Source organism: Acinetobacter sp. 5862 (assembly GCF_024494585.1).
GTDB lineage: Bacteria > Pseudomonadota > Gammaproteobacteria > Pseudomonadales > Moraxellaceae > Acinetobacter.
Genome location: NZ_JANHGP010000016.1, coordinates 1 through 46,529, shown reverse-complemented (window position 1 = coordinate 46,529; position 46,529 = coordinate 1). Strand labels below are relative to the sequence as shown.

At 40.3% G+C, this 46,529-nt stretch carries 42 protein-coding genes and 1 pseudogene; 24 read left to right on the top strand and 19 right to left on the bottom strand.

Translation table 11 applies throughout. The annotated features are described in order from the left end of the window. Nucleotides 1-303: 303 nt before the first annotated feature. A complete protein-coding gene (locus NO346_RS02465; RefSeq protein ID WP_005157138.1) occupies nucleotides 304-615 on the top strand; it encodes an ankyrin repeat domain-containing protein in 312 nt (103 codons plus the stop codon). 292 nt (nucleotides 616-907) lie between these two features. Here the strand turns inward: NO346_RS02465 and NO346_RS02460 are convergent, their stop codons facing one another. Then, nucleotides 908-1,660, bottom strand: coding sequence for a TIGR04219 family outer membrane beta-barrel protein (locus NO346_RS02460; RefSeq protein ID WP_256414109.1), 753 nt, complete (start codon nucleotides 1,658-1,660; stop codon nucleotides 908-910). Between the two features lie 132 nt (nucleotides 1,661-1,792). Between NO346_RS02460 and NO346_RS02455 the strand changes: the two genes are divergently transcribed. From NO346_RS02455 to NO346_RS02445, 3 genes are all read left to right on the top strand, one after another. Then, nucleotides 1,793-3,235, top strand: coding sequence for an aldehyde dehydrogenase family protein (locus tag NO346_RS02455; protein WP_256414108.1), 1,443 nt, complete (start codon nucleotides 1,793-1,795; stop codon nucleotides 3,233-3,235). 375 nt (nucleotides 3,236-3,610) lie between these two features. Then, nucleotides 3,611-5,089: a sodium-dependent transporter gene (locus NO346_RS02450; RefSeq protein ID WP_256414107.1), complete on the top strand. Its 1,479-nt coding sequence runs from the start codon at nucleotides 3,611-3,613 to the stop codon at nucleotides 5,087-5,089. Nucleotides 5,090-5,101: 12 nt separating this feature from the next. Next, on the top strand, nucleotides 5,102-5,245 hold the full coding sequence (locus NO346_RS02445; RefSeq protein ID WP_004910340.1) for a methionine/alanine import family NSS transporter small subunit: 144 nt from the start codon (nucleotides 5,102-5,104) through the stop codon (nucleotides 5,243-5,245). A 43-nt stretch (nucleotides 5,246-5,288) separates the two neighbouring features. Here the strand turns inward: NO346_RS02445 and rsmB are convergent, their stop codons facing one another. Both rsmB and fmt read right to left on the bottom strand, forming a co-directional pair. Beyond that, the gene (gene rsmB / locus NO346_RS02440; protein WP_256414106.1) at nucleotides 5,289-6,596 is read right to left on the bottom strand and encodes a 16S rRNA (cytosine(967)-C(5))-methyltransferase RsmB; all 1,308 of its coding nucleotides are present in this window, start codon (nucleotides 6,594-6,596) and stop codon (nucleotides 5,289-5,291) included. Continuing rightward, nucleotides 6,593-7,555 (bottom strand): methionyl-tRNA formyltransferase, encoded by a 963-nt coding sequence (gene fmt, locus NO346_RS02435; RefSeq protein WP_256414105.1) that lies wholly within the window; start codon nucleotides 7,553-7,555, stop codon nucleotides 6,593-6,595. Before fmt ends, rsmB begins: the two co-directional genes overlap by 4 nt. Nucleotides 7,556-7,765: 210 nt before the next feature. Between fmt and ilvD the strand changes: the two genes are divergently transcribed. Together ilvD and NO346_RS02425 are read left to right on the top strand one after the other, a co-directional pair. Next, nucleotides 7,766-9,595: a dihydroxy-acid dehydratase gene (ilvD, locus tag NO346_RS02430; RefSeq protein ID WP_256414103.1), complete on the top strand. Its 1,830-nt coding sequence runs from the start codon at nucleotides 7,766-7,768 to the stop codon at nucleotides 9,593-9,595. 161 nt (nucleotides 9,596-9,756) lie between these two features. After that, nucleotides 9,757-11,043 carry a hypothetical protein gene (locus tag NO346_RS02425; protein WP_256414102.1) on the top strand — a complete coding sequence of 429 codons (1,287 nt, stop codon included), beginning with the start codon at nucleotides 9,757-9,759 and terminating at the stop codon, nucleotides 11,041-11,043. Between the two features lie 30 nt (nucleotides 11,044-11,073). Here NO346_RS02425 and NO346_RS02420 read toward each other — a convergent pair whose 3' ends face one another. The 3 genes from NO346_RS02420 to NO346_RS02410 all read right to left on the bottom strand — a co-directional run bounded on the left by NO346_RS02420 (nucleotide 11,074) and on the right by NO346_RS02410 (nucleotide 16,053). Beyond that, complete coding sequence (locus NO346_RS02420; RefSeq protein ID WP_256414101.1) at nucleotides 11,074-12,369, bottom strand: solute carrier family 23 protein; 1,296 nt, start codon at nucleotides 12,367-12,369, stop codon at nucleotides 11,074-11,076. A gap of 294 nt (nucleotides 12,370-12,663) precedes the next feature. Beyond that, entirely contained in the window at nucleotides 12,664-15,345 is a 2,682-nt protein-coding gene (gene ppc, locus NO346_RS02415) for a phosphoenolpyruvate carboxylase (protein WP_256414100.1), read from the bottom strand. 84 nt (nucleotides 15,346-15,429) lie between these two features. Continuing rightward, nucleotides 15,430-16,053, bottom strand: coding sequence for a TetR/AcrR family transcriptional regulator (locus NO346_RS02410; protein ID WP_256414099.1), 624 nt, complete (start codon nucleotides 16,051-16,053; stop codon nucleotides 15,430-15,432). Nucleotides 16,054-16,206: 153 nt separating this feature from the next. Between NO346_RS02410 and NO346_RS02405 the strand changes: the two genes are divergently transcribed. From NO346_RS02405 to NO346_RS02375, 7 genes are all read left to right on the top strand, one after another. Beyond that, nucleotides 16,207-17,307 (top strand): efflux RND transporter periplasmic adaptor subunit, encoded by a 1,101-nt coding sequence (locus NO346_RS02405; protein ID WP_256414098.1) that lies wholly within the window; start codon nucleotides 16,207-16,209, stop codon nucleotides 17,305-17,307. 2 nt (nucleotides 17,308-17,309) lie between these two features. Next, on the top strand, nucleotides 17,310-20,438 hold the full coding sequence (locus tag NO346_RS02400) for an efflux RND transporter permease subunit (RefSeq protein WP_256414097.1): 3,129 nt from the start codon (nucleotides 17,310-17,312) through the stop codon (nucleotides 20,436-20,438). A gap of 132 nt (nucleotides 20,439-20,570) precedes the next feature. Then, nucleotides 20,571-20,948 carry a hypothetical protein gene (locus tag NO346_RS02395; protein ID WP_208728095.1) on the top strand — a complete coding sequence of 126 codons (378 nt, stop codon included), beginning with the start codon at nucleotides 20,571-20,573 and terminating at the stop codon, nucleotides 20,946-20,948. Nucleotides 20,949-21,093: 145 nt separating this feature from the next. Beyond that, the gene (gene dnaJ, locus NO346_RS02390) at nucleotides 21,094-22,212 is read left to right on the top strand and encodes a molecular chaperone DnaJ (RefSeq protein ID WP_256414096.1); all 1,119 of its coding nucleotides are present in this window, start codon (nucleotides 21,094-21,096) and stop codon (nucleotides 22,210-22,212) included. A 113-nt stretch (nucleotides 22,213-22,325) separates the two neighbouring features. After that, the gene (dapB, locus tag NO346_RS02385) at nucleotides 22,326-23,147 is read left to right on the top strand and encodes a 4-hydroxy-tetrahydrodipicolinate reductase (RefSeq protein WP_256414095.1); all 822 of its coding nucleotides are present in this window, start codon (nucleotides 22,326-22,328) and stop codon (nucleotides 23,145-23,147) included. A 96-nt stretch (nucleotides 23,148-23,243) separates the two neighbouring features. Beyond that, nucleotides 23,244-23,891 carry an START domain-containing protein gene (locus NO346_RS02380; protein ID WP_256414094.1) on the top strand — a complete coding sequence of 216 codons (648 nt, stop codon included), beginning with the start codon at nucleotides 23,244-23,246 and terminating at the stop codon, nucleotides 23,889-23,891. A 318-nt stretch (nucleotides 23,892-24,209) separates the two neighbouring features. After that, nucleotides 24,210-25,112: a LysR substrate-binding domain-containing protein gene (locus tag NO346_RS02375; RefSeq protein ID WP_256414093.1), complete on the top strand. Its 903-nt coding sequence runs from the start codon at nucleotides 24,210-24,212 to the stop codon at nucleotides 25,110-25,112. Here the strand turns inward: NO346_RS02375 and NO346_RS02370 are convergent. After that, nucleotides 25,060-25,470, bottom strand: coding sequence for a hypothetical protein (locus tag NO346_RS02370; RefSeq protein ID WP_256414092.1), 411 nt, complete (start codon nucleotides 25,468-25,470; stop codon nucleotides 25,060-25,062). The genes NO346_RS02375 and NO346_RS02370 overlap by 53 nt on opposite strands. 90 nt (nucleotides 25,471-25,560) lie before the next feature. Here NO346_RS02370 and NO346_RS02365 point away from each other — a divergent pair, with 90 nt between their 5' ends. After that, nucleotides 25,561-26,988 (top strand): PLP-dependent aminotransferase family protein, encoded by a 1,428-nt coding sequence (locus NO346_RS02365; protein WP_256414091.1) that lies wholly within the window; start codon nucleotides 25,561-25,563, stop codon nucleotides 26,986-26,988. On the opposite strand, the gene NO346_RS02360 is transcribed toward NO346_RS02365, so the two are convergent. From NO346_RS02360 to NO346_RS02330, 7 genes are all read right to left on the bottom strand, one after another. After that, nucleotides 26,985-28,010, bottom strand: coding sequence for an NAD(P)-dependent alcohol dehydrogenase (locus NO346_RS02360; RefSeq protein WP_256414090.1), 1,026 nt, complete (start codon nucleotides 28,008-28,010; stop codon nucleotides 26,985-26,987). The genes NO346_RS02365 and NO346_RS02360 overlap by 4 nt on opposite strands. Before the next feature lie 34 nt (nucleotides 28,011-28,044). Continuing rightward, nucleotides 28,045-28,599, bottom strand: coding sequence for a DNA-3-methyladenine glycosylase I (locus NO346_RS02355; protein WP_256414089.1), 555 nt, complete (start codon nucleotides 28,597-28,599; stop codon nucleotides 28,045-28,047). Between the two features lie 32 nt (nucleotides 28,600-28,631). Then, entirely contained in the window at nucleotides 28,632-28,880 is a 249-nt protein-coding gene (locus tag NO346_RS02350) for a hypothetical protein (RefSeq protein ID WP_256414088.1), read from the bottom strand. Between the two features lie 9 nt (nucleotides 28,881-28,889). Next, on the bottom strand, nucleotides 28,890-29,426 hold the full coding sequence (locus NO346_RS02345; protein ID WP_087547589.1) for a M23 family metallopeptidase: 537 nt from the start codon (nucleotides 29,424-29,426) through the stop codon (nucleotides 28,890-28,892). Between the two features lie 31 nt (nucleotides 29,427-29,457). Then, nucleotides 29,458-30,504: an A/G-specific adenine glycosylase gene (gene mutY, locus NO346_RS02340; RefSeq protein ID WP_256414087.1), complete on the bottom strand. Its 1,047-nt coding sequence runs from the start codon at nucleotides 30,502-30,504 to the stop codon at nucleotides 29,458-29,460. A 151-nt stretch (nucleotides 30,505-30,655) separates the two neighbouring features. Beyond that, nucleotides 30,656-31,393: a dienelactone hydrolase family protein gene (locus NO346_RS02335; RefSeq protein WP_256414086.1), complete on the bottom strand. Its 738-nt coding sequence runs from the start codon at nucleotides 31,391-31,393 to the stop codon at nucleotides 30,656-30,658. A 169-nt stretch (nucleotides 31,394-31,562) separates the two neighbouring features. After that, entirely contained in the window at nucleotides 31,563-31,721 is a 159-nt protein-coding gene (locus NO346_RS02330; RefSeq protein WP_018678759.1) for a DUF1328 domain-containing protein, read from the bottom strand. Nucleotides 31,722-31,910: 189 nt separating this feature from the next. Between NO346_RS02330 and NO346_RS02325 the strand changes: the two genes are divergently transcribed. The 5 genes and pseudogenes from NO346_RS02325 to NO346_RS02305 form a co-directional block, all read left to right on the top strand. After that, a complete protein-coding gene (locus NO346_RS02325) occupies nucleotides 31,911-32,363 on the top strand; it encodes a YcgN family cysteine cluster protein (protein ID WP_256414085.1) in 453 nt (150 codons plus the stop codon). Nucleotides 32,364-32,517: 154 nt separating this feature from the next. Next, nucleotides 32,518-33,684 carry a class C beta-lactamase gene (ampC, locus tag NO346_RS02320; RefSeq protein ID WP_256414084.1) on the top strand — a complete coding sequence of 389 codons (1,167 nt, stop codon included), beginning with the start codon at nucleotides 32,518-32,520 and terminating at the stop codon, nucleotides 33,682-33,684. 82 nt (nucleotides 33,685-33,766) lie between these two features. After that, nucleotides 33,767-35,041 carry a replication-associated recombination protein A gene (locus NO346_RS02315; RefSeq protein WP_256414110.1) on the top strand — a complete coding sequence of 425 codons (1,275 nt, stop codon included), beginning with the start codon at nucleotides 33,767-33,769 and terminating at the stop codon, nucleotides 35,039-35,041. Nucleotides 35,042-35,172: 131 nt separating this feature from the next. Further along, a complete protein-coding gene (locus NO346_RS02310) occupies nucleotides 35,173-36,291 on the top strand; it encodes an acyltransferase (RefSeq protein WP_256414083.1) in 1,119 nt (372 codons plus the stop codon). 23 nt (nucleotides 36,292-36,314) lie between these two features. Then, a pseudogene (locus NO346_RS02305) lies at nucleotides 36,315-36,680 on the top strand (amidohydrolase family protein); the annotation flags it as partial. A 98-nt stretch (nucleotides 36,681-36,778) separates the two neighbouring features. Here the strand turns inward: NO346_RS02305 and purC are convergent. From purC to dapA, 3 genes are read right to left on the bottom strand one after another with little or no spacing between them, the layout of a single operon-like run. Beyond that, nucleotides 36,779-37,498, bottom strand: coding sequence for a phosphoribosylaminoimidazolesuccinocarboxamide synthase (gene purC, locus NO346_RS02300; RefSeq protein WP_004659747.1), 720 nt, complete (start codon nucleotides 37,496-37,498; stop codon nucleotides 36,779-36,781). A 36-nt stretch (nucleotides 37,499-37,534) separates the two neighbouring features. Continuing rightward, nucleotides 37,535-38,137 carry a hypothetical protein gene (locus NO346_RS02295; RefSeq protein ID WP_034602567.1) on the bottom strand — a complete coding sequence of 201 codons (603 nt, stop codon included), beginning with the start codon at nucleotides 38,135-38,137 and terminating at the stop codon, nucleotides 37,535-37,537. 15 nt (nucleotides 38,138-38,152) lie between these two features. Continuing rightward, the gene (dapA, locus tag NO346_RS02290; RefSeq protein WP_005157049.1) at nucleotides 38,153-39,046 is read right to left on the bottom strand and encodes a 4-hydroxy-tetrahydrodipicolinate synthase; all 894 of its coding nucleotides are present in this window, start codon (nucleotides 39,044-39,046) and stop codon (nucleotides 38,153-38,155) included. 290 nt (nucleotides 39,047-39,336) lie between these two features. Here dapA and pncA point away from each other — a divergent pair, with 290 nt between their 5' ends. The 3 genes from pncA to NO346_RS02275 all read left to right on the top strand — a co-directional run bounded on the left by pncA (nucleotide 39,337) and on the right by NO346_RS02275 (nucleotide 41,378). Beyond that, nucleotides 39,337-39,969, top strand: coding sequence for a bifunctional nicotinamidase/pyrazinamidase (pncA, locus tag NO346_RS02285; protein WP_005157046.1), 633 nt, complete (start codon nucleotides 39,337-39,339; stop codon nucleotides 39,967-39,969). Nucleotides 39,970-40,060: 91 nt separating this feature from the next. Continuing rightward, nucleotides 40,061-40,525: an Lrp/AsnC family transcriptional regulator gene (locus NO346_RS02280; protein ID WP_087537270.1), complete on the top strand. Its 465-nt coding sequence runs from the start codon at nucleotides 40,061-40,063 to the stop codon at nucleotides 40,523-40,525. Between the two features lie 214 nt (nucleotides 40,526-40,739). Then, nucleotides 40,740-41,378 carry a YitT family protein gene (locus NO346_RS02275; RefSeq protein ID WP_256414081.1) on the top strand — a complete coding sequence of 213 codons (639 nt, stop codon included), beginning with the start codon at nucleotides 40,740-40,742 and terminating at the stop codon, nucleotides 41,376-41,378. Between the two features lie 292 nt (nucleotides 41,379-41,670). On the opposite strand, the gene iteS is transcribed toward NO346_RS02275, so the two are convergent. Both iteS and NO346_RS02265 read right to left on the bottom strand, forming a co-directional pair. Then, nucleotides 41,671-43,959 (bottom strand): S8 family anti-phage peptidase IteS, encoded by a 2,289-nt coding sequence (gene iteS / locus NO346_RS02270; RefSeq protein ID WP_151723432.1) that lies wholly within the window; start codon nucleotides 43,957-43,959, stop codon nucleotides 41,671-41,673. Between the two features lie 12 nt (nucleotides 43,960-43,971). After that, complete coding sequence (locus tag NO346_RS02265; protein ID WP_151738818.1) at nucleotides 43,972-45,096, bottom strand: AAA family ATPase; 1,125 nt, start codon at nucleotides 45,094-45,096, stop codon at nucleotides 43,972-43,974. A gap of 266 nt (nucleotides 45,097-45,362) precedes the next feature. On the opposite strand from NO346_RS02265, the gene NO346_RS02260 reads away from it, so the two are divergent. Together NO346_RS02260 and NO346_RS02255 are read left to right on the top strand one after the other, a co-directional pair. Beyond that, nucleotides 45,363-46,040: a hypothetical protein gene (locus NO346_RS02260; RefSeq protein ID WP_151738819.1), complete on the top strand. Its 678-nt coding sequence runs from the start codon at nucleotides 45,363-45,365 to the stop codon at nucleotides 46,038-46,040. 152 nt (nucleotides 46,041-46,192) lie between these two features. Then, nucleotides 46,193-46,453 carry a hypothetical protein gene (locus tag NO346_RS02255; protein ID WP_256414080.1) on the top strand — a complete coding sequence of 87 codons (261 nt, stop codon included), beginning with the start codon at nucleotides 46,193-46,195 and terminating at the stop codon, nucleotides 46,451-46,453. Nucleotides 46,454-46,529 lie beyond the last annotated feature (76 nt).

Below are 46,529 nucleotides of genomic sequence, written 5' to 3'. Positions count from 1 at the left end.
AAGCTAACGGAGGCAAACCACCTTTGATGGCTGCTTAACCTCTACTTTTAAATTCAGTTATTTATGGGAGGATTACCGAATGTATTAGCAATGAGTAAAAATTATCCAGAAAACACAATGTTAGTTATTTGTTGCGAGTTAGATATAGGCTATTTTTCAAAAGAATGAAATATTTTAGAAGAAAAAGTTAGAGCTTTAAATATTGAACATAATTTCAAAGAGATTTTTATATATGATAGCTCTACTGAAAAATCATTTACTATGAGTTAAATTGAGTCAATTTATAGTTTTAGGAAAATGATTATGAAACTCAACTCTTTTTCTCCACTGCCTGAAGATGATGAAGAACTGCATCTCCCTGAGCTAGTGTATTGGGCATCCCTTGGTGATGTAGAACAAGTCGAGCAATTATTGGTAGAGGGAATAGATCCAAACCAGACCGATGATGAAGGTTATAGCGCGCTTCAAGCTGCTGCCGAGAATGATCATTTAGCTGTGGTGAAACTACTAGTGAGTAAAGGAGCAAATGTCGCTTATAAAGGCGAATATACTGCGCTGCAGCTTGCAGAAATGGCAGAGCATGACGAAGTGGTTGTCTATCTAAAAACTCTTTAAATCACGCATAAAATGATAAATAAAAAGAAGCCCCATCATCCTGACGGGGCTTCTTAGTATTCAGCTTCTTGTCGTTTATATTCCTTATGAACGACCGCTTCCTGCGTATCTTGTTATTTTCAATGAGACTTCCTGTCTCTGTATGCTTTATATGATATGTGAAAACTTTAGAATGGGATATTCGCCAATCGCTGAGATTGTTGTAGGTTTTGGCGTACATCAATTGAGAATGATGAAATGATAAGCGATAAAAAACGGAATCCATAGATTCCGTTTCTCACCTTATTAGGATTTAGAAATGAACATCTAAACCGATATAAGGACCTTTAAAATTAAATTTAAGATCGTTTTTTTCGTAGTCATCTAATTTAATGTCTAAGATACGGTAGCCAGCTTTCAAGCCAACATCGACCAACAGATTATCAATAAAGTTATATTGTAATTCGGCTTGTGCGTCAGTAATTTTGGTATCATTGATGTTGCTATATAACAATTCAGCTTTAGCACTCAAGCCTGTAAATGGTAATTTTACCCCTGCTGATCCATAGATCACAGGAACAGTTTTATCGATATCTGTTTTGCTTAAACCGAGTTTTTTAACATCACCATTTAAACTGGTTGCGCCTAAACCAATATCTGCATTTACGATAGTATCCAAGATTTCATAATATAAAATGAAATCGGTATGATCTATGTTCAAGTCATAAACTGGCTGACCTGCAACTTCATTTTCAGTTTGTGATTTTAAATTCACATAGCGAATTTTTGCATTTGGAATCAGTGGAATTGGGTGCTCAAATGCAAGCGAAATTTGAGCTGAGCCTTTACGGTCTAAATTATATTCTCGAGAGTTTGCGTAAGGATCCAATAGAAGATTATCTACGCCAGTTTGGTTGGATAAAGACGTTGTATTATTGGGTTGAACTTGAGTCTTACCATCATAAGACCAATAGCTTGCATCTGCTTTCACGCCAATTACATCTGCTTGCGCCAGACCACAAATACTTGTCCCTATAGCAAGCATTGATATTTTTAATATTTTCATTCGATTGTCCTAATTCATCTCAAAAACCCTAATGAATTGTTGTGAATTCATCAGTGATTGGGCGAATCATATAGTGATATTTGAAAATATACAGTAGTCTAATTTTAAATTTTAATTATAGGATGAAGAATAATGACCGATGCACAAAATGTTGTGGATTATCCTTTGTATGTTGCAGGGAAAGCAGTAGCGACAGGTCAATGGTTAGAAGTTCATGATAAATATACTAATACGGTCTATGCTCGAGTTGCGTTAGCAGATGAAAAAGTGTTGGAAAAAGCAATTTCTGCATCAGTTAAAGCTGAGGTAGATATGGCGACGCTTAAGCCATTTGAAAAACAAAAAGTTCTATTACATTGCGTTAAACGTTTTAATGAATTACGTGAAGAATTGACAGAAATATTGATTATTGAGGGGGGTAAGCCGCGAGGTGTTGCAAGTGCAGAAGTGGAACGTTTGATAAATACGTTCCAATTGGCTGCAGATGCGGTCACACAACTTGATGATGGTCGAATGTTGCCTTTGGCTGTAACGCCTGCGGCTGCTCGTTTTCGAGGTATGGTTAAGCATGTGCCAATTGGTGCAGTTTCGCTGATTAGCCCATTTAATTTCCCTTTAAATCTGGTTGCACACAAGATCGCACCTGCAATTGCAGCAGGTTGTCCATTTGTATTGAAGCCTGCGAGTTTGACACCGATCAGTGCATTAATGATTGCCAAGGTTTTGGCGGAAACTGATTTACCAAGAGGCTCATGGTCAGTGTTGCCTTGTGATCGCCAAGCAGCGGATATTTTGGTAACAGATGATCGTTTTAAATTACTCAGCTTTACGGGGTCAGATCAGGTTGGTTGGGACATGAAAGCGCGTGCAGGGCGCAAGAAAGTTACTTTGGAACTGGGTGGCAACGCTGCGGTTCTGATCGATGCAGATACCGTGATTGATGAGGCGCTGATTGATCGTTTGATCAGTGCCGCTTATGGGCATGCAGGGCAAGTTTGTATCAGTGTGCAGCGGATTTTAGTGCATGCTGATCTTTATGTGGAAGTGAAAAAGAAACTGATTGCGAAACTGAAAAAAATTAAAGTAGATGATCCAAAGCTCAATACCACATTGGTAGGTCCGATGATTAAGGAAGCTGAAGCTGTTCGCCTGAAAAAATGGGTTGATAAAGCCGAGAAAAAAGGGGCAAAGGTTCTGACGGGAGGACATTTACAAGGCGTATTATTTGAACCGACTTTACTGGAGAATGTTGATGCCAAACTAGAAATCTATAAGGATGAAGCATTTGGCCCTGTTGCCATTTTAGAAAAATTTAAAGAGTTTGAGCAGGGTATTAATACAATTAATCAAAGTCGTTTTGGTTTACAGGCAGGGGTATATACGCAAAATCTGAATAAAATGCTGTATGCATGGGATCATTTGCATGTTGGTGGAGTCATCATTAATGATGTGCCTACATTCCGTGTCGATAACATGCCGTATGGCGGTGTGAAAGACTCAGGCTTAGGTCGCGAAGGAATTCACTCAGCGATTCGTGATATGCAAGAAGAACGCTTGCTCGCAATTAAACAATAAAATAGAAGTTCAAGCGGAGTTCTGGCTTCGCTTGATTAGGTTGTATACTTGATTTTATAAATTGACTGTAAGGTCAAAATTTCATTCAGTTAAAAAATAATCAGTTATTTAAAAAACATAATTTTTCAGACAGAAATTACAGTAAAAAGAAATAAAAACAGGTATTGTTCGGCTATTAAAAAGCAGAAAAACAAAATCCAATCTTTAAGGAAGATGGTTTGGTTTTTGCTTGTTTGTTCATGAAAATGAGAGAGGCCCACAAGGTTGGAATTTCATGCAAGCAAAACAATATTTTTTATGGCACTTTTCATGTCTGTTGGATAATAAAACCTAACTCAGTATGAAAAATGCCAGCGGTATATATTTAGGTGTCATATGGCAGATTCTCGTGAAAACTGGACATCACGATCTGGTTTTATTATTGCAGCCGTTGGTTCGGCTGTAGGTTTAGGTAATATTTGGCGCTTTCCTTATGTTGCCTACGAAAATGGTGGTGGTGCGTTTCTTATTCCGTATTTACTCGCACTAATTACGGCTGGTTTACCTCTTTTATTTTTAGATTATGCGACTGGACATCGTAGTACAGGCTCACCCCCTAAAGCATATCGTGCTTTATTTAAAGGTGGTGAAACACTAGGTTGGTGGCAAGTCTGTGTCTGTATCATTATTGGTTTGTACTATGCCAGCGTACTGACGTGGGCGGGAAGTTATGTGTATTTCTCGATTGGTCAGGCGTGGGGCAGTGACCCAGAAAGTTTCTTCTTTAATACGTACTTACAGACCTCGAAAGCAACTGGCTTTGATTTGCAGTTTGTCAGCCATTTATTTTGGCCAATTGTGGGAATCTGGGCGCTGACCTTAGTGATTTTGTATGGTGGTGTTAAAAAAGGTGTTGAATTATCCAACAAGATTTTCATGCCATTGCTGTTCGTACTGTTCACCATCCTTGTGATTCAGTCACTACGCTTGCCCGGTGCGGTTGAGGGCTTAAATGCATTCTTCACGCCGAACTGGTCTGCGATGATGGACTATAAAGTTTGGTTAGCAGCTTATGGTCATACGTTCTTCTCACTTTCTGTTGGCTTCGGGATCATGGTGACCTATGCATCTTATTTGAAGCCTAAAACTAACTTAACAGGCTCTGGTTTGATCGTTGGTTTTGCCAATGCATCGACTGAAATCCTTGCTGGTATTGGTATTTTTGCTGCACTCGGCTTTATGGCACATGCTGCGGGTACAGAAGTTAAAGATGTCGTAAGTGGTGGTATTGGTCTGGCATTTATTGCATTCCCTAAAATTATTTCAAGCTTAGGTGCAGGCGCAGACGTATTTGGTCTCTTGTTCTTCTCATCGTTGTTTGTTGCTGGTATTTCATCGATGGTGAGTATTCTTGAAGTGCCAATCGCAGCAATGCAGGATAAATTGAAATGGGGACGTAAGAAGGCAGTAACGATCATCGGTGGTGGTAGTGCGCTAGTTTCAGTGATTTTATTCTCAAGCGTTAATGCCATTAAGCTGGTGGATATTGTGGATCACTTCATCAATAACATCGGTATTATTGGCGGAGCATTGGTTTCTATCATTAGTATTGCTTGGTTTAAACGCTCTGCTTTGATTGAACTCCGTGACCATGTGAACCGTATTTCTACGATTCAGTTAGGTAAAGGTTGGGCGTTTACGCTTACTGTGATCACATCATTGATCCTGTTAACGACTTTGAGCATGACAGTGATTAACTTGATTAAGAACGGTTACGATACTTACAGTATGAGCTTACAAGGCGTGTTTGGATGGGGTAGTGTCATTTTCTGTGCTGTCGTTGCGCTAGTTTTAAGCAGAATGAAAGATCGCTAGGAGAATAAAATTATGAATACTTCAGCAATCGTAATGATGATTATTTCAATGGTGTTTTTATGGGGTGGACTCGCTTTGTCGATTCGCCACCTGATGAAGAATCCAGAAGATTTAGATGATGTTCTTGAAGAAGTTAAAGATCAGCATACGCTGTGATTGATTCTTAAAAAAAAAGCAGGCTTTTAAGCCTGCTTTTTTATTACGCTTGTTTTTGGATATGACAATAATAGAAACCATCACCTGATTGATTTGAAGGCAACAGCTGACGACCATGGATCTGTTCTATACCCCAATCCGCAGAGATTTTAATTTCTTTTGCATCGGGATGGTCTGCAAAAAACTCGACCATCTGCTGCTCATTCTCGACTTTTAATATTGAGCAGGTGATATAAAGCAGCGTACCGCCAACTTTAAGCTGTTGCCACATCTGTCTCAAAATCTGTTGCTGTAAAGCCACGGTTTGTGCGATGTCTGTGGACTGTCTGAGCAAGCGAATATCAGGATGACGACGAATAACACCTGTTGCAGAACAAGGTGCATCCAGCACGATACAATCGACGGGTTCTGGTGCTTGCCATGTGGTGGCATCGGCTGCGATAATCTCCACCTCAGTTTGATCTAAGCCAAGACGTTCGATATTTTCAGAAACACGCAATAAACGTTTTGCATCATGATCTAATGCGATTAGCTTTTTAGGATTAAAGCGCTCAAGGATATGTGCTGTTTTTCCACCTGGTGCAGCACAAGCATCAACCACCACTTTGCCATCTAGGCTCGGTAAAAGTGTGGCGCACAATTGTGCATGTTCATCCTGAACAGAAAAGCCACCTTCTTCGAAACCTGGTAAATGGGTAATATTGCCCGTTTGTTCCAAAACAATACCAACGTCAGAAAGCATGCAAGGACGAGCATTAATCTGTTCTTCGTCCAAAATCTCTAAATATTCATCACGACTAACTTGGCGTTCATTGACGCGCAGGGTGAGTGGCGCGACTTGTTTTAAGGCTTGGCACAGATGCTCTGCTTGCTCAGGCCAATCTTTTTTGATTCGTTTGAATAACCAACTTGGTAAACCATGTGTATTATTCAAAGCTATTTGAAATTCATCTGTTTCACGTGAAACACGACGCAGAATCGCATTGACCACACCACTCATTGGCTCGAAACCTAATTGCTTAGCAGCATTTACAGTTTCCGAAATTGCAGCATGTACAGGAATACGGGTACATAAAATTTGATATAAGCCAAGATATAAACAACTTTCTAATGCTTCATTGTCTAACGGTTTGGTGAGTAATGGTAAGGTAATGGCTTTTAATGAAAACCACTGGCGTAAACAACCTAAAGTCAGTTCGTGATATAAACCACGATCACGTTCAGAGACCATATTGATATGTTGATTCAATACGGAAGTCAAAGATTGCCCATTTTGAACAGCCAAAAGTGTTTTGATCACTTGCGCACGTAGATTCAAATTTTTTGTAGATGATTGATTCGATTGGCTCATGGGAGAATTTGTCCAAGATGTAATTTTTGAGTTTGGGCAATTTGGACAGCATTGAGCGCTTTACCACCTGACCACTGTAAACTGGTTAAGCACACGACACTGTTTTCACCACAAGCGACATGTACGCCTTGCTTATCAATTGCAAGAATTTCACCTAATTGAGCATTTGCTTTACTGATCTCGGAGCGCATTGAACTCCAAACACGTAAGGCGTTATTTTCATCCAATTGAATAAAAGCCACAGGCCAAGGGTTGAACGCACGAATATTGCGGTCGATTTGGATTGCAGTTTGTGTCCAATCAATACGTGCTTCTGATTTCACTAATTTATGTGCATAAACCGTCAGGGATTCATCTTGAACTTCACGTTTGGCAATAAATGATTGCAAACTTTGCTCAGTTTCAAGCACGGTACAAATAGCTTCAGCACCTTGAGTCGCTAACTTGTCATGCAAGGTTGCAGAGGTATCTTCTGCAGTAATTGGACAATAGGTTTTGTACATCATATCGCCTGTGTCCAAACCAGCTGCCATTTGCATGATGGTGATGCCTGTTTCGGCATCTCCAGTCGCGATTGCACGTTGAATCGGAGCTGCTCCACGCCAACGAGGTAAAAGAGAACCGTGAATGTTTAAACAACCGTATTTAGGCATATCTAATACGGTTTGTGGCAAGATCAGACCGTAAGCGGCGACTACCATGACATCAGCACCCAAAGCTGCTAGCTCTTGTAGGGCAGCTAAACCTTCTTCAGTCGATGCTTTAAAATGCAGTGGTTGAAAAACAGGTAAGCCATGTTCAAGTGCAAGTTGCTTTACGGGAGAAGGTGTAAGCTTTTGTCCGCGCCCTGATTTACGATCAGGTTGAGTGTAAACCGCAATAATCTGGTGTGGTGTTTTTAATAATGCCGCCAATGCGGTTGCCGCAAATTCAGGCGTACCAGCAAAAATGATCTTCACAAAGATAATCCACAGAAAATTTGCCCCAAATTATAAGCCAAAAAGCCACTAGCCCCTAATTAGGTGAAAGGAATTGTCTTTGAACAAAAAAGATAGGTTCACTGGTCATCAGTTAAACGATAACTTGTAGTATGATGGGAAAAGCTCAGTATCATTTCGCCAGAGAGAATGTCTTATTCATCTCGAGCACACACTTGTTGGGAATACAAAATGCCTGATTATCGTTCAAAAACATCAACACATGGAAGAAATATGGCGGGCGCGCGCGGTTTATGGCGTGCGACTGGTATGAAAGATGAAGATTTTGGCAAACCAATTATTGCGGTGGTCAACTCATTTACCCAATTCGTTCCAGGTCACGTGCATCTTAAAGATTTAGGGCAACTGGTTGCACGAGAAATTGAAGCTTCTGGTGGTGTCGCAAAAGAATTTAATACCATTGCCGTGGATGACGGGATTGCCATGGGGCATGACGGGATGCTGTATTCACTACCATCACGTGATTTAATTGCCGATTCTGTAGAATACATGGTCAATGCCCATTGTGCCGATGCAATGGTATGTATCTCGAACTGTGACAAGATCACACCTGGAATGCTGATGGCTGCAATGCGCTTGAATATCCCAGTGGTGTTCGTGTCTGGCGGTCCGATGGAAGCGGGTAAAGTCAAATTCCGTGGTGATGAAAAGGCAATCGACTTAGTTGATGCCATGGTCGTTGCAGCAGATGAAAGCTATACCGATGAAGAAGTTGCAGCATTTGAGCGTTCGGCATGTCCAACTTGTGGTTCATGTTCGGGTATGTTTACTGCAAACTCAATGAACTGTCTAACTGAAGCTTTGGGTTTATCATTGCCGGGTAATGGTTCTATTGTTGCAACTCACGCTAACCGCGAAAAACTATTCCTAAAAGCAGGTCGTTTAGTAGTTGAACTTGCGAAGCGTTATTATGAACAAAATGACGACAGCATTCTGCCACGTTCAATTGCAACCAAAGCAGCATTTGAAAATGCGATGACTTTGGATATTGCAATGGGTGGTTCTACCAATACCGTATTGCATTTGCTTGCTGCTGCACATGAAGCAGAAGTTGATTTCACTATGGATGATATCGACAATTTATCTCGTAAAGTACCTGTATTGTCTAAAGTTGCACCTGCAAAGTCGGATGTGCATATGGAAGATGTACACCGTGCTGGGGGTATCATGGCGATCTTAGGTGAGCTTGATCGTGCCAATCTACTGAATACTTCATGCCCAACCGTACATGAAAAAACACTGAAAGATGCCTTAGACAAGTGGGATATTATCCGCACTGAAGATGCAGATGTTTATGAGTTCTATCGCTCATCACCGGGTGGTGTTCCAACTCAAGTAGCATTCTCACAAAACCGTTATTATTCAACTTTGGATGGTGACCGTGAGAAAGGTGTTATCCGTAATGCTGAACATGCTTTCTCTAAAGACGGTGGCTTGGCAGTCCTTTACGGTAACATTGCTTTAGATGGCTGTATCGTCAAAACTGCGGGTGTGGATGAATCGATTCTTAAATTCACGGGTACAGCGCGTGTTTTTGAAAGCCAAGATTCAGCGGTTGAAGCGATTTTAGATCATAAGATCGTGGCAGGTGACATCGTTGTCATTCGTTATGAAGGCCCACGCGGTGGTCCAGGTATGCAAGAAATGTTGTATCCAACAAGCTACTTGAAATCAAAAGGTTTAGGTAAAGACTGCGCTTTGATTACGGATGGTCGTTTCTCTGGTGGTTCTTCAGGCTTATCAATTGGTCACGTGTCTCCTGAAGCTGCTGAAGGCGGTGCGATAGGTTTGGTTGAAGATGGCGATACCATTGAAATCGATATTCCAAATCGTACGATTCACTTGAATGTAGATGATGCAACGATGGCTCATCGTCGTACGGTTCAAGAAGCAAAAGGCTGGCATCCAGCTGAAGAGCGCAAGCGTAAAGTTTCTAAATCACTTAAGATTTATGCAATGCACTCTACGAGCGCAGCAAAAGGCGCTGTTCGCGTTCTGTAATTCTGATCGCCGCTTAAAGCGGCGAGATCCCTCTTACAATAAAAGGGGGATTTTTTTTTGATTTTATTAGATACTGAAGATAATTTTTGCTGACGTATAAATTGATACGTGAGTACAATTTCATTCACTTACAGATTTTATGACCATTAGAGGCTATCGACATGTCTTTGTTACGTCGTTGGTTTGATCCCATCCGATCGCGTTGGTTTTACCAAAAACCTTCTCGTCAGGCGGAATTACCCACGGAACAGGGTTTAAGCATTTATCTTCGTTTAGACGATGTTTATAGTTATCTTGCGGTACAACAACTGGATCAGTTGAATGAGATTTTGAGTGACGAACTCAAACCATTAAAGGTGATTATATCTAGACAGGGTGCAGAACCCCCAAATGGAATGACAGCCGAAGATTGGCTTCAATATTGTCTAAATGATGCCAAGATTCTAGCAAAACAGCATCGTTTTGGATTTGACGATACACCTGAAATACCAACAGCAGAAGCCTTACAACAAGCAGAAACAATTCTAAGAAATACGCCATTAAGAGAACAAAATTTTTTACATTTACTAGAAGATGTTTTTCATATGCTTTGGCAGCAGCAATATGGAAAATTACGTACTCTTTATGCGATGGCAAGTCAGCATCAAACTCCACAAAATTACCCAGAACGCATTTTTAAAGATGTGCCAGTGATTGCTAGCTATTTCGAATTTGGTGAGCGTAAGTATCAAGCTGTTGATGATTTATTACGTTTGACCCGCCGTTTAAAACAACAAAAACTACTTACGGGTAATCCCATCTTTTTGATTAACCATATTGAGTGGCGAGAGCATTTAATCAATGACGGTGAGTCTATAACTGAAGTTCAAGGTTTGCATCCAGAGCTGGATTTATATATCGCTCTTGAAGATCCAATGAGCTGGCTATTACTCGCCTACATCAAAGAAGAACTGGCAAATTATTACAATATCCAATTAAGCGTGTATCCATTAAGTTATCACGGACGTGATTGGTTTGATTGGAGTTTGGCAACACGTGTTTCTAAGCGGACACAAGTTGCATTTACACCTTTTTGTCGACCAACCAAAGAGGCAACCTATGAAATGGCAAAATTGTTTTATAGCGTCCCTGTTGAGCAACAAGTCGACTGCATGCATGAGATTTTAGAAGCGGTTTGGACACGTGGAAAAGATTTATCCTTTAAGGCGCATTTTCAAAAAATGCAAAAGCGTTTGGATATTGACCAACTGACTGAACAAGATGTTGAACAATGCTTAAAGCAAAATGATGTTCTGTGTCAGGAAAAGCATCAACCTGATTTTCCAGTCTTAGAGTTTCGTATAGACGGACAAACTTATGTGTTTAATAGTTTGTATCGAGTTTGGATGATTGAAAGTATTATCAGCAATGTTTTGGAAGATAAATATAAGCAGGAAAGTCAGGAATAAATAAAAAGGCAGCCGAAGCTGCCCACGATTCTAATGTTTATCTTTTAAACTGAATAACAGGTTCAGGAAAATCGCAGCAAAAGTTGCGGTTCCAATTCCCCCTAAATTAAAGCTACCAAACAGTAATTCAAAGTTACCTGCACCTAAAATAATAGTGACAGATGCAACAATAAGGTTTTTATTATTAGAAAAATCGACTTTATTTTCGATCCAGATTTTTGCACCTGCAATGGTAATTAAACCAAATACTACGATCGAAGCACCCGTAAGGACTGCTGTCGGGATCGTACTAATCACTGCGCCAAATTTAGGAGACAGCCCCAAGAAAATTGCAAATACGCCAGCGATTACAAATACAATCGTAGAATAAACACGGGTAACTGCCATCACACCAATATTTTCACCATAGGTGGTCATACCCGGTGCGCCAACACTACCCGATAACGTTGTGGCCAAACCATCCGCAACAAAAGCTTTACCCAGTTGAGGTGTAAGATCTTCGCCTGTCATTGAACCGACTGCTTTGATGTGACCTAGATTTTCAGCGACTAAAATCAATGCAACGGGAGCAATAATTAAAATTGCATTTAAATCAAAAGTTGGGTGTGAAAAAGTTGGGATACCAAACCATGGTGCTGCTGCAATTTGGGAGAAATCAATCGGTTTACCAAATCCTAGAATATTTGTTGCAACCACATATACGGCATAAGCAATCAATAAACCCACTAACAGTAATAAACGTTGTAATAAGCCCTTGGTAAATACAGCAATAATGCCCATGCTTAATACAGTGATGAGTGCCATCCACATTTCAAAAGGCTGTCCAGCAACGCCTTTAATAGTAACGGGTGCAAGGTTGAGACCAATAATCATCACCACAGCGCCTGTGACAACAGGTGGCATGAGTTTCTCAATCCAACGTGTGCCTGTGAGCATGACCGCAAAACCGATCAAGGCATAAAAAATACCACAGGCAACAATTCCACCAAGCGCAACTGCAAGGTTTGGATTGGTTCCTGACCCAGTAATATGACCAGTTGCGGCTGCAACGACACCAATAAATGCAAAGCTTGAGCCTAAATAACTTGGAACACGACCACCCGTGATCAAGAAGAAAATAATAGTACAAATCCCTGACATTAAGATGGCAAGGTTGGGGCTAAAGCCCATCAGAAGGGGTGCAAGAACAGTTGCACCAAACATTGCAAATGCGTGTTGTACCCCTAATACCGCACTTTGTAAGGGCGGTAAATATTCATTTGTCGCGACAGGGCGATGATCAATCTTTCCCTGATACGGCTGCCATTTTGGAAACCAATTTGACATAGATGAGACTCATTATGTGATATCAGCGGGTATGATACCCTGTCTTAAAACGAGCTTTCACCTATAAGTCATTGAGAATATTGCCAGATCATGTTTTTTTGCGTCTGTATTTTTACCTTTTGGTAAAATGTGTTTCAAAATAAACTATCGTATTTATTATTTATTTTATTCGCCTAATTTAAAAAACCTACGGCTAATATTTAAAAAAATTTCTAAATTTTTTTTCTAAAAATGGAATGTTTTGCCAATCTTGCCATCAACACCTGTGATTTATGTTGATGGCAAGGCTCTTATTTAGCCAGTATTGCGCAAACCTGCCGCAATACCTGCAATACTGACCATTAAGGCATGATCGACAGGGCTATGCTCAGTTTGATGCTCGGCTAAATACAGACGACGGCGTTTCATCAGCTCTGCTTGTAATAAATGCAGAGGCAATAAATATGGTTTCCGCACCTGCATGGATTGATCAAGCACTTCATTATTACTTAAAAGCTTAGACTCACCTTTAAGACTGAGCAAGGTATCTACGGCATTTTGTAGGCGTTGGCGTAATTCAACCCCCAAATTTTTTAAGTCCTGATCTTGGGTGAGATGAGATTCATAGTACAACGCAATGTCTGCATCTGATTTAGACAGTACCATTTCCAACATATCAATTAAGGTTTGGAAATACGGCCACTGATCTAGCATGTCATTGAGCGTATTTTTATGTTGTTCATGCACTTGATTAATTGCGGTGCCAGTTCCCAGCCAAGCGGGCAACATCAAACGAATTTGTGTCCAAGCAAATACCCATGGAATTGCACGTAAGGATTCGATGCCGCCACTTACTTTTCGTTTTGCTGGGCGTGATCCCAATGGCAACATTTGCAGCTCTAATTCTGGTGTAACGGTACGCAAATAACTCACAAAATTTGGATTCTCACGAACCGTTTGGCGATATACCTTAACGGAGAGATCCGTCATCTGATTCATCAAATCACGCCATTCTTTCTTAGGTTCTGGCGGTGGTAATAGTGTTGCTTCTAATGTTGCCGCTGTATAGATTTCCAAATTTTGTAGCGCGATGCCTTCTAAACCAAATTTAAAGCGAATCATTTCACCCTGTTCAGTGACACGAATTGCTCCAGAGATTGAGCCTGGTGGTTGTGAGAACAAGGCTTGTTGTGTTGGTGCACCGCCACGACTGATTGAACCGCCACGACCATGAAATAGAGTCAATTGTACCCCATGTTCTCGAGCGACAGCGGTGAGTTCTTCTTGCGCACGATATTGTGCCCAGTTTGCCGACATAAAGCCCGCATCCTTTGCCGAGTCTGAATAGCCGATCATCACTTCATGTTTGCCTTGAATATGCTGTTTATACCAATGCATATTGAATAAGGTATTCATGGTTTTGGCTGCACCATCAAGATCTTTTAAGGTTTCAAATAAGGGCACCACTCGAAGAGGATGTTGGATACCAGCTTCTTTTTGTAAGAGTAAAACAGCTAAGACGTCACTTGGATATTCTGCCATCGAAATAATATAGGCACCCAAGCTCTCAGCTGGTTGTTCAGCCAAAGTGCGCATGGTCGCAAAGACTTCAAGCACATCAGGATGTTGAATCAAGCTGCCTTCGGGTTCATTGAAATATTTAGGCAGTAAAGGACGTTTACTTTGTAGTTCCTGAATAAGGAAGTTTTGACGAGCCTGTTCAGTCCATGATTCAAAATTGCCTAGACCTAGATATTCAGTAATCGCTGAAATGGCTTGACGATGCCGCCCTGATTCTTGGCGAATATCGAGTTTGAGTAACTCAATTCCAAAGCAATTGATTCGGTATATAAAATCAAGCAATTGCCCATTGGCGATTTCAGCGAGGTTGCTCTCGATTAAGGAGCGATAGCAGAGTAATAAGGGCTGTAATAATTCATCTTTATTTCGAATGATCTGACTATCATCAGCTTCATGGCCTTGTAAGCGTTGCCCCAACCAATAGCGGGTGGCTTTTAAACGTTCACGGGTGTCGCGCAGATATTCACGATACGGTTCAGGGTGTTCATAGCCTAATGCTTGAGTCAGTTCCTCAGAACAACTTTGAATGGACAGTTCCCAACGCAGATTTTCAATATCACGCAAATACAAATCAGCAGCTTGCCAACGTGATAACCATAATACTTCTTGGGTGACTTGATGGGTGACATTGGGATTGCCATCACGATCACCACCCATCCATGAGGCAAAGCGAATTGGCGCGATATTGAGCGGTAAGTTTTGTTCACAATGCTGTTGGGTCAGTTCATTCAGCTCACGAATAAACTTAGGTACAGCATTCCACAAAGTTTGTTCAATCGTCGCAAAGCCCCACTTTGCTTCATCGACAGGGGTCGGGCGATGTTGGCGAATTTCGTCTGTCTGCCAAGCTGAACTGACCAATTGTTTCAGGGTGGCGATGGTTTGTTGGCGTTCACGAGGTGTTAGTTTTTGCTGATCTAGTTGAGATAGGCAATCGGTAATATCATCATATTTTTGAATCAAGGTACGACGACTGACTTCGGTTGGATGCGCTGTGAGGACCAATTCAATTTTTAAATCGCAGATTTGTTCGAATAATTGTTTTGAGTTGATCTGCTCAGTTTTGAATTTTTCAAATAAATGTGACAAAGGATTTGGATTAGGGGCTTGTTCGTCAAACTCAGCCTGACGACGATTACGCACTACATGATATTGTTCCGCAATATTGGCGAAGTTCAGAAAATGTGAGAATGCGCGAGTCAGCGGCAAAATCTCTTCATCTTTTAAACCGAGAAACAATTGTTCGAGCTGTTTTTCTGCTTCGATCTGGCCGTCACGTGCACCTTTGGCTAATGTGCGAATTTGTTCAATCTGATTAAACAAATCTTGCCCAGCATGTTGCTTTAAGGTCTCTCCAAGTAAATTGCCGAGTAAGCGGACATCTTCACGTAATGGAGCAGTGATTTGCTGAATCATTCTAATTCTCCTGTTGTTCTCACTCGACTATAGCGCGATTGGGAGACATTCCAAGAGCAGAACGTAAAAAAATGTGAATTTTATCTAATTTTTAGCTTGATATTTAAGCAAAAAAATCTCGATGGCATGTTGAATGATCTGATCGATTTCATCCGCCGTGGGCACTGGGGCTAGACCCAGTAAAACCTTGTGGTGGCGTCTGCCGAGCATGAGTGCCACAATCAGTTCGGTCTGTTTAAGGGGATCATCTGCCTGAATAAAGTTGAGTGTGATGGCCTGCTCAAAAAAACCACACCAGACATGACACATACGTGTGTGTGAGGCATCAAAAAACTGTTGGGTGAGGGGGCTTTGTTCAGCCGCGAGTTCAAACAGCACCCGATCCAGCTTCATCGCTTCAGGCAGGTAAATAATGCTTAAGGCACGCTGACACATTAAATATAGTGCCTGCCTAAAGTCGGACTCAGGTGTGAGTTCAAACTGTTTCGCCCGAATCGATTCTTCACAGCTTTCTTCAATGGCGCAGATAAACAGGTTAGCCTTGTCCTGAAAATGGTTATACACCGTGAGTTTAGTCACGCCTGCTTCTTTGGCAATCTGATTCATATTGGTGGCGTGGTAACCCATTTTTAAAAAAATAGATTTTGCAGCCTGTAAGATTTTGGCTCTTTTTTCTAAATCTTTAGGGCGACCACTGTGAATTTGCACGTTAGCTGTCTCATTTAATTCAATTCAAAATCAAAATGCTAGATTTAATTTTTAATTAGTGTACTCATGAGTATATTAATTAAAAAATAAACAATCTATCATAATGTTCATATTGTGCCTTAAAAAATCAATTTGAATAAGAGCGAAACAGAGATGAATCTGCTAAATCATGTAATTGTGGGGTTGCTCGTACTCAGCAGTGTCACTTTAACGGCATGTCAAAAAGAGGTTCCCAAGACAGAGGAAATTCCTTATGTCATGGTGACGCAGCCGAATACGAATCATATCGATCAAAAAAGTTATGCAGGTGATGTTCAAGCCAAGCAACAAACCGCATTGGCATTTCGTGTTGGGGGGCAAATTACCGAACGTTATGTTGATGTGGGTGATCGGGTCAAAGTCGGACAGGTTTTGGCTAAACTAGATGTCAAAGACGCACAATTGCAAATGAACGCTGCCAAAGCGCAATTGCAAAGTGCTGAAGCAGCAGCAAAAATTGCGGCTCAAGAATATCAGCGTTATCAACAGTTATTACCTGTCAATGCAGTGAGTCGCTCACAATTTGATGCGGTGAAAAATCAGTATGAATCTGCTCAAGCAGGGTTACAGCAAGCGCGTTCTAATTATGAAGTGTCTTCAAATCAAACCGGTTATAACCAACTTATTTCGAATAAAAATGGCGTGATTACTCAACGTCAAATTGAAATTGGACAAGTAATTGCGGCAGGTCAACCTGCCTATCAACTCGCAATTGAAGGTGAGCGAGAAGTCGTGTTTGGCGTACCTGAGCAGGCCGTCAGTACCATTAAAGTCGGGCAACCTGCTTGGGTAACTTTGTGGTCTCAGCCAGAAGCACGTTTTGCGGCAAAAGTCCGTGAAGTGTCACCCGCTGCAGACCAATCGCGAACATTCACCGTGAAAGTTTCATTGCTTGAGGGGCAATCGAGTATCCAACTGGGGCAAAGCGCTCGGGTATTCTTTGTCGCAAATGAAAATAATGTATTGAGTGTGCCTCTATCCAGTGTCACTGCCAATGATCAACAAGCCTATGTCTGGGTCGTGAATAGTAATCAAACTTTACGTAAAGTCCCAGTGACGTTGGGTACTTATGGGCGTGACAGTGTGCCTATTCTGTCAGGTCTAAAAGCTTCAGATTGGGTTGTCGTTGGTGGCGTACACCTGTTGCGTGACCAGCAAAAGATTCATCCTGTAGACCGTGATAATCGCGCAGTCACGGTTAAAACAGGAGGTTAAGCATGAAATTTAACCTTTCAGAATGGGCGCTTAAGAATAAGGGAATTATTCTGTATTTTATGCTGTTACTCGGCATTGTCGGAATTATGTCTTATTCCAAGCTCTCTCAGAGTGAAGACCCACCCTTTACTTTCAAAGTGATGGTAGTACAGACCTATTGGCCAGGCGCAACCGCACAGGAAGTTGCAACGCTGGTGACAGATCGTATTGAAAAAGAACTGATGACCACAGGGCAATATGAAAATATTCGGGCATATTCACGGCCTGGGGAATCTATGGTCACGTTTATTGCTAAGGATTCCTATCGTTCTGAGCAGATTCCTGACGTTTGGTATAACGTGCGTAAAAAGGTCAATGATGTCCGTTCACAACTTCCAAGCGGTGTACAAGGCCCATTTTTTAATGATGAATTTGGTGATACCTTCGGCAATATCTATGTTTTAACGGGTAAAGATTTTGACTATGCGGTAATGAAAGAATATGCCGATCGTTTGCAACTACAACTGCAACGGGTCAAAGATGTCAGCAAGGTTAATTTGGTGGGTCTACAAGATCAGAAGATCTGGATCGAATTATCCAATACCAAAGCTGTTCAGCTCGGTGTCCCTGTCACAGCCATTCAGGAAGCGATTCAGAAGCAAAATGATATGGCAGGTGCAGGTTTCTTTGAAACAGGTACAGACCGTATTCAAATCAGAGTTAGCGGACACTTACATAGTGTCGATGACCTGAAAAAAATGCCGTTGTTGGTGGGCGATAAAACCATTCAATTGGGGGATGTTGCTGAGGTCTATCGCGGCTTTAGTGAACCTGCTCAACCACGTATGCGTTTTATGGGTGAGAATGGGATTGGCATTGCGGTGTCCATGCGTAAAGGTGGGGACATCATTGCATTGGGCAAAAATTTAGAAACCGAATTTAACAGTCTACAAAAAAGCTTACCTTTGGGCATGAAACTGCAAAAAGTTTCAGACCAACCTGTTGCAGTACAACGTAGTATTCAAGAGTTCTTAAAAGTTTTAGCTGAAGCGGTCATTATCGTTTTATTGGTCAGTTTCTTCTCACTCGGTTTTCGTACAGGGCTTGTTGTTGCATTGTCGATTCCATTGGTTTTAGCAATGACCTTTGCTGGAATGAGTTTATTTGATGTCGGCTTACATAAGATCTCATTAGGCGCATTAATTCTTGCGCTGGGTTTGTTGGTCGATGATGCCATTATCGCCGTGGAAATGATGGCGATTAAAATGGAACAGGGTTACAGTCGATTAAAAGCGGCAGGTTTTGCATGGCAAACCACCGCTTTTCCAATGCTGACAGGTACATTGATTACCGCAGCAGGCTTCTTGCCAATTGCCACGGCACAATCTGGAACAGGTGAATACACACGTTCTATTTTCCAAGTCGTGACGATTGCATTGATCGTTTCATGGATTGCTGCTGTTTTATTTGTTCCTTATTTAGGTGAAAAATTATTACCTGATTTCACCAAACAGAATCAACAAGCGGCATGGTATTTACGTTTATGGGCAAGGTTACGCAAGCAACCTGCACCAGTGGTTGAGTCGCATGGTCAGCATCATGATCCTTACCAATCCAAGTTCTATCAATCCTTCAGGCATATCGTCGAAATCTGTATTACCTATCGTAAAACGGTGATTGCTATTACGGTCGGTATCTTTGTATTGTCTGTTGCGATGTTTAAGTTGGTACCGCAACAATTCTTCCCACCATCGAATCGTGCAGAAATTCTGGTGGACTTAAAACTGGAGGAGGGGGCTTCACTAACGGCGACAGAACAAGCAGTACATAAGGTAGAACAATTCCTATCCAAACAAAAAGGGATTGATAATTATGTCGCTTATGTTGGAACAGGTTCACCACGTTTTTACTTACCTTTAGATCAACAACTCCCACAAGCCAGTTTTGCTCAATTTGTAGTCTTGGCTTCTTCTCTTGATGATCGTGATGAAATCCGTCGCTCTTTAGATAAGCAGATTAAGCAATTATTGCCTCAGGTACGTACCCGTGTGTCCTTGCTGGAAAATGGTCCGCCTGTGGGTTATCCATTGCAGTATCGGGTCTCAGGTGAAGATCTGGCAACGGTTCGGGCAGAGGCACAAAAAGTGGCTAAGGTGCTGAGTGAAGACCCAAATACCACCAATGTGCATCTGGACTGGGGTGAACCAAGCAAGATCATCGCCATTGACATTGATCAGGATCGTGCTCGTCAAATGGGTGTTTCCAGTGTTGATTTGGCTAACTTCCTAAACGCTTCTGTGACAGGGGCGGTGATGAATCAATATCGTGAAAAACGTGAACTCATTGAAATTCGTTTACGTGGTGATAAGTCGGAACGTGTTGAAGTGGCTTCGTTAGCAAATTTAGCTGTGCCAACCACCAAAGGAACCACTGTACCTCTAGCGCAAATAGCAAAAATTGAGTCACGTTTTGAAGAAGGTCTGATTTGGCATCGGAATCGTCTACCAACGATTACAGTTCGCGCGGATATTCGAACCAATTTACAACCTGCAACAGTGGTTCAGCAATTGGCAGACAAAATGCAAGCTTTACGTGCTGATTTACCCAATGGTTACTTAGTGGAAGTCGGTGGTACGGTTGAAGAGTCTGCAAAAGGTCAAAATTCGGTGAATGCAGGCATGCCATTATTCTTGGCTGTGGTGATGACTTTACTGATGATTCAATTACGTAGTATGTCACGCGCAACGATTGTTTTATTGACAGCACCTCTTGGTTTGATTGGCGTTGTTGCATTCTTACTCCTGTTTAATAAGCCTTTTGGTTTTGTCGCGATGTTAGGGACAATTGCTTTATCTGGAATGATTATGCGGAATTCATTGATCCTGATTGATCAGATTGAGCAGGACATTCAGGCAGGGCATGAACCGTGGGACGCGGTGATTGGTGCCACCATGCGCCGTTTCCGCCCAATTGTGTTAACCGCACTTGCCGCAGTACTTGCAATGATTCCATTATCACGCAGTATTTTCTTTGGTCCGATGGCGGTTGCGATTATGGGTGGCTTGATTGTGGCTACCCTGTTGACCCTGTTTTTCCTGCCTGCACTCTATGCGGCGTGGTTTAAGGTCAAGAAAGCAACACATCTATCATAATTATTTTGTGAATAAAGGTGCGAAATATTGAAAATTTCAATATAGTAGCACCTATATTTTAAGACCAAAAAATAATTGAATTTCATTGCATGACTGGTTTGGCAAAATGCAGTGAATGAGGTGATCTAGAGCATGGGGCAAGACAATATTGAGCAGCATCGCCGTTATGTGGCGATTTCGTACGTGTTCATGTTTCTTGCATTATTTACAATCGTGTTTGCAGTGTTTGCGTATCTGCTGGCACGAAAAGTTGCGACTGCGAATAATGCTGAAGTATGGATACACGCGCATGCACTGTGGATTATGCGTAATGTGCTGCTGTTTATTCTGATGGCTTTCTTTGCTGCCCTGTGGTTTATTCCACTGTTCTTTTTTGTCTGGAACAGCGCCCTCTGGGTGACCGCCATGACGGTTGTGGGTGTGGTGTTTAGCTCAATTGCATGGCTATTTCTGTTGAATGCATGGCTGAAAGGTATTGCCAGATACTTTAGAAATAAAGCGGTTTTCTAAATTTATCGCTTTTTTTATCACAATCACCCTTGTAAACGTATTGTACAGGCCCTATTAAGGCTCTGTTGACTTTAGAAATAAAATGTCAGCGGAGCCTATTTGTTTTTTTAAGTTTGAATAAATTCCGTGAGGAGCATCGCCAACCATGGCTAAACGTGATTATTATGAGGTTTTAGGCGTTTCGAAAACCGCAAGTGATGATGAGATTAAAAAAGCCTATCGTAAGTTGGCGATGAAATATCATCCAGATCGTAACCCAGACAATGCGGAAGCGGAAGAAAAGTTTAAAGAAGCAGCAGAGGCTTACGAAGTACTTTCTGATGGCGAAAAACGCAGCATGTATGATCGCGCTGGCCATAGTGCTTTTGAAGGCGGTTTTGGTGGCGGCGGTGGCTTCGGTGGTGGTTTTAGTGCAGAAGACATCTTTAGCCAGTTTGGTGATATTTTTGGTGGTGCTTTCGGTGGTGGCGGTGGTCGCCAACAGCAACGCCAACGTCGCGGCTCTGATCTTCGCTATGTGATGGAATTGACGCTTGAAGAAGCAGTCAAAGGCGTGAAAAAAACGATTACTTTTACTGCACCAGCGCCGTGTGAAAGCTGTGATGGTAAAGGTTCTAAGAATCCAAATGATGTTGAGACGTGTCGTACCTGTCATGGTGCTGGTCAAGTACGTATGCAGCAAGGTTTCTTCTCGGTTCAACAAACTTGTAGTACTTGCCGCGGTCAAGGCAAAATTATCAAAAACCCTTGTAATACTTGTCATGGTTCGGGCGTTGCCGATCGTCAACAAACGCTTGAAGTCACTATTCCTGCAGGTGTGGACAACGGCGATCGTGTTCGCTTAACAGGTAAAGGTGAAGCGATTCGTGATGGTCAAGCGGGTGATTTATATGTTGAAGTCGTAGTTCGTGAACACGAAGTCTTCCAACGTGACGGTGCAGATCTCTATATGGATGTGCCAATCAGTATTGCTGATGCTGCATTGGGCAAAGAAATTGAAATCCCGACGCTTGATGGTCGTGTCAGCTTAAAAATCCCAGAAGGTACTCAAACAGGTAAGCTATTCCGGTTACGTGGTAAAGGTGTTCGTCCTGTACGTAGCAGCATGGTCGGTGACTTATTGTGCCGTATCGTGGTAGAAACACCTGTGAATTTAAACAGTCGTCAACGTGAATTGTTGAAAGAATTACAAGCGTCGTTAGATGGTGATGGTCATGCTGCATCACCAAAGAAAAAATCTTTCTTTGATCGCTTGTTTGATTAATTAGCATCAATAAAAAACCTGCTGCGGCAGGTTTTTTTATGGGAATTTTTTAGCGTAGACACAGAGTTTTGCTATAGTAGCTCAATTGTTTAAATAAAAGACTAGGAAAAATTATGTCGACTTCTCCACGCATTGGAATCTTGGGTGCAGGCGGACGCATGGGGCGTATTCTGATTCAAGCAGTACAACAAGCAGGGTACCAACTCGCAGCAGCTGTTGAACGTCCAGAAAGCAGTTTGGTGGGTGCAGATGCAGGGGAACTTGCAGGGATTGGCAACATCGGCGTCAATATTGTGGGAAGTTTAAGTGAAGTTTTAAAAGACTGTGATGTCGTGATTGATTTCACTGCGCCTGTTGCCACTGAACAACACTTAAAGTTATGCCGTGAGGCAGGTGTTGCAATGGTGATTGGCACCACAGGGATGTCGGATGAACAAAAGGCTTTCTTAGATGAAACCGCAACACAGACTCCAGTCGTTTATGCTGCTAACTATTCAGTTGGTGTGAATGTTTCAATCAAATTATTAGAGCTTGCAGCGAAAGTGTTTGGTGATAGCGTTGATATCGAAATCATCGAATCACACCACCGTCATAAAGTGGATGCGCCATCTGGTACTGCATTTATGATGGGCGAGGCGATTGCAGATACTTTAGGTCGTGACTTGAAAACAGATGCTGTGTATTGCCGTGAAGGTCATACAGGTGCTCGTGAGCGTCAAAGTATTGGCTTTCAAACCATTCGTGGTGGCGACATCGTCGGTGAACATACCGTGATGTTTATTGGTGAGGGTGAACGTGTTGAAGTCACACATAAAGCTACCAATCGAATGAATTTTGCTTCAGGCGCTGTTCGTGCGGCTGCATGGGTTGTCGGTCGCGAAGCTCGTAAATATGATATGAAAGATGTTTTAGGCTTTAACGAGATTGAAGTTTAAAAGGTACTTTTTTTGTACTATAAAAGAGCTTGTTGAGCTTTCTTTCTGATAGAGATACAACAAGCTCTCACCATCATTACAACAATTGAGCATGACATGAATAAAAAGCATATTGTTCTTGCTACACTGCTAAGTGCGACAAGTTTAGTCGTCAGTGCCGCAGAAGCACCTAAACTGAGTTTACATCGCAATAATATTAAAGTTTGGACCTACCAAACAGAGAATAATCCGGTCTTTCAGTACAAAGCAGAAACGACTTTTGATGTGCCTTTGGAACGGGCAGTTGCGGTAGTACTTGATGTTGAGCGCACACCCCAATGGGTGCCTTATGTTGCTAAGGCACAGCTTTTGTCTCGGGATGAAAAGAAAGGCGAATTTACCCTGTATATGCTGTTAGATTTCCCATTTCCTTTGAAAGACCGTGATCTGGTCATTAAAGGCAAAATGAATAAAAATGCTGATGGCAGTATTAGTATTAAGAATAACGCGATTAAAAATAGTTACCCTGAACAACCTGATGTGATTCGTTTGAATCAATATACAGGAGATTGGACGTTCCAAAGACTTGCCAATAATAAGGTTAAAGTTATGACTAGTGGTTATGCCGACCCAGCAGGTTCGATTCCATTGAGTTTTGTGAATATGTTTGTGCAGCAGCAACCGTATCAAATGCTGATGAAAATGAAGAAAGAAGTGAATAATCCATTCTATGCACAAGCACATTTGCCTGATTTACTTAAATAACGAACTAATTTGTAGAATTCTATTCGACATAAAAAGCCTGATTTAAATCAGGCTTTTTTATGCACTGATACATTAGTCAGCTTGCCACCGAAGGGATGAGCAAACTTGAAAAAACCATCCCTATCCAGACCAGCATCAGGGTGATAAAGGTCGGTGAAGCAGGATTAAACTCAACCAAATTGAGCGATACACAGATTGTTCACTTAATCTTTTTCACTATTCTGTTGATGGCTGCCATTTTGCGATGATTATTGTTGCTAAAAATAGATGAATCTGCAAAATATAGTTGACTAAATATCAATAATTGATGAGGTGGCAATGAAATCTACGGTAGAAGAACTGCTTGTTTTTATGACGATTGTCGATACAGGATCGTTTATTGCCGCTGCTGAGCGGCTTGGACAGACAGCGTCGGGAATGAGCCGCTCTCTCAGTCGTCTAGAGTCAAAGCTTGGAGTCACCTTGCTAGAGCGCACGACTCGAAAGTTAAAACTGACTCAAGAAGGACAACAATTTTTACAACATGCGCGTAAAATTCTCAGTGATTTAAGTGCAGCTGAAGAAGCTCTAGAAAAATCTGATCAGGATACCTCGGGTGTGATTCGGATTGACTCAGCCACGCCGTTTATTCTGCATGTCATTACGCCATTGGTACATAAGTTCAGACAAAGTTATCCCAATATTGAGATTGAGCTGAATAGTAATGATTTAGTGATAGATCTATTAGAACATAAGACTGATGTGGCATTTCGTTTTGGTGAATTACATGATTCCAGTCTGCATGCGAAACTGGTGTGTAAAAGCCGAATTTATATTGTTGCCAGTCCTGAATATTTACAGCGTAAAGGGAGACCTGTACAAGCTCAGACATTAATTGAGCATGATGTGATTGGCTTCACCCGTCCCACTTATATCAATACTTGGCCCATTAAAATTGAGGGTGAGTATTTTCAAGCCCAACCGAAAGTAAAAGCATCGAGTGGCGAAACTGTTCGACAACTCTGTTTGCGTGGGCAGGGCATTGCCCGATTATCAGAGTTTGAAATCTGGCAGGATATGAAAGAAGGGCGCCTTGAAGCGCTATTTGAAGATCAGATTGAGCACTCTTATCAAAGCATCCATGCTGTTTATTATCAACAAGCGCATTTGCCGAAACGGGTTCGCTTATTTATTGAGTTTTTGACTGAGCAGTTAAGTCATGGATTTTCGGTTTGCCAATAGCTGCTTCAGCGAGTTTCAGTTCTAAAACTTGAACAAGCTGTCCAGTCGGTTGTTGTACTGCAACTTTGATCTGTTGCTGTTGTTGTGTGCATTCAATTTTGACCGTTGGCAGAAAGTTACTTGAGAGCATCAGGCCATTTTCATTGGGCTTCTTATAGGTCAGTTTGATGACACGGGTCTGCTCAGGGGCTTCACTTTTCTCCATTTTCCATAATTCATAGGTCGATTGGTTTTGAATTTGCAGATATCCCTGTGAGAGTGATTTACACACTTGTTGTTGCTGATAAGTGGACTGGTCAGTCAGATTGCAGCCTGTAAAAAAAATTGTAGAAAATATAAATAAGATATTATTTTTCATGCTCTTATCCTTTGTTAGTTGATTTTTATAGCTTAATGGTGTTGTCTTAACCAATACAGATACAGAAATTTATAAAAAAGCAGTACAGATATGACTTTTCAATATCAACGCCTAGCAGATCAATTGGCTCATAAAATTTATCAACATGAATTACAGCCACAGCAAAAGTTAAGTTCTTTAAGGGAATTTGCTCGTCAGCAAAGTATTAGTTTGAGTACCGCACAACAATGCTACGAACTGTTAGAAGCAAAAGGACTGATTTATGTCAAAGCCAAATCAGGCTATTTTGTAAGTTCAAGACAATATCAAAGTGCTGCCCCTAAAAGTCCAAGCTTTGAGTCCAAAGCACGGCAAGTCTCGAATTTAGACTTACAGAATCAGATTCAAACAGCATCGATTCAAAATCATTTAACTCCTTTAGGGGCTATTCAGTTGTCACCCCATTTAATTCCTGTAGATGGGCTACGTCGTTCCTTACAGCGTGCGCTTAAACACTGTCAGCCCGAAGATTTTTTATATTGTAATAAACAGGGACATGAGCAGTTACGTAAGGCTTTATCAGATCATTGGCGTGAAGATGGGATTTATGTCGCTACAGAAGATATTTTTATTACCAATGGCTGTATGCCAGCTTTGTCCCTGTTAATTCAGCAGATCAGTCAGGAAGGGGACAGTATTTTAATTCCAACACCTACTTTTAATGGTCAGTTGCAAATGTTGGCAAGTCTTAAGCGTAAGATTATTGAGATTCCAGCAGATCATCGTGGTATTGACCTTGAGCGTCTTGAGTTTTTTATGAAACAGGGCGATGCCAAGTTGTGTTTACTCACTGCTAATTTTCAAAATCCATTGGGTTACTGTTTAAGTCATTCACAGAAGCAAAAAATTGCTGAACTTGCACAGCAATACCAATGTTTTATTTTAGAAGATGATATTTATGGTGAATGCAGTTTCCAAAAAGAGAGACCTTTGCCGATTCGTTATTGGGATCAACAAGGCTACGTAATTTGGTGTGGTTCAGTCTCGAAGTCACTGTCTACCGCCTATCGTGTGGGGTGGTTTTGCTTGGGACAACAATTGCAACACTTACGACCACAACTCTTATCAAATAACGTCGGTGTCAATACACCCTTACAGTTAGGCTTGGCTGATTTCATTTATAGTCGTGGTTATCGTGAGCATCTGGATGACTTAAGACCAAAGTTGATGCAACAAGTCGAACAGTATCGTGCTTATATTTTGGAAGTATTTGGTGGGATTCCAATCGCCTTGAGTCAATCAGAAGGTGGTTATGCTTTGTGGTTGCAACTGCCAGAAAATATTACGGGCTTAGAGTTATATTATTTAGCACAGCGCCAAGGGATTAATATCGTACCAGGGGAAGTGTTTGGTGAAGATCAGCGTTATCAGCACTTCATCCGCTTAAATGCAGGGCATGCGTTGACCACCGAAATCCGCCAAGCAATTCAACAGTTGGCGGATTGGGTGAGAGAGCGTATGTCGACGATTTTAAATTAATCAAAGTCTGCTTTAAGTACGATACGATAACGTGCTTGACCTGAATGCAGTCGTTCAATGGCTTCATTGAGTTGAGACATTGGAAATAGCTCAATTTGTGGCGCAATATTTTTACGTGCGGCAAATTGTAGTAGTTGGCGCAGTGCTAAAGGTGACCCAGTTGGTGAAGCTGTAACAGATTTAGCACCACTCATGATAGTACCTACAGAAACTGGAATAGGCTCTAAGGTAATACCCAAGAAATGCATACTACCATTCGGTGCCAAGGTATTGAGATAGGCTTGCCAATTCAGCGTTACATTGACGGTGCTAAGCAATAGATCAAATTTGCCACGTTGCGCTTTGATCGCTTGAGCATCACGACTATTCACCACATGGTCAGCCCCCATGGCTTTGAGTTCTTCAGTTTTGTCTGGATTTGAACTAAATGCAGTAATCTCACAACCCCAAGCTTTAAGTAGCTTGATGGCCATATGCCCTAAACCACCGATCCCAATCACACCGACGTGATGTGTTGCTTGGATCTGATGTTTTAGTAAAGGATCAAACACGGTAATGCCGCCACAAAGCAATGGTCCTGCACTCTCAGGATCCAAACCCTCTGGTAGAGGAATGACCCATTGCCAACCTGCGCGAACTTTTTCTGCAAAGCCACCCGCATGACCAACGATAGTCGCAACGCTGCCACCGTTACATAAAACTTGATGACCACCAATACAAGGATCGCATGCTTGGCAACTTTCAGCTGTCCAACCAATGCCAACACGTTGACCAAGTTTCAGTCCTTTGGCTTCTGAACCGATTGCGATAATTGTGCCAATAATTTCATGTCCAGCGACAGCAGGATAAACGGATGAATGCCATTCATTATTGATCACAGACAAATCTGAGTGACATAAACCGCAGTATTCAACTTTAACTTCAACCTGATGTGGCTTTAATTCACCTGCATCAAATTGATAAGGAACCAATTGCTCTCCTGCTTTCATTGCAGCATAAGCACGGATTTGGTTATTGCTCATTCGATAACTCCTTGGAAAGCAAAATGAATTCGTATTATTTAAAATGACAGTGATTTTCGTGATCGTTGACCATGCCTACCGCTTGCATAAACGCATAACACGTTGTGGGACCAACAAATTTAAAACCACGTTTTTTCAGTGTTTTTGAAAGTTTTTGACTGAGTTCGGTTTGTGCAGGTGCATCACGATAATGAATGACATCGTTATTTGGAGTCTGATGGTCAACAAAGGCCCATAGCCAATGAGATACATCATCAACTTCATTTTTGAGTTGCTGCCATGCAATTGCATTGTCTCGAATCGCTTTAAGTTTACCTAGATGACGAATTAATCCTGCATCACTTAGTTTGTCTTCGAGTTGATCATCAGTAAACTCTGCAATCTTAGTAATTGGATAGTGAAAGAAGTGTGAACGGTAATTCTCGCGCTTTTTTAGTACCGTAATCCATGATAGTCCAGCTTGTTGACCTTCGAGACAAAGCATCTCAAATAATCGATTTTCATCTTGTTCTACTTTGCCCCATTCTTCATCGTGGTAGCTAATATAGAGTGGATCATCGGAGCACCAGCCACAGCGTTGAATCGTCATATTTGATGCTTCCTATTGTTATTCATATAAAATCATGAAAGTGTGAATGCCACCCATTCATTTGGGCGAGTATCCCAATAATACAGTTCAGCTGTATTTAAATCAGTAAATTTAAGCCAAAAGTCTTTACCAGATTTATCTGCAAATCCTGTGCTAATCAGCAGAGCATCTTCGGTAATCTCCATAATCCAGCCTTGATAGCTTGTACCATTGATGATGATTTTTTGCTGATTTCCAGACTCTGCAAATTTAACCAGTCGTTCAATCAATGCTTCTGACATTCTATGTTCCTAACGTAAATATGAGTATGGATTGACTGCTCCACGCCCTTTGCCATTTAAATAAATACCATAATGTAAATGTGGGGCAGTCGCACGAGCATTGCCTGTATTGCCCACATAACCAATGAGGTCGCCCTTATGAACATAGTCTCCCACATTAAGACCACGTTTATGACCATCTAAATGGGCATAGTAGTGCCAAGAACCAGATGGTCCTAGAATCCAAATGATTTTGCCACCTAAATTATTATTACGTAAATCAGCCACTAAGCCCTCAGTGGCACTATACACTTTCGTACCACGTTCCGCCATGATATCAATCCCTTCGTGGTTACGTCCTTGGCTACGTGCAGCTCCCCAAGTATCTCGTAATTCATTTCGATTGATACCTTTGACTGGAACGGGCAAACGGCTATCTAAACGCAGCTTTTTAAGTTTATTGATTTGAGTGGCTGGTAGGGGCGTAGGCTTACTAGGCGTTGTCGTACATGCAGAAATTAGAATAGCCAATAGACTAATCACGATAAATGGAATCGAAAGACGCACACAAACTCCTTGTGATTTCGATTTACAACAATTAAGTAGAGGAAGTCTTTTGTTTTGCTGTAATCAATTTTTTCATGGCGGTTGGAATGCCTTTGGCAATCGCAGCTTCTGGACTTAGCCATACTCCATTTAATTCGATACTGAGCTGCTCTTTTTGATCATGTTCCACGTGGAACAGTTGCTCATGCAGTATCCATGTAAAGTGGGTAAAACTATGACTAATCTGTAGTGATGATACTTGAGCTTGCAGCTTAAATTGCTGTTCAATCTGTTGTAATTCAGTTGCCTGTTCAATGATAGGCAGACAATACAAACCTCCCCATAGACCGTGGGCTTCACGTTGTTGCCAAAGCCACTCACGACCTGCTTGAATTAGGAGCACATTCGCCGTTTTAACAGGGACAGGTTTTTTTGCTTTTTTAAATGGGAGTTCTTGTTGTAAACCTTGTTGATAGGCCTGACAGTGTTGTTGCATTGGGCAGTATAAACATAAAGGCTTTTTCGGTGTGCAGACTGTCGCACCCAAATCCATGATTGCTTGGGTGTAATCATGGTTACGTTCTTTCGGACACAGCTGTTCCGCAATTTGCCATAAAGCACGCTCATGCTGTGGCTTGGATAAATCATCTTCGATTGCAAAAAAACGTGCTAAAACTCGTTTCACATTGCCATCCATAATGACGCCATATTGTCGTAAGCCAAGAGACATTAATGCACCAGCGGTTGAACGACCAATGCCTGGTAATTCAATCCACTGTTCTAATGTTTCAGGAAACGTTCCTTTCTGCTTTACGATAACAGCGGCTTTGTGCAGATTGCGTGCACGGGCATAGTAGCCTAAACCAGCCCAATAAGGGGCAACCTCATCCCAACTGGCCTGACCAAGATCGTCTACGGTTGGAAACCTTTCGATAAAGCGATCAAAATATTGCAGAACAGTTTTAACTTGAGTCTGTTGTAGCATGATTTCTGACACCCACACTTTGTAGGGATCATCAGCGACTTGCCATGGTAAATCGTGGCGGCCATGTTGGTCGAACCACGTGAGTAGTGCATCAGAAAATGAGAAATCAGACATGAATCAGAACAATCAAAAGCAGAGGCTTAGTATAATGAAAATATAATCGTGGACTTATTTAAATGATAAAAACATTTGTTCGTGTGTAGGAGACATAAATACCACCTACACAGAATGAAGTCTTTGCGAAAGTTTATGCCAATATTTTGAATCAGGTTAAATGTTTATCCAATACTTCATACATGGCTTCTAATCCTTGATGTTCAGCTTCGGCGTTATAGCCTAAGTCAACATTATTTGCTTTAGCTCGCTCATCTGCGAGGGGATTACTAAAGCCATGTTTGGCATCTTCAAAAATAATCACTTCATGATCGACTTCTGCATCGTGCATTTCCTGACGGAAGCTTGCGACATTATCTAAAGAAACCATGGTGTCGATCTCACCATGTAATACAAGAATTTCAGCCTGAATCTTTCCTTTTTGTGCAGGTGCTTTCGGGCTTAAATTCGCGTGGAAGGTCACCACAGCTTTCAAATCGGCACCAGATCGTGCCAAATCCAGAACAACTTTACCACCATAACAAAAACCAATTGCTGCCAATTTTTCAGTATTGACCTCTGGTTGTGCTTTTAAAGCATCTAAGCCTGCTTGAGCACGCTCAACCACGGTGTCTACATGCTCAAATGTTTGCATCATCCATGCAGATGCTTGAGGAACATCAGAGGTAACTTTTTTGTCTCCATACATATCAATTGCGAGAGCGGCAAAACCGTGTTCTGCAAGTTCACGCGCACGTTGCTCGGTATATTCGGTACGTCCCCACCATTCTGGAGCAACAATCACACCTGCAACGGGTTGATCTGTAACAGGTGCAGCAAAATAGCCAATAAGGCGTTGACCATCTGGTGCGGTATATTCAATTTCACGCGTTGTAATTGGAAAGCTCATTTTTTAATCCTGATCTATTATTTCAATGCTTTGATTAAAGCATAAAAAAGCAAAAAATTGATGATGCTAGCGGAAAGACAAATTTTTATTCGGCTGAAATGATGATAATAAAAAAAGAAGAATACGGCGATTCTTCTTTTTTCTTTCTGAATTTTTATTTCTCTTTAAACTAAACTTTACCGCGTGATAAGAAACCCACTACAGCAAGAATAGCCGCGATCACTAATAAAATGACGGCAAAGTCTTTGGATAAACCAGCAACACCACCAAAACCTAATAAACTGGCGATTAATGCAATCACTGCAAAGATAATAGCCCAACGGAACATATTACTTACTCCTAAATTTATCGTTATGAGATTACTATAGCGTGTATTTTTTGACCCAAATGTGGTGTTTCTGTGGTTGAAATGTTCAATAACTTAAGTATTGTTAATCGCTTAAGTCGCTTGGAAAACAGCTTGATTGAGAATAAATGTTATAATCAACACAAATTTTTAAAGCCTAAAACATTTGCCATGTCTACCGAATTGCGCGCTAACTTTTGGAAACTATATCCACTTGATCAGTTGAATAATACTGAGTGGGAGGCATTGTGTGATGGTTGCGGTTTATGTTGTTTGGTTAAGCTTGAAGATGAAGAAACGGCAGAAGTCGCATATACCAAAGTTGCATGTAAATTATTAGATTGTAAAACGGCACGTTGTTCTGATTATCCGAATCGTCAACAGCATGTTGCAGATTGTATTCAATTGACACCTGAACGATTGCAAACAATTACATGGTTACCTCCTAGTTGTGCTTATCGTCGTTTGAATGAAGGTAAAAATTTACCGTCATGGCATTATTTAAATACGGGCTCACGTCAGAGTGTGATTAAAGCGAAGAAATCGGCTGCTGGACGCTGTATTTCAGAACAAGATATAAATGAAGAAGATATAGAAGATTATGTCGTACGTTGGGTACGTTAGATCTTGATATATATTTCTTATAACTGTGTTTTTTATCAATAAAAAACAATACTTTTGCAGTATTTTATCTATACATTCCCATATGATGAACACTGAGAGGTCGATGTGGTTTGAGAGCCTCTTTGTTTGAATGAAATGGGTTTGGGAAATAGACATGATCGCATCAAGAATGCTTTTTTTACTTGCAGGGCTTTTATCCTGTAATTCTTCGATTTGGGCAAAACCGCTCAGTGAGCAGCAAGTTAGGGAAATTGTAGATCAACAATTTAAACCATTATTAGATCAATATAAGATTCCTGGATTGGCGGTCGGTGTCACATTCGATGGTAAGCATTATTTTATCAATTATGGCTTTGCATCAAAATCAAACCAACAACCCGTAAGTAACCATACTTTATTTGAACTTGGCTCAGTCAGTAAGACCTTTAATGCAACTTTGGCGGGCTATGCACAGGCGCAAGGGCAGTTATTATTGTCGGATCATCCCGCCAAGTATTTCCCAGAATTAAAAAATACCGCAGTGAATAAAGCTACGATTTTAAATTTAGGTACATATACTGCAGGTGGCTTTCCGCTGCAATTTCCAGATGAAGTTGTTAGTCAGCAGGACATGCTTCAATATTTTCAAAGATGGCAGCCAAAGACCAACGTTGGTACGGAACGACAATATTCAAATCCAAGCATTGGTTTGATGGGGTATATCACGGCATTAGCATTGAAAAGACCCTATTCTGAATTGTTAGAAAAAACACTTTTTCCACAATTGGGAATGACACAAAGTTTTATTCGAGTACCCGAACAGCAGATGTCACAATATGCGTGGGGTTATAAAAATGATCAACCCATTCGCGTTTCTGCGGGGATGTTGGATGCTGAAGCTTACGGAGTGAAAAGTAGTAGTTCCGATATGCTGAAATTTTTAGATATTCAAATTCACCCACAAAAGCTAAAACAGTCCTTAAGAGCGGCGGTTGAAACAACGCATGTGGGATATTTTCAAGTTGGTGCGATGACCCAAGGGCTAGGCTGGGAGCAATATGCTTATCCTGTTAAGCTTGAGACACTTTTACAAGGTAACTCCAGCAAAATGGCTTTAGAAAGACATATCGTCACACCGATCAAACAACCAAAGCGTGCTCCAGCAGCAACATTGTTTAATAAAACTGGTTCAAGTAATGGCTTTGGTGCCTATGCTGCATTTATACCACAGCAGAAAATTGGGATTGTGATGCTCGCTAACACTAATTTTCCGAATGAAGCTCGAATTACTGCAAGCTACCATGTCATGCAGCAGTTACTTCAAAAGAATACTGCGCAATAGAATGTCGCATGGTTGCAGATTCAAATTGTAGATTTGGATCAGACGCAATAGACTAGGATAAAACAGTATAAAGTCCGTGATGATGTCAGATACGCATATTCCTTTACCTGAACGCTTACGCCCTCGTGATTTGTCCGAAATCATCGGGCAAGATCATTTGCTCGGTGAGCATGCACCGTTACGCCAAATGATTGATCAGGGGCATTTGCCTTCGATTATCTTTTGGGGGCCGCCAGGGGTGGGTAAGACTACAATTGCTTTGTTATTGGCACAGGCAGTTGATCGCCCTTTTATTAGTTTATCTGCATTAAATACGGGCGTAAAAGAGCTGCGCGAAGTGATTGCGGAAAGCGGTGATCTGCTTACGCCAGTAGTGTTTATTGACGAAATTCACCGTTTTAATAAATCACAGCAGGATGCCTTACTGGGTGCGGTGGAGAAAGGCAAAATCACTTTGATTGGTGCAACCACAGAGAATCCATCTTTTGAAGTGAATAGTGCACTGCTTTCTCGTTGTCAGGTCTATACCCTGAATAGTCTGGATACGGATGCGATTCAAACCCTGATCAATAAAGCCATTCAAAGTGATAAGTTTTTGAAAGAGCGTTTTATTCAGATTGAAGAATATGATGCGCTGATTCAATTTGCTGCGGGTGATGCACGTAAAGCGCTTAATTTGATTGATTTAATTGCCAGTACTTTTGAGGCAGACGTTGAAAATATCGTGACCAATGCAATTGTGGTTAAAGTCGCACAGCAGAATATTGCCCGTTATGACAAATCAGGTGAGCAGCATTATGATTTGGTTTCGGCATTTATCAAATCGATTCGTGGTAGCGATGCGGATGCGACCCTATATTGGATGGCACGCATGCTCAAAGGTGGTGAAGACCCTGTTTTTATTGCACGTCGAATGTTGATTGCAGCATCGGAAGATATTGGCAACTCGAATCCGAATGCCTTGTTGTTGGCAGGTGAGTGTTTCCGTTCAGTACAAGCGGTCGGTATGCCTGAAGCACGGATTATCTTAGGTCAATGTGCCGTATATCTCGCAACCAGCCCGAAAAGTAATAGTACCTATCTCGCCATTAATCGCGCTTTGGAGCTTGCCGAAAAAACTGCGAATTTACCTGTGCCGTTGCATCTACGTAATGCGCCAACCAAATTGATGAAGCAACAAGGTTATGGCGTGGATTATCTCTATCCGCATCATTATCCTGAGCATTTTGTTTTACAGGAATATTTGCCGCCTGAGTTGCGGGGTACGAAGCTGTATGAGCGAGCCTTAAATAAACGTGAAGTTGAAGCCGAACGTTTGCAGCAACGCCGTTGGCAGCAGGAACAACAGCAGCAATGATATAATGACCTTGTTCCAATCTCTGATTTGAAAGGATAGCTTGGGCATTCTTTTTTTTGTAAGCGCCCCTAGACAGGTCAGGGAAAAAGGTCGCATTATCGCCGTTTATCACGGATGATAAAGTTCCATCAATGTCCACCCAAAAAATTAATGCTGCGGAAAGTATTCGGGGTCTGGCCTGCCTTGCAGTGGTGTTGTCGCACCTGTCGCTGACATTCTTTCCACAACTGCATAATTTTGGAGAAAGTGCGGTTCCGCAATATGCTTTTTTCGCCCAGTTGCATAACTCACCACTGGCATTTTTCTATTCAGGAACAGGCGCGGTTTTTGTGTTCTTTGTCCTGAGCGGCTATGTCTTGAGCCTTTCCAGTTTAAACAAGCCAAATGCAACTGAACGATTAAAAAAGTCATTGCTGAAACGTTATCCACGTTTGGCTATTCCCGCGTTTATCTCTTGTATTATTGCCTACCTCGTGTGTTTCCTTCCTGTTGATGTTTCGCATGTTTCTGAATGGGGGGCCGCTTTGGCAAATCCTCATCCAAAATTAAGTATAGCTTTGTATGAGGGCAGTATCGGAGCGTTTTTATTTGGGGACTCAAGCTATAACTGGGTGTTGTGGACGATGCAGATTGAGCTGCTCGGTTCATTGGTAATTTATTTCGCCAGTTATTTTTATAGCAAACGACCGATGCTTGCAGGTCTGTTCTTGCTGTTGAGTATTGCGATAGCCTATACGATTTCACAAACAGTATTACTCGGTATCCTGAGTTTTATTTTAGGTATGGGTTTACTTCTATATGCATCAGAATTAGCAACAGGGCTATCTGTGTTGCTATTCACGCTGGGGCTATATTTCTGTGGTGCGCATAACGAGAGTTTGAGTTATCGGATTTTTGCTCAATTTTTAGGTGAGCAAACCTACGATTATCTGAATTTTATTGGCGGTTTTTGTATCGTGTATGCGGTATTAAAAGGCAAATGGTTAGCACAATTTTTTGATTCACCATTTTTAGTTTTCTTAGGCAAGATCTCATTTTCTATTTATTTGATTCATCTTGCTGTGATTTATGCTTTAGCAATTCCTTGTTTTAATCTATTTCATATTCAATTGGGTTTTTCGTATTGGGTAGCGGGTCTGTGGGCGAGTTTGTTTACAGTGATGATAAGTATTGTTTTAGCTACTCCCTATAGTCGCTATGTGGATGATATTGCAATTAAAGTCTCTAGTAGGCTTACAAAGATATTTTAATTTCATAGTATTCATTTCGTCCTCAAACGATTCGTGACGATCAACTGGATCAACTGAAAGCCTTGGATATTATTCCATCTTTCTTCTCATGGCATACGTTCTATTGGGGGGATTGGCATCGTCAACAAACCTTAGGTGAGGCGAGAGCAGCACGCATTTCACCAACGGCAAGTGCTTTGAAGAAACAGCTTATTTTTACAGAGCATCATGATGCACCTGTTGTGCCGCCGAATAGTTTGATGATGTTAGATGCAACTGTAAATCGAGTGACACGCAGTCATTATTTATTAGGTGCAGATGAGTGCGTGAGTCCCTATATGGCTTTAAAATCGATGACGGATTGGGCAGCTTATCAATTTTTTGAAGATGAACATAAGGGCACGATAACTTAAGGGAATCTGATTTATCAGAAACTGGGAAATTAGATAAACCAATAAAAAACCAGCCTAATCAGGCTGGTTTTTTATTAAGAACGGCAGCTTAAGGCTTAGATATTATCTAAGTTAATGCCTAAACGTGCAGCAACTTCTTCATAAGCCTCAACCACACCACCTAAACCTTGGCGGAAACGGTCTTTGTCTAATTTTTTCTTGGTGTCTTTATCCCATAAACGGCAACCGTCTGGAGAGAATTCATCACCCAATACGATACGATCGTGGAATACACCGAATTCAAGTTTGAAATCAACAAGAATCATATTACCTGCATCGAATAATGCTTTCAGTACATCATTCACTTGGTAAGTCAGTTCTTTCATTTTTTCAAGTTGAGGTGCTGTTGCCCAACCTAAAGCAATTGCTTGAGATTCATTGACCATTGGGTCGCCAAGCGCATCATCTTTGAAGAACAATTCAAATGTTGGTGGTGTTAACTCTTTACCTTCTTCAACACCTAAACGGCGGCATAATGAACCTGCTGCGTAGTTACGAATAACACATTCAACAGGGATCATTTGTAATTTCTTCACAAGCACTTCTGTTGGAGAAAGTAACTTTTCAAAATGAGTTTCGATACCCGCTTCAGCCAACTTTTCCATGATGAAGGCATTAAAACGGTTGTTCACCTTGCCTTTACGATCTAGTTGCTCGATTTTTTCGCCATTGAATGCTGATGCATCATCACGAAAGACTAAAATCAGGTGATCAGCATTATCTGTTTCATATACAGATTTTGCTTTACCAGTATAGAGCAAGGTTTGTTTTAACATGGGGGAACCTTTTGAAAAAGTATGCCTAGTAAACGACTAGGCTGGCCAATTTTGGTAAATCTGGGTTAATACTTCAGCTGCAACGGCAGGGTCTGCAAATGTTGTATCAAGTTTGAATAGCGCAACTGTATTGCTTGAGCCTACAGCCGATAATTTAAGTAGGTAATTTTGATCACCTACCTTAATCGTTGCTTCATAGCCATTTTCTGCTTGTGAAATAACTTTGTAGTTGAGGCTGCTCAAGGTTGCAAAAGTATATTGCCATGCACTTGCGGTCGGGCCATCAACTTTGAGTAATGGGTTTTTATTCCCATCAGTGACAAGCTGTGGGCGACCCACTGTTGAAGCGGTTGCTGAAGTATTATCGGCTGAATTTTGCATCGCTTTTGGACGAGGCAATGCATAGCGGTTGCCACTTTCATTTTCAAGCTTTGGTGCATGCTCAATTGCAAGTGGATCAACCGTAGGCGCTGGATACAATGGCGTAAATGGTCTTGCCGTTATGCCCTCAGGAAATTTGAGTGGTTCAAGTGCTTGTGCTTTTTTATAATCTAAAGAATGATTATTGAGGGCAAAACGACCACAACCAGCCAAACTTAAAGCTGAAATGACTAGGACAACACCAAGACGTAATTGCATCATAAATTGCTCGTATTAAATAATTCCCGCAGCTTTTAAATCTGTGCGGAGCGGTTCACGATATTGTTGTGCTAGAGCGGTTAATGGTAGGCGAATACCTGTACCAATTGAGCCCATCTCATGCAATGCCCATTTCACAGGAATTGGGTTTGATTCGCAAAACAAAATATTGTGTAGATTTGCAATTTGTTGATTCAAGCTTTGTGCTTTTGCTTTATCTCCAGCTAACGCAGCTTCACAAATTTCGCTCATTTGCTTTGGTGCAACATTGGCTGTTACAGAGATATTACCTTTTGCACCCAGTAAAATCAGTTCCCAAGCAGTTTCATCATCACCTGAATAAACAGCGATTTTATTATTTAAACCTTCGATGAGGGCTTGACCACGTGGTACATCGCCTGTTGCATCTTTAATACCAATAATGTTTTTAACATCAGCAAGACGAATAACGGTTTCGTTTTGCATATCGACACCAGTACGACCTGGTACATTATAAAGAATTTGTGGAATATCAACGGCTTCAGCAATTGCTTTGTAGTGTTGATATAGGCCTTCTTGTGTTGGTTTATTATAATATGGCGTAACGAGTAAGGCCGCATCAGCACCTAATTCTTTTGCAGCTTTAGTCAATTCAATCGCTTCACGCGTTGAATTTGCACCTGTGCCTGCGATAATTGGAATACGTTTGTTGGCTACACGAATCACTTCTTTGATGACTTGTGTGTGTTCTTCCATGCTTAATGTAGACGCTTCGCCCGTCGTGCCGACCGCAACAATACTATGTGTACCTTGTTGGATATGCCACTCAACGAGCTTCTCAAGACTCTTCCAATCTACGCTGCCATCTTCAAACATAGGGGTGACGATTGCGACAATTGAGCCTTGAATATTCTGTGCTAGCTGAGTCATTTTAAAAAACTATCCTATTTTCCCATCCGAGATTGAATTAGTTGAAACGAAATATTGGATGGTTGCAGTATTTTGATTGGTCATCCAACAATTCGATCGGGTTGAATGACAATTACGCAAATTATGACTGATCGGAGGCATAAGAACAATATGCTTTAGTCAAACTGTGGAAAACTTTAATTCATCTTTATCTTGAATCGTTTTCATCTTTTGTAAAAGTGAAAACATGAGTAGCCAGAACATAATCAGCAGGGTATTGTAAAAATACAAGCTTAAAACTGGAGCATGCTATGCAGACACAAACTCATCATGTCGCATTAATTGTTGTTGATGTCCAAAATGGATTTACTCCTGGGGGGAATTTGGCCGTTGCAAAAGCAGATCAAATTATTCCGATTATTAATCAACTTGCAAAAAAGTTTGAGCATATCGTGCTGACACAGGACTGGCATCCTGAGCAACATATTTCTTTTGCAGATAATCACGACAATAAAGTACCGTTTGAAACCATTGAATTGCCGTATGGTACCCAAGTGTTATGGCCGAAACATTGTGTTCAAGGCACTCACGATGCGGAATTTCATCCTGATTTGGATGTTCCAACTGCACAACTGATAATTCGTAAAGGCTTTCATCCAGATATTGATAGTTATTCTGCTTTTATGGAAGCAGATCGTAAAACTCCAACAGGTTTAAAGGGTTATTTAACAGAACATCAAATTGATACAGTATATATCGTAGGGATTGCCACAGACTTTTGCGTGGCGTGGACCGCCTTAGATGCTGCACAGATGGGCTTTAAAACTTATGTCATTGAAGATGCCTGTAAAGCGATTGATTTGGATGGTTCACTACAAAGCGCATGGCAAAGAATGTTAGAGCAGGGGATTGAGCGTATTCAATCGACTACAATTTTGTCATAAGCTTGAGCCGCTTGATCCAAAGGCGTTAAACTTATAAAACTGATAAATCAATATCAGTTAAACTCTAACTTCAGACAGAATTGAGCGTTTTATGTCAGTCGAACTTGATGATTTTGATCAGAAAATTATTCATTATTTACAAATGAATGGAAGATTAGCTAATCAAGAATTAGCAGAATTGGTGGGATTATCAACTTCTCAATGTTCACGTCGTCGTATTCAGCTTGAACAAAATAAAATTATTACGGGTTACTATGCGCAAATCGCATTAAGCGCAGATCCGACACCGATCATGGGTATTATTGAAGTGAAATTGCAAAACTACAATGATGCGACACACGATCGCTTTGTTGACTTTCTTTTAAATGAACCTGCGGTGAAAGATATTCATAAACTCACAGGAAGTTATGATTTTGCACTGAAGGTTGCAGTCAAAAATTTAGATGAAATGGTCAAATTGATTGGGATTTTGTCATCTAGTAACTTTGGCGTCAGTAATTTAAATACATCGATTGTGTTGGAAAAATTAAAAGAAAATGGGATTGCGATTAAGTAAAAAAATCTTTCTCTTAGATGAATACCATTCAAACTGAAGCATTCGACGGTGTTGCATAAAGATTATTCAAAAAGGATATTTTGAGTATAAATTGCATTTATGGTGAAAATATAAGAATAAATTGCGAAATTTTAATAAAAATGATCAAATATACCATGTCTTTCTTTGAAAGATCTTTCTCCCTGCTGCTGTTCTCCTATTGAGTTGTATCCTTATGAATACCGATCAGAATATATCTTTGGTCAGTCCAGTCATGCCCGTGATTGACCAACACTCTAAGATTGAAGATGGATTGGCCATGTTAATTGGTACATTCATTCTATCGTTTGCCATGAATTTATTGCAGCAAGCAGGGATTATGACAGGTGGTACAGCGGGCTTATCGTTGTTGATCCACTATATTACCGACCTGAAGTTTGGCATCTTATTTTTCCTGATCAATATTCCATTTTATTATTTTGCTTATAAAAAAATGGGCATGGCATTGGTGGTCAAGACATTTATTGCCGTTGGATTATTAGCTGGTTTTACTGAAATTATTCCTCATTTTTTTCAGTTGTCAGAGGTCAATCCAATCTATGCAACGATTTTTGCGAATGTGTTGATGGGGGTAAGCTTTCTGATTTTGTTTCGCCATCGCTCAAGCTTAGGCGGCATCAACCTCTTGGTTCTATATTTACAAGAACGCTTTAGCATTCCAGCAGGTAAAGTGCAGATGGGAATTGATGTTACCATCTTATTAGTTTCGTTGTTTTTCGTAGATTGGAAATTGATTCTAATTTCAATTTTAGGAGCTGTTATTTTAAATTCAATTATTCTTTTGAATCATAAAAGCAGTCGGTATGTGGCTTAAATCTGATCATCAATGGCAATAAAAAAGGAGGGCTAACCTGTACGAGAGTAATAAAGTATCATCCTAAAATCAACACAAGTTATTGATTTTAGGTTTTTAGCAAGATTCTTACGAAAAATAAAGTATCATCTTATAAGCTATTCTGATCTTTAAATTTCAGTAAACTTAGTAATAAAGTATCATCTTAGCTATAGATCCATAACTTGGTATTAGAATCAATGCGCTTTTACTAAATAGTTAGTCTCAAGTAAAGAGAAAATTAAATCTAAGCTCACTAGTTTTCAAAGCTAAGTTATGGTCGCAGTCTTAAATGGTTATCTATAGGTTGTACTACCCAGCCTAATTTGCGTAATTGTTGGAATGTTTCATTATAGACTGGTAACTTATCATCTAATGCTCTTATAGTTAATACAAGCGTAGCATTTTGTGCATGATCAGGCTTATCTTCCTCAGCCCGGCGCATAACTTTCATTTTTAAACGCCAAGTGTCAACACCTACACCTCGAGGGAATTTCTTATAATATGCTTTAACCGGTGACCATTTGAAACCATGTTCTATTTGTGCTGCTTCATATCTCTCACTAATATCATCGGGTGTTGCGGGAACTAAACTATGAAATTCTGGTGCACTTTTCTTCTTTAAATCATAGCTACCCATTCCGACATCAACATTAGTTCGACAATATTCAGAAGCAAACCCTTTATTTGTTAAAGGTGAATAAACTAGAGTCATTAAAATTTCACCCTTGAATTTACCTTGGGGTGTTAATAGGCATGAGGCCATTGGAAAAGGTACTTTCTCAAATTCAAACCCACCATGTCGGACATCTACGTTAAAAAACAATGTAACTGTATGTGGATCACAATATAGAGTATCTGTAATATCTTGAGGTCTACCAAAGCCATAATAATTAAGATTATCTGATGATACTTTCTGTGAATTGGATACTAATGCAGAATGTATTAATAGTGCTTTGACCATTTCAGGTGTAACAACTTCTGTTTTATTCTTTGCAAGAAAATGATAAATTTCGGCAGCTAAGCTACTAACTATAGGTGTGGCAAAACTAGTTCCTATCGATTCACATAATGTATCATTTGGCCCTAAACTGATAACGCCTGTTTGAGTATAGTTACCATTAAGGCAATTATTTCCACCGTAATGAGTAATTTCAGGCTTAGGAATAAAGCATGGTCCTGGACCAATTCGAGAAAATGGTGAAACCTCTTCATTTCTAACTAGTGTTAAAGCAGTCTCTTTGTGTGCAAGACTTCCAACAGTTAGTCCTCTAATTGAATCAGCAGGCGAAGATACTCGATTCTCTTTTGTAAAAATAGAATTACTCATAGTTGGCCAACAACTACTATTACTCTGATTACCAGAGGCTATTACAAATAAGCATTGATACTGATCATGCATTTCATCAAGAAAACAAGCAAAATCAGAAAAATCGGTTTCACTTACAGGATTGGATGCACCTAATGATAGATTCCAGACTTTAACATCAGGATATTTAGGGATAATTTCTTCAATAGTTGATACTAATTCAATTTCTGAAATGTTCCCATCTTTTGGAAAAACATTTACATCCACTATTTTTGCTTGTGAGGTGGGAAATCTGCCATCATTATGGTTTAAAGCGCGACTATTGACTACTAATCCAGCAACCATCGTACCATGTTGATAATCTTCCTCTCCAAGAGGCACATAAGTTTCTCTAGCAATAATCCATGGAGATAGCAAAGTATTATTTGGACAAATACCTGAATCAATTATACCCACTATAGGGTATTCTCTGTTGTGCTCAGGCATTGGAAAAGTTGTTGAATCTGCCTTACTCAATATATTCATGGGACTTAGAATATCTAGAGGTTGATAGTAAGGCATGGGTAACACAGATCTTAAACCAATGAAATTTCCTAAAGCCTTTTTTGCATTCGAATCTTGAGTTTTAGCAACATATAGGTTTTCATTACTTCCATATGCTAGTTTTTCTAAAGTAATGTTATATTCTTCAGCCAATGCAAATAGGGCTGTTTTCAGTTTCTGATTTTGTGCATCATTTTGATGGTCAAAAACCGATAGTTTGATACGATTGTCCTGAATCTTGTCGTTTAATTCATTCCAATCATGTTTATGTAATCTCTCATTTTCAGTAAAAGGTTCTATTCTCTCAATAGTTGATATGTTTGCTGTAGTTTTCTGAGCATTTGCTGTTAAGATTCTTTTCTTTAATTCATTTAAACCTTTTGGTGTCGCACTAATTAAAATTTCTCCGAATCCCATTGTGCCAATAATAGGACAGGTTGATTTTGTGAATAATGAAGTTGGACGATGTGATTTAGCTAGAGCTTCTTCTTTTAGTGTTACTTTCGCTACTGCTGGTAAGTCTGACCAACGTTCAAACTCTGATTTAAAGAATTTAAATGTATTATCTGTTTGGTCTGCTAATTCTTTGCGCCTTCTAGAGCTAGCTCCATTGCCGAAAATTTTTGGTTCTCCACCACCTGAATTCATAGGAGGCCTATGATCTTGGGCAGAGGGTTTAATGACTAGAATTGGATTTTCATTTTTAATCATCTTTATTATCCTTTATTTTTGATTCAAAATATTTGATACTTTCCCTGATGAAATATCAAATAATTTTGCTAACTTAGCTCCTGTAAATAATTTAGGATTCAATTCTCGCAAAATTTTAATTTTTTCTTCAATCGGGATGTCTTTAGATATAATTTCATCATATTGATTATGAACGATTTTGAATACTAGTTCATCAGTTTCTACGATATTTTTACCATTGAGAATAGCAGTTCGTATAGCGGCTTGACAGGCTTGTTTAATAACAGCACCACTAATTCCATGACTTGCTTCAACCACATTTTTTAGGTTTTTAGGAGAATATTTACCTAAAAACTTTGTTATGAGTTCTTCCCTTAAAAGTTTATCTGGCAAAGGTATTTGAATTCGATATGCAAAACGTCTCCATACAGCAGGATCAAGTAGTTCATGATGATTTGTAGCTGCGAGTAGTACTGTACTAGTAGGTAAAGAATCAATATTTTGGAGTAAACTCACCACAACTCGTTTTAACTCACCGAGTTCGTGTTGATCATCTCGAGCTTTTGCTAAAGCATCAAATTCGTCTAAAAAGAATACACAAGGGCGACTAGCAACATGTTCAAATAAACTTCGTAAATTCTTGGATGTAGAGCCTAAATAGGATGAGATTAGGGAGTCACATCGAGCTGTGATTAGAGGTAAATCTAGTTTAGCCGCAATATGATTTGCTAAAACAGTTTTACCACAACCTGGAGGTCCATAAATTAGCATAGATGGAGCTATCCCCACACCTTCATTCTCTAGTACACTAGATTTGTCTATAAAGCTTAGAAACTCATCAATTTGGTTCTGGATATATAAATTAAATATAACAAGATTATTTTCTAATATGGGATGAGTCTCATCTCCTAATGACAAACGACTTTCACCATCTATAGGCAATGAGTTACTTATGATGCCAGATTTTAAAGAGGCCGTTGAGTAACTATGAGTAGATGCTAGAGAGTTATTGATTTTCTTTCGAATATTATCTGCTTGCCTTATGAACCCGTCTTTTTCTAGTTTGTCAGCCAATAATGAAGCATATGAAGTTACCTGAGTAGTATTACCCGTAATTCCTCCTTCTATAATTTTTAGAACTTCTGTTGCATGGTTCATGCTTTAACCTCAAAAAACAAGCTATTCATTTCACCCTGTCAATCATACATTAAAAAATGAATAAATATTAAATAATTTGAATATTTTTGGTAAAATTTGAACAAATTAATAAATATTTGAATATATTGTTTGATTTTTTGAATGTTGAGATTTATTGTTAGCCTTATGCTCTCAGTCCCATCAATTTTGACTATGTTCTAACAATTCTAGAAATTGGCGATAGGTAGGCAATATGAAACTATCCAATAAAGTACAAAAGGTGTGATATGACTCTTCAAAGATTTTTGATTGAAAATTATGGTCCAAATGTTGATGCTTTTAAGATGGCATTGGCTGAGGCAATAAAATTTTCACGTTTAAATGGTATTAGCCAAATCACTTTAGTTATATCTGCCAAAGGTGGTTTTCCTGGCACTATAATTGGAGAGTTCTTTGGCGATCGAATTTCTAAGTTATTGTGTAAAGGGGGAGTTGTAGATTTAGGGCATGGAATATCAATGAATCTAGAAATTCCTCGCAATCTTTCTTCGCATAAAAATTTTGGCACTTTACTGGCTACTTACTTATCAGAGGAAGATATGTCCATTATTGATGCTCTAAGAACAGTTCAAGCAGTCGTATATTTGCCTTGGCATGAAGAGGAAGGGAAAAAATGGTTAGCATGTTGGAGTCCAGTTATCTGGGGTAATTCTTCTTGGATAATTAAACCTTTGACTTTTACGCAAGATATTGAAGAGGCTTTAAGCCGTTTAACCAAAGTAATAAACTTATCTACAGGGTTAGCCCATCCATCTGATAAAGAATTTGCCAAGCGTATGTTCCTAAAATTGAAAAATGAAGGACATCAAGTAGAACCTGAAGATGTTAAATTTTGGGCAATTAAAAATGGTTGGCAGGCTAGACATGCTAAAGAGTTGGAAAAGTTAGCAACTAAATATTTTTGATAGTATGGGTTAAACTGAATAATTAGATTTTGAGGTTAATCTCCAATTACATTTGTAAAGATTAATCTCTTCATGATGTAGAATAAATCTCACCAGTGAAAGTGATTTTATCCTAATAGCTCTGTTAAAATTTTCTGAGTTTAGTCTTAATTATGAACGATTTATTAAAAAATATTTTAACAGTTTTAAAGGATAAAGGGCCTTTAAAAGCATCAGAAATTGCTAAGGTTCTTGGAAAAACGAAGAAAGATTTGAACCCAACGCTTTATGCAGCATTAAGAAAATTGGATGGTTTAATGAAGAGTGACAAGGATGTTTGGAGTTATGAAGAACATCAGTTGGTCAACATTTCTTTTGATTGTTCAGCTAGTTGGTTAAGTGCAGATATAGTTGAACAAAAGCTTAGACAGTAGTAAGCATCCGCTGAACCCCATGCCTATTTTTTAATTCGGTTTAGGTTTCCAGCGGTGTGGCAGTAATTCTTCAATC

What these genes read in the sequence shown, in the direction of transcription:
- NO346_RS02405 (WP_256414098.1), top strand. Translation starts at nt 16,207, where the DNA reads ATGAATCTGCTAAATCATGTAATTGTGGGGTTGCTCGTACTCAGCAGT.
- NO346_RS02380 (WP_256414094.1), top strand. Translation starts at nt 23,244, where the DNA reads ATGAATAAAAAGCATATTGTTCTTGCTACACTGCTAAGTGCGACAAGT.
- NO346_RS02280 (WP_087537270.1), top strand. Translation starts at nt 40,061, where the DNA reads ATGTCAGTCGAACTTGATGATTTTGATCAGAAAATTATTCATTATTTA.
- NO346_RS02450 (WP_256414107.1), top strand. Translation starts at nt 3,611, where the DNA reads ATGGCAGATTCTCGTGAAAACTGGACATCACGATCTGGTTTTATTATT.
- ampC (WP_256414084.1), top strand. Translation starts at nt 32,518, where the DNA reads ATGATCGCATCAAGAATGCTTTTTTTACTTGCAGGGCTTTTATCCTGT.
- ilvD (WP_256414103.1), top strand. Translation starts at nt 7,766, where the DNA reads ATGCCTGATTATCGTTCAAAAACATCAACACATGGAAGAAATATGGCG.
- NO346_RS02265 (WP_151738818.1), bottom strand. Translation starts at nt 45,096, where the DNA reads ATGAACCATGCAACAGAAGTTCTAAAAATTATAGAAGGAGGAATTACG.
- NO346_RS02375 (WP_256414093.1), top strand. Translation starts at nt 24,210, where the DNA reads ATGAAATCTACGGTAGAAGAACTGCTTGTTTTTATGACGATTGTCGAT.
- purC (WP_004659747.1), bottom strand. Translation starts at nt 37,498, where the DNA reads ATGTTAAAACAAACCTTGCTCTATACTGGTAAAGCAAAATCTGTATAT.
- NO346_RS02330 (WP_018678759.1), bottom strand. Translation starts at nt 31,721, where the DNA reads ATGTTCCGTTGGGCTATTATCTTTGCAGTGATTGCATTAATCGCCAGT.
- mutY (WP_256414087.1), bottom strand. Translation starts at nt 30,504, where the DNA reads ATGTCTGATTTCTCATTTTCTGATGCACTACTCACGTGGTTCGACCAA.
- NO346_RS02400 (WP_256414097.1), top strand. Translation starts at nt 17,310, where the DNA reads ATGAAATTTAACCTTTCAGAATGGGCGCTTAAGAATAAGGGAATTATT.
- NO346_RS02310 (WP_256414083.1), top strand. Translation starts at nt 35,173, where the DNA reads ATGTCCACCCAAAAAATTAATGCTGCGGAAAGTATTCGGGGTCTGGCC.
- ppc (WP_256414100.1), bottom strand. Translation starts at nt 15,345, where the DNA reads ATGATTCAGCAAATCACTGCTCCATTACGTGAAGATGTCCGCTTACTC.
- dapA (WP_005157049.1), bottom strand. Translation starts at nt 39,046, where the DNA reads ATGACTCAGCTAGCACAGAATATTCAAGGCTCAATTGTCGCAATCGTC.
- NO346_RS02255 (WP_256414080.1), top strand. Translation starts at nt 46,193, where the DNA reads ATGAACGATTTATTAAAAAATATTTTAACAGTTTTAAAGGATAAAGGG.
- NO346_RS02260 (WP_151738819.1), top strand. Translation starts at nt 45,363, where the DNA reads ATGACTCTTCAAAGATTTTTGATTGAAAATTATGGTCCAAATGTTGAT.
- NO346_RS02295 (WP_034602567.1), bottom strand. Translation starts at nt 38,137, where the DNA reads ATGCAATTACGTCTTGGTGTTGTCCTAGTCATTTCAGCTTTAAGTTTG.
- dapB (WP_256414095.1), top strand. Translation starts at nt 22,326, where the DNA reads ATGTCGACTTCTCCACGCATTGGAATCTTGGGTGCAGGCGGACGCATG.
- NO346_RS02370 (WP_256414092.1), bottom strand. Translation starts at nt 25,470, where the DNA reads ATGAAAAATAATATCTTATTTATATTTTCTACAATTTTTTTTACAGGC.
- NO346_RS02315 (WP_256414110.1), top strand. Translation starts at nt 33,767, where the DNA reads ATGTCAGATACGCATATTCCTTTACCTGAACGCTTACGCCCTCGTGAT.
- NO346_RS02335 (WP_256414086.1), bottom strand. Translation starts at nt 31,393, where the DNA reads ATGAGCTTTCCAATTACAACGCGTGAAATTGAATATACCGCACCAGAT.
- NO346_RS02425 (WP_256414102.1), top strand. Translation starts at nt 9,757, where the DNA reads ATGTCTTTGTTACGTCGTTGGTTTGATCCCATCCGATCGCGTTGGTTT.
- NO346_RS02350 (WP_256414088.1), bottom strand. Translation starts at nt 28,880, where the DNA reads ATGTCAGAAGCATTGATTGAACGACTGGTTAAATTTGCAGAGTCTGGA.
- NO346_RS02465 (WP_005157138.1), top strand. Translation starts at nt 304, where the DNA reads ATGAAACTCAACTCTTTTTCTCCACTGCCTGAAGATGATGAAGAACTG.
- iteS (WP_151723432.1), bottom strand. Translation starts at nt 43,959, where the DNA reads ATGATTAAAAATGAAAATCCAATTCTAGTCATTAAACCCTCTGCCCAA.
- NO346_RS02455 (WP_256414108.1), top strand. Translation starts at nt 1,793, where the DNA reads ATGACCGATGCACAAAATGTTGTGGATTATCCTTTGTATGTTGCAGGG.
- NO346_RS02355 (WP_256414089.1), bottom strand. Translation starts at nt 28,599, where the DNA reads ATGACGATTCAACGCTGTGGCTGGTGCTCCGATGATCCACTCTATATT.
- NO346_RS02325 (WP_256414085.1), top strand. Translation starts at nt 31,911, where the DNA reads ATGTCTACCGAATTGCGCGCTAACTTTTGGAAACTATATCCACTTGAT.
- NO346_RS02460 (WP_256414109.1), bottom strand. Translation starts at nt 1,660, where the DNA reads ATGAAAATATTAAAAATATCAATGCTTGCTATAGGGACAAGTATTTGT.
- NO346_RS02275 (WP_256414081.1), top strand. Translation starts at nt 40,740, where the DNA reads ATGAATACCGATCAGAATATATCTTTGGTCAGTCCAGTCATGCCCGTG.
- rsmB (WP_256414106.1), bottom strand. Translation starts at nt 6,596, where the DNA reads ATGAGCCAATCGAATCAATCATCTACAAAAAATTTGAATCTACGTGCG.
- NO346_RS02365 (WP_256414091.1), top strand. Translation starts at nt 25,561, where the DNA reads ATGACTTTTCAATATCAACGCCTAGCAGATCAATTGGCTCATAAAATT.
- dnaJ (WP_256414096.1), top strand. Translation starts at nt 21,094, where the DNA reads ATGGCTAAACGTGATTATTATGAGGTTTTAGGCGTTTCGAAAACCGCA.
- NO346_RS02420 (WP_256414101.1), bottom strand. Translation starts at nt 12,369, where the DNA reads ATGTCAAATTGGTTTCCAAAATGGCAGCCGTATCAGGGAAAGATTGAT.
- NO346_RS02360 (WP_256414090.1), bottom strand. Translation starts at nt 28,010, where the DNA reads ATGAGCAATAACCAAATCCGTGCTTATGCTGCAATGAAAGCAGGAGAG.
- pncA (WP_005157046.1), top strand. Translation starts at nt 39,337, where the DNA reads ATGCAGACACAAACTCATCATGTCGCATTAATTGTTGTTGATGTCCAA.
- NO346_RS02445 (WP_004910340.1), top strand. Translation starts at nt 5,102, where the DNA reads ATGAATACTTCAGCAATCGTAATGATGATTATTTCAATGGTGTTTTTA.
- NO346_RS02395 (WP_208728095.1), top strand. Translation starts at nt 20,571, where the DNA reads ATGGGGCAAGACAATATTGAGCAGCATCGCCGTTATGTGGCGATTTCG.